The organism is Streptococcus sp. HMSC36C04 (assembly GCF_001839535.1).
Classification (GTDB): Bacteria; Bacillota; Bacilli; order Lactobacillales; family Streptococcaceae; genus Streptococcus; species Streptococcus hominis.
This window is the reverse complement of the sequence record NZ_KV841598.1, coordinates 99,366-157,036: the sequence shown is the minus strand read 5'-3', so window position 1 is coordinate 157,036 and position 57,671 is coordinate 99,366. Positions and strand designations below refer to the sequence as shown.

Sequence of the window (57,671 nt, the reverse complement as noted above, 5' to 3'; positions counted from 1 at the left end):
AGGTATGGAGCTGTGTAAAAAGATACTCAAAGATGAGTATGAATTTGTCTTATCTACCCACATAGATAAGGGGCATATCCACAATCACATCATCTTCAATAATGTAAATATGGTAACAGGCAGGTGCTACCAGTCTAACAAGAAAAGCTACCACCAAATCCGTTATCAGAGCGATAAGTTATGCAAAGAAAATAACCTATCCGTTATTGACGAGTTTTACGAAAGCTATAAGAAAAAATACAAGACTAACGGTAAATCTTGGTATGAAAATGAACAAGCAAAGCATGGCACTTCTTGGAAAAGCAGGCTTCAATTTGACATTGACAGAATTATAAAACAGTCTAAGGATTGGGATGAATTTCTAAAGAAGATGGCAGATCTCGGCTATGAAATCAAATACGGTAAGCACATTGCTTTTAAGTCAAAAGATAAGACGAGATTTACAAGGGCTAAAACAATCGGGGAAGATTACACCGAAGAAAGATTAAAAGAACGCATTGCAGAAAGAGAGTTTATAAAGACTTCTGCCGTCAAAAAACGCATCGGCAATGTTATTGACATGAACACAAATGTTAAAGTAAAAGAAAGCAAAGGCTACGAATATTGGGCAACCAAACATAACCTTAATACAATGGCTGAGTCTGTTATCTTTCTCAGAGAACAAGGTATTAAATCCGTTAAGCAACTTGATGAGTACATCCAAAAAGCAGCCGATGAAAGGCAAAATTTACAGGATAAAATCAAGGTTATTGATAAGGTAATGCAGGAGCTTTCTGCCACTATGGAACAAGTTCATACCGTTAAAAAATACAGGGCATACTACAAGGAATATAAGGCAAATCCGTCTGATAAGTCATTTTTTAAAGAGTACAAAGCTCAGATTACCCTATATGAAAATGCCCTTTCAGAACTTAAAAAATCCTATTCCAAGCTCCCAAATTCAAAGGATATTTTAGCTGAGCTTGATAAATTACAAGAAAAAAAGAATACCCTTATGCAAGAGTATTCTTCCTCAAAATCTACTATGGATGAACTTTACAAGATACGAAAAAATTATGGAATTTACATGGGTAAGGAGATGGAGCGATAATCTTTATCTCCTTTTTTCGCAAATAAAAAAAAGAGTCGGTGCAGTCCCAAGACCACACCGACCATAAGTTTATCTCTCAGCTTCTTTTGATGTTTCTTTCTTTTCTTTAGGCTTTTCCTTATCTTCAGCCTGATATTTTTTGATAGCTCCAAGCACAGACTCTTTCTTTTCATCTCGACCTTTCATCTGTTCTTTTGCCTTTAAGAGCTTTGAAGAAAGTATCCTGATGTTAGTATGTTCCTTGCCGTTATCGTCAACGGAAGTTCTGATCTGTCCAAAGAGTTTTACAAAATCTCCCTGCTTAAAGTCTTTTGGAATATCACCCTTTTCTCCGTATGCGGAGCAATTATGATATACCTTATTGCCCTCATCATCTTTAGATGCCACAGAGAAGTTTACTACTTGAAATGCTTCGCCGTTCTTATTTTCCCTTTCTACTATATCTACCTCTCCGACAATATTTCCTACAACATTGATAAGATTATCCTTTTCTTCCTTAACATAAGGCAGGTCTTTTATCTGCCCCTGTTCCCTTAAATCCTCAATCATATAGTCAAATTCTTCATGTAGCAAATTAACGGTGTCATTGTCCATATAAGCGTCATATAGCTTGTCCAAAGCACTTTCATCATTGATGCCTTTTTCCATGCTTATAATCGCCTTTACAAAGTCCTTGTGGTTATCATTTACCATATCTTCTATTTGATTTCTCATTGCTTTGTAATCCATGTTTTTATCTCCTTTCATGGCAAAAGGGAGATTGCCCTCCCCTTATCTTAAAATTTCCTGTTCTTTTGTTTTTTGCTTTTCTTCTGTTTTACTTTCATTTTGATAGGCTCTTATCCGACCTAAAATAGATGGCTTATCCTCTGATTTTTGTGTGTTTTCTTCTTTGATATGAAGATTGTCCTCCACATCATAGGTTGACTCAAAATAATCACTGTCCTTAAAGTCATTGTCATATCTATCCGGAATACCGTCATTATCGAGGTCTTTTGCAAGTGGATCATAGAAGTTTCCTTCATCATCAATATCGAGTCCCGTTGCTGCTCTTAAATCTTCGGAATCAACATAAACTAAATCACTAAAAGAGGACATTTCTATTTCATTTTTCATATTCTTTAGAGCTTCATTTTCTCCCTTATTTTCGTAATCAAAGCTCTCTGTTTTGATTGGCGTGTCATCAATATACTGAGTCCATGCCTTATCCTCTAAATTCAGTTCATACTGAATACCATGCCTTTCATCGGGTGTATTGGTATAAGCGATGCCTATATGCTTCAAATCAGGGTACAAGGTATTAAATTCATCATAGCTATGATTTTCTTCGTACTCTCTATTACAGAAGTCAATGATTGCTCTTTTTACATCTTCTATAAGCGGATTATCATTTCTCTTTTCTTCCACTTCTCCCATATCAAGGAGCTTATTCAGTTCTGCAAGTCTTAATACCTTATTCTTTAGTTCATCAGCTTTTTCAAAAGGCTTTTGTAATTCCTCTTGGGCATTTTCAAGCTGTTCTTTTGTGCTGAAGAGCTTTTCTTCAAGCCTCTTTAATTTCTCAGGCATTTTCTCAAGAGCATTATCAAGCCTTGTAATATTACCGTCCGCACTCGTTCCAAGCTCTCCTGAATGCTTTGCAGCACCGTTTAAGCTGAAGTTATGCTCATTGGTGAAGAAGTTGTAACTCACCTCTAAATCCAGGTTTCTATACTTACCGATAACTTTGCTTTCATTGATCTTTACTTTAGAAATAGCTTCAAGCAGCTTTTCTCCGGCTAACTTTTTATCTAATATCTTCTCACCACCGATAGTAATAGAAGCAAACTTTTCCTCTCCTTCAGCTTTTGCTTCTACATCTTTAATATCTTTCTTTACAGCCTCAATGAGCTTTTCTGTTCTTGAAATTTCTTCCGGATAGTTTTTAGCAACCTTATCCTCTAATCTGTAACGGTTGGACTTATAGTTTGCTTCAAGCATTTTAAGTTTTGTAACCTCATTATCCAAATCCATCTTTTCCTTGATTTTCGGATCACCTGTAGCAAGGGCTTTAATCTCTGCATAGTTTAAGCTGCTTTCGTCCACATCTTCCGCCACTCTTACAGGTGTTTTACTTGTCATAATCTGAGAAATGAACTTCTGCTTATTTTCTATGGTCTGCCAAAGATAAGCATCAAAGGTATTCTCCGTTACATAACGATAGATATTAACCTCTTTATTTTCATTTCCCTGTCTTACAATTCTTCCTGCTCTCTGTTCAAGATCCGCAGGACGCCATGGGACATCTAAATCATGAAGTGCAATCAGCTTATTTTGAACATTCGTGCCGGCTCCCATTTTCTGAGTCGATCCCATCAAAATACGAATTTCGCCTTTTCTTACCTTTGCAAAGAGTTCATCCTTTTGCTTATCAGAATTTGCTTCATGGATAAAGGCAATTTCTTCTTTCGGTATTCCCATTGCCACAAGTTTTTCTCTAATATCATCATAGATGTTAAACTCTCCTTCACCTTTTGGAGTTGACATATCGGAAAACAGAAGCTGTGTTGACTTATTCTCTTTCGTCTTATCCCAAATACTAAAGACATTTTTCACGCAGACATTAACCTTACTGTCAAGATTATCGGGAAGTAAAGGGTTGATTAAACGCTGATCCAATGCAAGTTTCTTGCCGTCATTCGTGATTTTAAGCATATTATCTTCATCAGGCTCTACCACCCTATTTCTTACATCATCAGCTCTTTCAGATAAGCTCTTTAGGATTTCCTTTTGTTCCTCACTTGGCAAAGTTTTAATAACTTCATAGTGCGCTTCAGGTGTTGGAAGGTTAAGCATATCCGCTGTTTGAATATCTGCAACTTCCTTAAACATAGACATAAGCTCCGGAAGATTATAGAACTTTGAAAATCTTGTCTTAACTCTGTATCCTGTTCCCTCCGGAGATAATTCAAAGGCAGACTGTGTTTCACCAAAGGTAGATGCCCAGCTATCAAAATGCTTTAAATTATTCTTTTTAAGGCTTTCATACTGAAGATAACGCTGCATTGTATAAAGTTCCGTCATGGAATTTGATACAGGAGTTCCTGTGGCAAATACAATACCTTTTCCACCCGTCATTTCATCCATATACCTACACTTCATAAACATATCGGAGGACTTAAAGGCTTCAGACTGCCCGATACCTGCTACATTTCTCATTTTTGTATAGAGATAGAGATTTTTGTAATTGTGTGCTTCGTCGATAAAGAGCTTATCAACGCCTAATTCCTCAAAGGTAATAACATCATCTTTCTTAAAATCATCGTTTAACTTTTCAAGCCTTGTTTCCAGTTTTTTCTTTGTCTTTTCAAGCTGTTTTACCGTAAAGTTCTGATTTCTGTCGTGCTTATATTCCTCAACATAATTTATGATTTCATCAATCTGATCCTGAATATGCTTTTCTTGATATTCCTTACTCATCGGAATTTTTTCAAATTGCGTATGCCCAATTACAACCGCATCATATTCACCGGTTGCAATTCTTCCTATGAACCTTTTTCTATTTTTCGGCTCAAAGTCTTTTTTATCTGCCACCATAATGTTAGCTGACGGATATAACTGCATAAACTCACGACCGATTTGACCTGTTAAGTGATTCGGTACAACAAATAAAGACTTGGAACACATCCCAAGCCTTTTAGATTCCATTGCAGAAGCTACCATTTCAAAAGTCTTACCACTTCCCACTACATGGGCAAGCAGCGTATTTCCTCCGTACAGACTTCTTGCAATAGCATTTTTCTGATGAGGTCTAAGCTCTATTTTCGTATTCATTCCCTCAAAGGATAAATTGCTTCCATCATATTCTCTATTACGGATTGAATTAAAACGCTCATTATACAATTTTACAAGCCTGTTTCTTCTTTCCTGATCGTTAAATATCCAGTTCTTAAATTCTTCTTTTAGAAGCTCTTGTTTCTGCCCTGCAAGAAGCGTTTCTTTTTTATTTAACACAGAAGTTTTCGAGCCGTCAGGATTTACAATCTGGTCAAAGACCTTTGTTTCTTTAAGGTTTAAGGCATCCTCAATCAGCTTATAGGCACTTACCCTTGATGTACCATAAGTCATTTCAGCAAGGTCATTTCCTCTGTCTTTGCTTTTTCCCTCAATATTCCATTCGCTTGTAAGATTTGAAAATTTAACCTTAATATCCCATCTTGCCCAGCCCGGCGTTTTCAGTGTTTCAAAGATAAACTTTTCAATATCTTTTATTGGTATCCAAGTAGCACCAAGCCTTACATTGATTTCACTTGCTTCAAGCTCCTTTGGTAAAACTTTTGTAAGCTCTGCCTTTTGGTATTCCAATCGGCTCATCTCATAGCTTATCAGCTCTTTTTCTTTGCCATCTTCTGCATAGCCAAGATGAGGTAGTTCTCTTTCCGTTTGTCTTAGCTTAGAAAGATAACTGTCAACAATCGCAATCTTATCTCTGATATTTCCTGATAGGTACTCATCTTTTGTTACATATCCATATTTATATGAATTGCTGCCATTTGCACAGGCAAAAGGTAAATCCCCATCTTCAGGGTTAAAGGATAACGGTCTGTAAAAGTTCTGTTCTTCTCTGATATTTAAGTAGATTTCTCCCCTTAATTCTTCTATCAAAGTCGGTCTGTCTTTTCCTGTAAGACTTTCCATATAGTCAAAATCGACATAACCCTTTTCGGATACAGATAGTACCAACGCTTCAAGGGAAGCGTCCACATGGTCGATTACCTTTGCTTTTGTGATGGTTCTTTTACTGAAAATATCACCTTTTTCCTTAAAATTTTCTTCTTCATCAAGAATTTCTATTGAGGAAACAAGTGGGAAGTTACTATCTTCTTTTAAGGCTCTGGTATTAGAAAGGTTATTGACATACCCATGCTTTTTAGAAAAACTGTCATAGACTTCATTTAGCTTTTCCTGAACTTTCCTTACTTCATCATCTGAAAAATCTTCCTTTTGCTTATAAATAACATCCTTTAAGGCGTTGTTCAGTTCAAGGTAATCCTTAATCTTTTCCTTATTTTTATCCGTCACTTCTTTCTTTACGAAAAGTGAGTTTTCTCTGTAATACACTTCACCATCAATAACGGTATAGGAAAAGTTTTTGACATCATCCGTTGCAGGAATTGAAGTGATTTCATCATCTAAAAGCTCTATTTCTTCATAAGTTGATCCTTTGGATATTTCTTCACTTGCTTTTGTCAGAAGCTCTTTTAAGTCGGCATTTTCTTTCGGCAGGCACGCAAGTGTGTTTCCAAATCTTCCTGAAACTTCACGCATTGTGCCGAGTACCTGTTCAGGATGATCTACAAAATATTTGTTATAGGTAAGACCATTTTCATCTTCAGCGAGGTGTATCCAGTCCTCATCCCTTTCTCTGATACTATCTCTTTTCTTTAGGAAAATAATGTCCGATGTTACTTCCGTTCCGGCAACTCCCTTAAAGGTATCATTTGGAAGTCTGATTGCCCCTAAAAACTCTGCTCTTGCTGCAAGATAGCGTCTTACACTTTCGTCCTTTTTATCCATTGTGCCTGAAGATGTGATAAAGGCGATAATACCGCCGTTTCTGACTTTATCAATGGACTTGGCAAAGAAATAATCATGGATAAGGAAGTTATTTTTGTTATACTCCCTGTCATTTACCTTATATTCTCCAAAGGGTATATTGCCGATAACCGCATCAAAGAAGTTATTGGAAAAGGAAGTTTCTTCCAGTCCTTTAATCTGCACTTCACTTTCAGGGTATAAGAGTTTTCCAATTCGACCGCTTACCGAGTCAAGTTCTATGCCATAAAACTTGGACTTATTCATTTTATCAGGGATATTGCCTATAAAGTTTCCGATGCCCATTGATGGTTCTAAAATGTTTCCCTGTTTAAATCCCATATCCGAAAGCGTCTTATATATTCCGTCAATTACGGTTTTCGGTGTGTAAAAGCTCGTTAAAGTAGATTCTCTTGCAGCTTCGTATTCTGCATGTGATAAGTTCTCCTTTAGAAAAGCCCTTGCTTCTTTCCACTGACCTCCCTTGCTTTCATCAAAGACTTCGGAAAGTCCGCCCCAGCCTACATACCTTGCTAAAACTTCCTGCGCTGTACTGTCAAGCTCTCTTTGTCCGCTCTCCACTCTGTTAAGCATGGAAATTGCTTCAATGTTTTGATTTAATCTTTCGCTTGGAGATAACTTTTCAGGTAGCGTTTCTTCTGTAATTTTGAAGTTATGTGCTTCCGTTTTCTTTATTTCTACTTCCTCAATAGTTTTTTCAAGTTTCGTATAGTTTAGATTTTCAAATAGCCTATCAAGGTCGCTTTCAAAACGATAAGGAATTACATCGGAGCCTGTTATCATACCGCCAAGATATTCGGTATTGTCCTTGACTGTTATTGTCTTTAGGTTATTTCCCATATCATCAAAGCGTGTGATGGTATAGTTTTTATCCTTATATTTAACTTCATCTCCAACAATAAAGTTAGGTCTTTCAAGACTTACCTGCTTTAATAAGTCCTCATTATCTTCAAAGGCTACAATGGGGATTTGATGATTTCCACTTCTTGCCGGATCAATCCATAAATCATATCTTCCTGTGATTTGGTTTTTAGAAATCTCCCTTACAGTGTATTCTTCATGGTTGAAATATACGGTATCGCCTGTTTTAACTGCAAATTCATCTGCAAGGCTTTCCTCTTTTTCATTAAGCTCTACTTCTTCTCTTTCTTTGAGATAATCAAATAGTGTTCCCTGAACAGGTGTTGCAGCTATTCTTTCTTCTACTTCTTCAGGTACTTCAAGCTCTGTTTCTTCTTCAAAACTAAGTTCTCCGTTAAAGACTGACTGAAGCTCCTGCTCATCCATCTGCTTAACAAGTTCCGTATCTTTAAGTTCTCTAAAGGTCTTTGGAAAATCTTCTAAAATAAGCCTTTGGGCATTTAATTCTTTCAATTCTTCAAGATTGAAATATCCCCATTCAGGTTCAATACCAAGTACAAGTCCAAAGGCATCTCCACTTTCCCTATCGTATTCTGTCATATACCAAGTCCAATTACTTCTAAACGGAATGATATATGCAGCATGAACTTGCTTATCTGCTAAAGATACATCTTCCTGTGCATAAAGCTCAGGCACTCTTTCAAGCATTTCATCGGTAATTAAGTTTTCAGGATCATCTTTAGAATAATATTGTGGTGCTTTTGCTTCTTCTATCTCTGCCTTACTTTCTATTTTCTTTTCTTCATACAGATTTTTAGAAAGCAGCTCATCAATATGCTTTGCCACGCTTGACCAAGTAAGAAATACATCACTGCAATCTTTCTTTTGCAATTTAAGTCCCTTTGCATCGTGCCATTCATCGCTTCCCATTGCACCTGAAACAGCATGAGAGCTTCCACCTATGCCATACTCATCTTTTAAGAAATTTGCTTTTTCTTGAAGTGTATGGTTTTCTTTGAAAAATTTTGTAATTCGCTCTTTTCCCTTATCTATTCCGCTTCCTCTTGACAGGGTAGCAAGAACTTCGTCATCTGTAATAAATGGCTTTACTTTAGGAAGTTCTGTCAGATTGGTACTATATTCCTTTCGTGTCAGCTCAAGTTCCTGTAATCTCTGATAAAGGCTATCTACCTTGTGATAATGAAATCTTAGTACACCTCTGTTTTCTTTGTAGCCTGCTAAGAACCTACTGTATTCTTTAATTGTGTCCTTTAGGTATTCAGGATTTTTTAATGCCTCAGATAGTCTTTTCGTTTCTTCCGGAAAGCCACCACCTCTTTCTATAAAATCAAAATAACCCTGTGCTTTTCCTTCTTCGCTTAAATCATGGTATAGATACCATAATGACTCTGAAATTCTGTCCCTTTCATAATCATATGCTTCAGAAAGTTCTACATTTGTGGCAAACTCACCTCTGTCAAGAAGTTCATTTATCCTACTTGCTGCATCACTCCAGCTTAAAATTTGTGTATTATCTTCTCTTGCAGAAGTCCCGTAAGTCAAATGAATGCCTTTATCCGAATACCAGGAAGATACCTCTCTTTCACCAATGTAAAATCCGTTTCCTCCTCTAAAGGTATCTTGGAGGTATTCTCCCAATTCTTCATTTCTCTTTCCTTTAGAAAACTCAGCAATGATAGGAAGTCTGCCGCCATCATGGTTTCCTCCGTTAATAAGAACGGTATCTATATCCTTCTGAGTTAATGGAATGGTAAGCCTCATTTGTCCGTAAGTATTTTCGGGTAAAGAAAAAGAAGCCTTATCAGCTTCTTTTAACTCTACATTAGTATTATCTTTTAAATTTCCACTACTTCCTTGATTGTCATTTCCTTCAGAGCTGAAATCATCACCCCATACTGCGGATTGTTCTCGCCCTCTATCTTCCAAGCTGCCATCAGTTTCGGTTTTTCTGTTCTCATAAACTCTATCGCCTGTTTCTGAATATCCATCAGGTGTCCTGTCAGTTTCTTCTCCTTGTATAGGTCTACCAACATCTCGAAGTGCCTCTGCTCCTCGCTCTCTGAAAGGTAAGTGAGCCTCATCACTGCGTAAGTCGGATTCGGGAATTCTTTCATGAAGTCCACCTGTTCCTCCAAGTTGTTTAGCGTATTCTCCCTGATTTTCTCTATTATCTCGTCCGTACTCTCCATTTCGGAGAACTCGCTCGTTTTCATTTCTTTCCTGATCATCTCGTCGAAGTACATTTTCTTCTACCTCCTCAATTTCTTCTTTAATCCTATTATATCCTGCTTCTTTTCCTCTTAAAACTTCTTTGTCCAGCTCTTTGCTTTTTTGAATGGTTGCATCAATAATCTTTCCACTAATATCCGATACGGTTTCACCAAGACTCATAATAGATATGCTATCAAGTCTTTGAAAATTCTCTCTTAAAAGTTCGTTATCTATCGGATAATCTGCCTTAAATCTTGAAGCAACTGCATAGCTTATAGAGTCCCTCACAAACTTTGCAAAAGATATTCTATTCTCATCTGCTATTCTAAGCTCATTCATAAGGCTGTCTATCTTTTCATCTCCGTAAATCCTGCTTAAAGAAAAGATGTTTTCAAGTGTGCTTTCACTTTCCTCATAGCCCTCGTTTTTTATCATTTCCTTTAAGACATCTTGATGAGCTTCTTTGTCAAACTTCCAAAGATTTACTTCATTGACATCCCTGTTTCTTGAAACCGTCTGACCTATATCAAAGATATAGTCAACTTTCTTGTATGTGCCATAGTCCTCTAAGATAGGGATACCTTTCTGCCCTCTCATAACGGTCCTATTAAATCGTTCCCTCCAATAATCGAACTTGGCACAGGCTGTCGCTTCAGGATTTCTATCATAAATACTTAATTGACTTCTAAAGTCATATCTCTGATTGTTTCCGACAACCTTTAGGAGCTTCAGATATTCTGCTTCACTTTGCAAAATATCTTGTTTTACAAGCTCCAAAATGTTATGAAAATCATTTATTCGCATTTTTACCTCCTTCTTTTTTCCAAACAAAAAAGGTGGTTAGATTTTACTCTAATCACCTTTTGATTCTGTGTGCTGCAACTTACTGCAACTTAATTTTTCTGCTGCAAAACCTTATTGTATGACACTTTTAGAAATCAATTACCTACTAAAAATCATAGTTCTGCAACTTACTTTTATTCATTAAGTTCCCAGTGTCCGCTATTACCACTTCCTACATACTTCAGATTATCTATTTCCTTTATAGCTCTTTCAATAGTCTTTACGCTAACTCCAGCTTCATCTGCAATAGCCTTTCTTGTAATCCTATCATTGCTTCTCACTTTTTCTTTAATAAACTCTGCGAGGGCTATCTTATCGTGAGCGACATCGTGAACGACACCCTGAGCGACATCATGAGCGACATTGTCGCCCCCAACCTTTTGCGTCGCTATCTTCTTTAGAGGAATAATCGTTCTAAATATATCTCCCTCCTCAAATAACGGGTTTTCTCCTGAATAAAGCTGTGTGTACTTGTAGGTATTTCGCATTCCTGAACCAAGTTCATCTGCAAGACCTATTTCTCTAAACACCTTTGATATAGCAGGATTCTTAGGAAATGGCTCAAACTTCTGTAAATCTAAAGTTCCCATTCCATGAGCCAAGTTGCTGTTTTCAACAGTAATTTTCTCATCATCAATAATCATCTTTGCAGGATACCCACTTGAATAATCCCTATGAGCCAATGTATTGGAAACTATCTCTCTAAGTATCCTATCTCTTGCATTAACATTTACAATTCCGTCTAAGACAAATAAATCGTTCAAATGCTTCTGCCCAAACTCTATAAGCCTGTCATAGCTATCAATCAGATTTGTTATGACAACATCTCTATCATCATATCTATCCTTGTTTTCAACTCTGAATATTGCATCTGTTTTGTGTTGTGGAAGAACGGACATAATCGAGTTGTCTTTTCCAAATAACAGAATAGCAGCTAATGTAATTCCCTCACGCTTTGTTTCCGGATCTGTCAGAATGAGATTAGCACTTCTAAGAAGTTCTTCATTACTCATATTCTCCCAAACATGATTTTTATTTCGGGAAACAGCCATTTTCTTAGCTTTATCAATAACAGAAGCATCAAGAAAATCAATATCCAGATTCGGATATACTTTATTTACAAAATAGCTTCCTTGCTTTCTTGCATATAGCTTATATACAAGTTCGGAATGGTCTGTGATATTGATGTCTCCCTCATAAGACCTATCCCAAATTCTTCCGTTATGCCTGCACACCTGATAACCTTCCGGCACTCTGATGTAAATTACTTTTTTCTCATCTATATTAAAGACTTCAGGAAGCAAATAAAGTGGTGGATACATCTTTTGCGAGTTATTGATTGCCGTAGTAAATTCCTTAATCACTTTATCAACTTTGTCTTTACTAACACCGACAATCTCTCTTTTATCATTTACACCGAGTAAAATATGTCCGCCATTTCTATTATTGAAGGAGCATACTGTATCAAAGACATCTTTGGTTAAAGCATCTTTAGATTCTTTAAACTCAACATCTATCTTCTCTCCATTTTGAATTAACTTCTTTATTTCATCTATCGTCATCTGCTTTTTCACCATCTTTATTCCCCAATGTTTTCTTCAATAAAAACTTTGGAATTTTGAATTTCAACTTTATCTTTATTAACTACAAAAGTAACATAATCTCCATTTTCTAAATTCAAAAGTTCCCTTATCCTTTTCGGAATAGTAACCTGTCCTTTTGCCATAACTTTTGCAGTATCCATAAATATATCTTTCATACTTACTTCCTTTCGCCCTACTTTTCCTACAAAAGATTATAGCACTTTTAAGACATTTTTTCCACTCTAAAATTAGTAGCCACTTACTTTCTATATGTCAGAACAACCTCTTTTATCTCATTTTCAATCTCCTCTAAAAATTCTTCCTTTGAAGATTTCCCCTGTGCAATATCGGATAGCTCCATTTCCCACTTTGCGGTAGTTTCTGCTGACTTAAAGCTATCAGATACTATTGTTACAAGGCTAATTCCTTTATGCGTGGCTACAAGATTTTTCTTATCTCTTTCTACAAATCCCTTAAAGATTAGATTTTCAATAATCCCTGCCCTTGTTGCAGGCGTTCCAAGTCCTTTCCTTTCCACTTCTACACCTTTTTCTAAAGCATCATTTCCTGCAATCTCCATAGACTTTAAGAGCGTATCTTCAGTAAAGTGTTTCGGAGGTTGGGTAAATTTCTCTTTAATCTCTTTATCTTCAATGCTAATAACACCGCCAACGATTACATCCGGAAGTTCTGTATCCTCATTATTTTGGGACTTATATTCCTTCAAATACTTTGTAAATCCCTCGTTTTTTATAACCTTTCCTGAACTTGTAAATTCAAATCCGTCAAATTCAGCTACTATCTTCGTTATATTTTCAATGAGTGGATAACCTACACTTGCGTGAAATTTATCGGATATAAGGAAATAAACTTTTGCTTCGCTTGGAGGAAGCTCCGAAACATCTTCCTTTAATGAACTGATTGTCGGAATAATCGCATGATGATCCGTAACCTTTTTAGAGTTAAATACCGTCTTAATACGCCCTGTGTCAAAGTCATTCTTACCTAAAATGTTGTTGACTGTACTTACAATCATATCTTCCGTTAAACATCTGCTGTCTGTTCTTGGATAGGTGATGAGCTTTTTCTCATAAAGGCTTTGGGCATAATCAAGTGTCTGTTTAGCACTATATCCGAAATACTTATTGCACTCTCTTTGAAGTGTTGTAAGGTCAAAGGGTAAATCAGGTTTAGTAATCTTTTCTTTCTGAATGACATCGGTTATTTCAATCTTATCGCCTACTAAATTTAAGAGCTGTTCAGCAGCAACTTCATCATCAATTCTATCCGTTGATAGTGTAAACCCATTTGTTGACAGCTCCACTGTGTAATATTTTTCTTTCTGATAATTTGCTATCTCATCATCTCTTTTTACAATCATAGCAAGAGTAGGTGTCTGCACTCTTCCAACACTGTAGTTTTGCCGATAAAGACAAGAATAAAGTCTACTGATATTCATACCGACAAGCCAGTCTGCTACTGCTCTTGCCTGTGCCGATTCAAAGAGATTATCATAGTCCTTTCCGTCTTTTAGATTATCAAAACCCTCCTTAATGGCATTATCTTCCATTGAAGAAATCCAAAGGCGTTTCATCTTCTTTTTACAATTCACTTGATTATATACAAGTCTAAAAATACTTTCTCCCTCACGCCCTGCATCGCAGGCATTGATAACCATATCAATCTCTTTATTATTCATCAGTTTTTTAAGGATGTTAAACTGCTTCTTGGTTGCCTTTGCTACTTCATACTTGTAGTCGCTCGGAATAATCGGTAAATCAGCCATATTCCATTTAGCATATTTTTCATCATAAGAATCGGGATTTGCCATTTGAATTAAATGTCCAACACACCATGATACTTTATAGCCATTTCCCTCATAATATCCGTCTTTCTTTATATTTGCTCCGATAACCTTAGCAATGGAGATTGCAACACTTGGTTTCTCCGCAATGACTAACTTCATCTTTGTTTTCCTCCTGTTATAAATCAAAATAGGGCGAAAGATGTCACTCTCCCGCCCTAACTTTGCACCTAAAATAATATGTTTTTAGGTGCGTTTATTCTTCATCTTCTACTTCATCTGCATCATTTATTTCTTCCTCGCTTTCAGCTTCAGAAAAGAAATCATCATCTTCCTCCTCTAAGGCTTCAAGTTCTTTATCTTCTTTCTTTTTCACAACCTTAAAATAGTAGCCTGCCCCCAATGCCCCGCCTACTACAAGAAGCAAAATAATATAGGTTCCTAAATTACTCTTTTCGTCCTTCTTCTCAGGCTTTACTTCTTCCTTAACAGGTTCTTCTTTTACTACTTCCTGCTTTGGTGCTTCTTTTTTCTCCACCATGTTAAGCAAATCATCTTCAGATACTTCCGTAAGAAGCATTACATTCTCACTATCTTCATCATGATTGATGATTAAATAAAAGGTCTTACCATTTTTAGTCTGAAAGGTAATAAACTGTCTTGCATCAGCCGAATATTTATCAGTTTCTTTATTATCCTTATCATCGCTATGATGAATCGGATATTCCGTATTGGCATTATCCTTATTTTCCGTAACACTTCCTCTTGCCTTAGACGGTGCAGAAGCTACTCCCTTATTGGTATTTACACTCTTACTTGTGCCATCCATAGCTGAATCTTGGCTGTTATTGTTAGCAGGCGTTTTAGCTGTCAGCTTATTAGGATAACGAATTTCCTTTTCTTTATCTTTTGATTGTTTAGTATTTTCATCTTTTGTAGTATTTCCAAAACTTATCTTTGATTCACTTCCCTTACCTGTATTTACAGGTGGCTGAGAATTTCCTGCACTTGTTTTTATACTGCTATTTGGTGGAATTGGTGTAACAACATTAGATGATGCCGGAGCTTTATTCACTTCATTAGCCTTTTTTTCAAGATCTTTAATCTTTTCATTTAGCTTGTCCATTTCCTTTTTAATATCAGAAGATAAATCTTTGTTATCCTTTTCTTTTTTCAGTTTTTCTTTCAGACTTTCAATTTCATCTTCAAGAGCTTTGATTTTTTCCTTCTGCTTATCGCTTAACTTATCTTTATCCTTAATCTCACCATTTAGCTTATCAAGCTCCCCTTTAAGTTCTTTTGCCTGCTTTTCCATCTTGGAAATATCCTCTTTGGAAAGCTCTGTCTGCGTTGACTTATCTTTCGTCTTTTTATCTTCCGTCTGAGTGCTTTTGTCCTGCTGTGGCTTTTTTTCTTCCGTCTTAGTTTCTTTATCCTTAAGTTCAGCTTTTGCTACCTTACGGATAATCTCATCTTTTCCATCTCCCTTTACCTCATAAAACAGAAACTCATCAATGAATTTCATATCATCTGGGAGCATTGGAAGATCTCCGCTATCAATAAGTTGTCCTTTCTCAGCCTTTATCTTTTCTTCCTTAAAGACCTTTTCATCTTCAAAGATATACCTTACATTTACTTCAACTTCCGTTTGAACAGCTTCGTTTTTTGTTGGAGCTTCAGATTTTTGCTCCTGTGCATAAACAACCGTCCAAAGACCTAAAATACAACTAATACTTACAATTACCGCAAGTGCTACCGTCCAAAACTTATTATTCTTTTTCAAACTGGTTTTCATTTGTTTTCTCCTTTTTCATTTCTGCTTTTTGTCTGTTTACCTTTGCCATCAAATCGCTGATTGTGATGTTATTCTTTCTGCAAATGGCAATGATTTCTTCATTTTCAAGCTCTTCTTCACGAATGAATAAAGGCTCCAATTCTTCATCAATCAGAGCCTTTTTATCATTTAACTTCTTTATTCTGTTTTTTACTGCTATCAGTTCCTTTTTCAAATTGTTACCTCCTATTTCTTTACATTTGGCGGAAAACCGAATCCTACGGGATGGTGCTTACAAAATGTTGCTATCCAATCATCTAAGGTAGTTACTCTTATTCGACCGATGTTATCAATCACTTTTCCATCTCCAATGTAAATACCTACATGACCATAGGTAAGCCCTGCACTGCTTCCGCTACTGCTGCTTTCAACTGCCACAAGCATTCCCACTTTTAGCTTTGACCTGTCTGATGTAAAGGTATAGTTTCGGTACATATCACAGGCATTCCCGCCTATATATCCAAGTCCTGCATTTTGATAGACCTGTGATACCCACATGGCACACCAGCCTGCACCCGGAGATGGTGTAATGTATGCAGCATTAACAATCTTCTTTTGTACTTCCGTAGATGCCTCATACTCTTTTCCACCGCCGATACCTCCATTTGCACTGATAAGGTCAGAATTACCAAAGGCTTCTCTCATATTGCCTTGTGCAAGGAACAAGGCTTCATAGTGCTTTAGATTATCGGGATAGTTTGCAAAGACCTTTCGGATAATGCTGTCCATCTCTTTTTTATGAAGCGTTACGATGAGTTTTTTATACTCATAAGGTTCTTCGTGGCTTTCGGTATATTCATTACCATCTTCATCGGTATAGGTTTTTGTAACCGTCCTGTATCTGATTTCAATTTCTTCCCTATACTCAAGGTCATACATGGACTCAAATAATTCTTTTAATATGGATTCTACTTCCGATACACTCTTTACCTCTCCGCACCTTGATGTAATGTAGGATAAAAGCTCATGGACATTATGACCGATGTATTCTGTATTATTTAAGATATACTCATCATATCCGGGATAATTTTCTTTCACATGGTCAACTTCACTTTGAAGCTCACCCTCCATATCTGAAAATTTCTGATTGATTTCACTTAGGACATTTGGCTTTGATAAATAGCTTGTTGTAAGCACAGAGCTTGTAGAGTTCATAAAGCCTGTCATTCCCGTTCCTGCAAAGTTAATCACAAAAGTCCCTAAGATAATGATACCTATGAAAATAAGCATTAGTCCTTTTGCTTTTCGGATAATCATATCCTTTGAGCTTTTCAGTGTTCCGATAAGTCCCTCTTTAATTCGATCTCTAAGCCTTGACTTATTCTCACGAGAAATTGCTGCCTTTACCTGATTTTTCTTTTGAAATCTTTTATAGGCACTTGCTCTTTTATACTCATCTGTCTTTTTCAGCTCCTCTTTGGCATCCCGAAACTCTAACTTTGACTTACGCTTTCTGATTTTATAGTCCTTATTTGCAAGGTCATATCCTTTCTTCGCCTTTTTCTTATCAGAATATTTCTTTATGCCATGAATGAGTTTTGAGCTTGCATCTGCCGTCTTTTCTCCTGCTTCTACCCCTTTATTTTCATCGCTTCCATGAGAAAGGTAGTCTCTTACCGTTTCACTTCCTTTGGCAAGTCCTGAAAGGGCAGATACCTTTACCATGTCTTTTTTTAGCTTTTTCTTTTGGTCTTTTGATAGACTGCTATACTCTTTTTCGCCTGCAACATCTTTCCCTGTCTTTTTACCTTCAGATTTATTTTCCTTTGGCACATCTTCCTTTTTTCTTGTATAAAGGCTATCGGTGTAGTTTTTCCTCTTATATCTGCTCTTTTGAGCCTTATGATTTTTAGAGGAACTTCCAATAAACTCATCTTTTTTATGGAGATTGTCATCTACATCATAGGTTGATTCAAAGTAATCGCTATCCCTAAAGTCATTATCATACCTGTCTATGATTCCATCATTATCAAGGTCTTGTCCCAAAGGATCATAGATTTTCCCGTTCTTTACCTCAGTATCATAATCGGTTTTCCCAGTTTCATTTGAAGAATTTACGCTTCCTTTATCGGAAACCCTATACTTTGCATTTCTTTTAAATGCACCTCCATTTGGCTCAATTTCTGCATTTCTCTTACTGACCTTTTCATGCACCTTATCTTGAAATCTGTCTTTGTCATGGACAATTTTTCCTCTGTAATCATCGCTATGCTTTAGCTTACTTTCTTCAGGTATGGAGCTTGTTTCAGCTTTAAGCATCTCTCTTTCAAGACTTGCCTTATGCCTTTCCCTAAAATCTTTTTTCAGCTTCCTATCCATAAGCTACCTCACTTCTTCCGGCTTGGTAGTCATCTTCTGATATAAAATTGTATCTTTCGGAAACTTATCAAGGAAAGGCACAATGGTATTTCCAAAGAAAAGTAGTCCCTCACCCTCATTAGAGTTAGTAACATATCTGAGCTGTGGAAGTGAGATTTTAAGTTTTCTTGCAAGTATCTCCCTATCTCCTGATGCTTGATTAAGCATTAAGACAAAGTCTGTATTGTCAAAGATATTTTCTATCTCCTTACTCATAAGTAGGTCTTTGACATTCTGCGTAATACCTGTCGGGATACCTCCCCATTTACGAAATCTTTTCCAAATCTCTACGGAATACGATGCTGTCTGCTCATCTTTTAAAAGTAAATGAAACTCGTCGATATAGTATCTTGTTGCTTTGTTTCCTCTGTTTTGGGATACCTTGTTCCACACCTGATCCTGAATGACAAGCATTCCTATTTTCTTTAACTGGCTTCCAAGCTCCTTAATATCAAAGCACAGGAGCTTCTTATTCAAATCCACATTTGACCTGTGATTAAAGACATTAAGAGAACCTGATACATAGATTTCCATCTCTGTTGCCAGCTTCTTACCAACCTTTTCTTCCTGCCCTTTTAACATATCGTATAGGTCTTGAAGTATTGGCATATTATCAGGAGTCGGATTTTCAAAATACTTTTCATAGATTTTAGGAAGGCACCTATCTATAACGGACTTTTCTTCTGCTGTAAGACCACTACCGCCTACTACAAGCTCAAGCATACTCATAATAAAGTTTGCCTTGTCTTTCAGCGGTGCATCCCCATCACCGTAGTTCATGTTTATATCAAGGGGATTCAGGTAATCCTTTGACTTACTGCTGACCTTAATGACTTCTCCCTTAAACTGCCTTACGAGGTTTCCATACTCTCCTTCCGGATCGCAGATAATCACATCATCATCTGTTACTAAAATCGCATTTGCCATTTCTCTTTTGGCACTAAAGGATTTACCGCTGCCCGGAGTTCCGAGGATTAGACCGTTTGGGTTCTTTAATTTCTTTCTATCTGCCATAATCAGGTTATGGCTTAGGGCATTTAGTCCGTAGTAAAGACTATTACTTGAATTGATAAAAAGCTCCTCTGTGGTAAATGGCATAAATACTGCCGTTGATGAGCTTGTCAATCCTCTATCTATCTCAATCTTATTTACACCAAGAGGCAGCACGCTCACTAAACCTTGTTCCTGAGAATGGTCAAGTCTTTTCAGCTTACAGTTATGCTTGTTTGCAATAGAGCTTATCTGAGCAATGGTATTATCGAGCTTTTGCACTGTCCTTGCAAAGTTCATAAAGACAATACTTACCACAAACATTCTCTCATCTCTTGTCTGTAAGTCTTTTAATAGGCTCTTTACATCTTCTCCGTAAGTAATTAAATCACTTGGAAGAATGTCCATGTCATATCCTGACCTTACAGCCTTTTTGTTTTCTTCAATCCTCATCTTATCAATATCAGTGTTTTTTCGTTTTACCATCTTAATGGCTTCCGATTGGTCGATTGCCCTAATATGAAAGGAAATATTGATGTTATCGTCAATATCCAAAAACTCGGATAACATCCTATCTGAAAGCTCACTGGCAAGGATTTGAAAATGACTAGTTGCTCCGATGAATTTGCCGAACTTAAAGTATCTACTCGGTGTAAAGTTAAACTCATCAGGCACAATATATGTCTTTGTGCTTTCTCTTTTCTTTAGGTCTTTGTAGGAAAATTCAAATGTTTTATTTGGATTTAAAACATCATGAAGTATCTTTAGCCTTTCTTCTCCGTTTAGGCTTTCTGCTCTCACACCCATGCTCTTTAGATTAGATAATATATCTATCTCCAGTCTTTCAAGTTTTGAGGTTGCCTGCTCTAAATTATCTGCTTCCACTGTAAAGGTTACATACTTTGATTTTTTCAATCCGTTATTTCCCTTTACAATCTGGCTTTTAAGCATCTCTCTAAATTCAAAGCGTATATCGTCGAAACCGTCCTTTTTATCCGGTATCTGAATTGCCGACTTCATTTCTTCGTTTCGTCCGAGCTGATTGATATATGAAAACTCAATGCTGATGCTCGGATCAAAGGAATTTAGAAAGTTTGCAAACTGATTAAAAATCAAGTCCCTATCTTCATCTAAGGCAAGCTGATAGTTAATGTCCTGAAAGGCTATACTTTTACTGAAGTGCCTTTCATCAAGCTGGCATATTCCGCTTTTTAAAAGCCTTAGATAGGGAATGGTATCTTCTACCGTATATCTTTTCGGTTCTTTCTTAAAGATAAGGTCAAGGATTCCTCCCTTATCTTTTTTTGACTTGCAATTACTTTTCTTTAAGTCCCGCTTTTGACTTCTCAATGCCTTTTCGTTTTGCATGAGTTTTATTTGCTGAATTTTTCTTTTCTTGTTCAAGGTAAACCTCCTTTCTCACTCTCTTTTTTGGCTGATAAAACTTATGAAGGTAGATGTGCTTAAAATATTTCTCAAAGGTCAGTCCGTCCTTTTCAAATAATGTGATGAAAAAGATAGGAAGCGTGGACACGATAAGAAATATGACAGCTATGTCATTTGGCACAAACTTCCTCATAAATAAATAGACTGGTATTCCAACCAGTCCTGCAAGTGTGAAGCCTATGAGCTGCCTTTTAGTTAGGTTAAAAGCAACCTTTGTCTTTACCCTATTTAAGTCTTTAGGGATTGGTACATATGCCATATCTTACCTCCCATCTTCTTTACCCTTTGACAGCTCCTCAAAGTGTTCATATACAGAGCCGATTTCTTCCTGAATACTCTCTATCTGTTCATTCGTACTTTTGTTATATCTTTCCTGCATTAAGCAAAAATCATTATGGCAGTGACCGATGTCACCTGTTCTTTCTTCCAAATCCTCAAGCCTGTTATGAAGCCTGATTCTATCAATTATCGCCATAATACCTGCTCCAATTACTACTGCTGTAAATATTGTTTTTCTTTTATCCATACTATCTTTCCTTTCTTTTAGTGTGCATTTAATACGCTTTTGGCCAGTGTTCCGCTCTTTAGCATCATTAACCCCAGCAAAACCGCATAGCCAAGTATCGTCATTGTACTTGTGTGTATATCTGTTATCTTAATCGTCTTAACTAAAACTGCGTAAATTCCAAGACAAACCATTAAAAAGAGTCCTTGTAGTCCAAGTGCAAATAGTCCTTTGATGTAGTTTGTTCCAATCTGTCCCCACTCCTTGTTTCCCATTGTGGCAAAAGGAATAGCTGAAACCGATGAGTAAACATAAATCTCAAACATTCTTCCGTAAACTACAAGCATAATCACAACGGATATTACCTGTATAGCAACCTTGATGAGTGAGGTTTCAAAGAGAATCATGACAAGTTCTCCAAGCCCCTTTTCTTTTAGGGTATCCATCATTGCCACTATCTGATCTCCGGAAACGGTAGCAGAGGTGTTTATAACCCCTGCCGCCTTATTTACCATGTGCTGTGCCACATCAAAAACTGCCATTGAAAACTCAAAGGCATGGGATACTAACCATACAGCAATCCACATCTTGATGATGTACTTGAAAAATTCAAAGGTATCTGTATCGTGCATATTGTTCTTTTGCATTACCATATTGATAAGCTCGATACAAAGAACTGCTGTGATGATTAGTCCCGCTATTGGAATGATAACGGAATCGTTAATGCTTTTGATAAAGGCAAATACATCTCCGTTCCACCCCATAGGCGTTTTACCTACATCTGTTGCAACCGCACCAACTTTGTCGTTGATGTCAAGAAACATGGACTCTAAGTTTGCTTGGATACCGCCCAGTAGAAGTTCCTTAAAGAATTCTTTTATCTTGTCGAATATTCCAAACATCTAAGCTCTCCTTTTCTTCTTAATTGAGTACACCCGCAAGTAGTGGAATGAGCTTAAGTCCGATAAGAACGATACCTCCTCCAGCCATAAGCTGCTTAATACCTTGGCTCTTTACTGATGTGCGATAAAGAAGTAATAGAAGTGTAAAAAATTTTGCCGTTCCTATCCGGCACTTGCGCATTGTGTCGGATAGGTCGGGCGGTTATTCGGGCAAGTCCACCTTGCCAACAAAAGAATAATAAATCTCAATGTCCTGTCTGCGGGTCTTGTTCTCGTCATAGCTGCACTCATGCACAACGATTTTCTCTACAAACTCCCGCAGCAGAGTAGGGGTAAGTTCTTCAAAGCTGGTATGCCGCCGGACAACATTCATAAACTTTTCTGCGTTCACGGTGGCTTCCTGTGCTTTGGAAAGCTCCGCTTGAATAGCAGCGGCTCTTTCTTTCAGCTCCCGTTGCTCTGCTTCATAGTCTGCCGACAGCTCTGTGAAACGCTCGTCTGATATGCGCCCGGTCACGCTGTCCTCATACAGCCGCTTGAAGATAGCGGATAACTCGGCTATGCGTTTCTCGGAGGCTTCCAGTTCCTTTTTCTTGGCGGCGTTCCTGCGTTTGCCCCCGTCCTCGTTCTGCTCAATCAAGAGTTTCATAAACCGGGCTTCATGCTTTGCCGCATAGCTGGTCACTTTCCGCAGATTGGAGAGTACACCAGCGGTCAAGAGGTCGGTGCGGATAAAGTGCGCCGTACAGTCATGGGTGCGTTTCTTGTAGTTGCCGCAGATATAACAGTCCTGCTTGCGCTTGTCCGTCTGGTATCGCTGCTGATACATCACGCTGCCGCAGTCCGCACAGAACAGTATGCCGGAGAACAAACCCACTTCATCATAGCGGTTTGGGCGTTTGCGCTGTTTGCGAAGCTCCTGCACCCGTTCCCATGTTTGGGTGTCTATGATAGGCTCGTGGTGGTTCTCGAAAATCACTTGCTTTTCCGGGGGATTTTCTACACTGTGCTTGACTTTGTAAGAAAGTTTTTCTGTCTTGAAATTTACCAGACAGCCTGTGTATTCCCGGTTTTCAAGGATATGCACTACGGTATTGGTCGCCCACTTGCACTCATAGCCGGGGTGGTAGCGGCGGGTGCTGCCCGTCCTGCGGTATTCAAGCGTTCCCGGCGTGGGGATTTGCTGCTCTGTGAGCATACGGGCTATCTTGGTCGGACCATTCCCGGCAAGACAGAGGTTGTATATCTGCTTGACTACGGGTGCAGCTTCCTCGTCAATAATGAAATTTTCATCCTCGTCCATGAGGTAGCCATACACAGGCTTGCTTGTGATGGGCTTGCCATTCATGCCTTTTGAGCGTTTTACTGCTTTGATTTTCTTGCTCGTATCTCTCACCAGCCATTCGTTAAAGATATTCCGCAGCGGGGCAAAGTCATTGTCGCCCTGTGCGCTGTCCACTCCGTCATTGATAGCGATGAAGCGGACACCTTTCTGTGGGAAAATCATTTCCGTGTACATTCCCACTTGCAGGTAGTTTCGCCCTAACCTCGACATATCCTTTACGATAACTGTCCCGACTTTTCCGGCTTCAATGTCCGCAAGCATGGCTTGAAAACCGGGTCTTTGAAAGTTCGCACCAGAATAACCGTCGTCCGTGTACCAGCGCAGATTGGAAAAGCCGTTCTGCTTTGCATAGGTTTCAAGGATACGCTTCTGATTGGAAATGGAATTGCTTTCGCCTTGCAGCTCGTCCTCATGGGATAGTCTTGGGTAAAGGGCGGTAATTGGTTGTTGGTTGGTCTGTCTTAACATAAAATCCTCCGTTTCCGACAGCCAGCCCCACTATTCCGTACCTTGATTGTACCACATGGGGCGGCTGTCTGTATAGCGGCAAAAGCGTCAAATCTGCTTCTTTATGGTCGGTCAAATCGCCGTTTTTTGTGTAGCAGCTTCCGCTTCCAGCACTTTCATCATCTTGTCGGCTGCGGTGTCGGTTGCGCCCTGCTTGAAGAAGCCGGAAACGGTAAGGACGGAGTTGCCCATGCGGATTTCCGTCACACAGTCCGGGCGGCGGTCTGTTTTGGTGGTGCTTGTCTGTTTCGTTTCTGTCATAGGCTCTCCTTTCGCTGCTTCATCAGTTGCTTTAAGCGTTCCAGCTTTTCCTGTGCGGTTTCCTTTCGGAAGTTGCTGCCCGTGAAGCGGACGGGGGCGCACATGGAAGTCAGCCTGTCATAGATACGGGCGTGGGGCGTGTCCTGCGGGTGCTGCAATTCCTCCAGCGTGAGGTTGGTCGTGGCGATCAGCGGCTTGCCGCTTCGGTAACGGCTGTCAATCACGCTGTAAACCTGTTCCAGCCCGTATTCTGTTCCTCGCTCCATACCGAAATCATCAAGTATCAGCAGAGGGTAGCTGCAAAGGCGGGAAATATATTCGTTCCTGCCCTCAAAGCTGGCGGCAAGGTCACCCAGTATCGTTGCAAAGTTTGTCATGCAGACGGCAACCTCTTTTTCCATAAGGGCGTTGGCGATACAGGCGGCAAGGTAGCTTTTTCCCGTCCCCACGCCGCCCCAAAACAGGTAGCCGATATTTTCAGCCTGCATGGTTTCCCAGCTCTCCACATAAAAGCGGGCGGTTTCGGTCTGCGGGTTTCTGCCGTTGTCATGCTCAAATGTCCAGTTCCGCATAGCAGGGTCGGTAAAGCCCCGGCGTTTCAAGTCCTCCACTTTTTCAAGGTGCTTCTGTCGGCTTTCGGCGGCTTGCTGCTTTTCACGGGCTGCCCGCTGGCAGTCGCACTCTGCCGGGTGGCGGTCACGCCCGAAACAAGTCTTTCCCTCTGCAAAATAGGCTTCTTTGGGCGTATGGCACTTACCGCAGTATAAAAGCCCGTCCTCGCCTGTGTAGTCCTCCGCTTCGGCGGTAGTGGCTGTAATGTCCGTAATCATAGCTTCAATTCCGTTTTTCATAAGCTCTCGCCCTCCTTGCATGAATAATCGGGTATGCCCTGTTTCGGGGCAGCCTTGCCTTTGGCAGCGTCCTCCTGCGCCCACTTGTAAATGGTGGCTGCATGGCTGTGGTACTGTTTCCCGGTGGAAGCGATATGGCAGGAAAGCCGGTCAATATAATACTCCCACTTGTCGGGCAACTCTGTTTTTAGCCCGGAAAGCTCTGTATCGGTCAGTATCACATTGTTGTATCTGCCATAAGCGGCGGGGGCGGGGTGTCCCGTTTCTCCCTCTCTCTCTTTTTCTATCTCTATCTCTTTCTCTAACTCTATCTCTATCTCTGGTGGACGAATGTCGGACAAATGTCCGCCTTTTGTCCGGGGCGGTAAAAGTGCCTTGTTTTCCAGTCTTGCAGCCCGTTTCCGCTCGGCTTCGGTAGAGGACTGTCCTATCATCAGCTCAATGTCGGTCATATAGAAAGCCCCGCTGTCAAGCTGCTCCACAAGCCCCAACTGCCGGAAAATCTCTAAAGTCCTCTCAACCGTCCCTATCTGGTGGCGGGTCAGTGTCGCTATCATCTGCGCTGTGTAGGGGATATGCTCGTCAAGCTGCAATTTCCCGCCGTTTTTCAGCGATTTTAAGTACAGCTTCAAGAGGATATTGGAGTATAAAATCCCGTCTTTCATATCTTCCAGCAGCACAATGGAGTCGCTGTCAAAAAAGTTCTCTTTCAGCTTGAGGTAGTAATACTTGCGGTTATCTGCCATTGTCCCTGTCCTCCTTTTTCCGGCGTTTGGAGTAGTAGTGGGGGCAGAGTATGATAACCGCCCGGAAGCTCTGCTTGCAGCTATGGGTACAGCCCCGGCAGAGGTCATTGTATGTGATACGATCGCAGGTGGAATTCCCGACTTTCACTTGCCGCAGGAAAAAAGACCATTCCAGCCGCCGTTTCTTGCTCATTCTTGGCATGGGTGCGCTCCTTTCTGCCGTTTCCGCTGGTGTGGCGGTATCGGCGGTAATTCTGTATCATCTCGGTATCATTTTCGGGTTTTTTCTGCCCTATAAGCCCGTTAAAAAATCCTTTGGTATTTGCGGATAGGGTACGGGGCAGCCCCCTTGTTCTGTATAGGTTCGGGTACATTTTGGGGCGGTTTTTATCGTTCCTGTTCCTGCCTTTTCACAGGCTTGCGCTCCCGGTGTAAAATCTGGTCGATATTGCCCTTGACAGTCTGTAAGCGGCGGTATTCCTCCCGTTTTGCCCGGTAATCGTTGTAGCCGCTGTTTTTCTCTTGGATAAGGGTTTCAATCTCTGCTTGCAGGGCTTTATAGCTCGGCAGCTTGGAAATGCCGTTTTCCCTGAAATAGCGGGCGGCTGCGTCTGCTATGATAAAGTCGCTTTCGTACTTCTGACGGTAGGCTGCTTTTGCTTTGGCGTTTTTCTGCTGTTTCAGCCCGTCCCGGACAGGGCGGGTCTTGGAATAGGCAAGCACCTGCCGTTGCAGCTCCTTTTTCCCGTTCAGCGTCTTTTCCATCTGCTTCAGCTCTGTAAGGCTTTCCCGCATGGCGGTATAGGCGGCAGAACAGGCTTCGTCCAGTTCCTCCGGGGAAGAAAAGCCGTACTGCTGATAGGCGGTAACGGTAGCTGCCATTTGCTTTAGGTTGTGCTTTGCCGCCCAGCGGTCATAGCCCACGCCCTTGCCCTCGGCTCGCTTGGCTTCCCGGTCAACCATGCGCTGCAAGGTGTTGTCTGCCGGGGTGGTTTTTGTGGTTTTTTCCCCTTGTGACAGCTTTTTAACCGCGGCAGGGTATTCGAGTATGGCTTTGCTCTGTTCGGCGGCTCTGTGGGCGTTCTGCGTAAGCAGGACAAGGACAGCAGCCTTGTCAAAATCGTCCCCCAGCTTCCGGGCTGTGATAGGCTTTGTCCTGTCCGGCGTGAGGTAGGAAAGCCGCCCCCGGCTCTCCTTGACGGTCACACCCTCCCGCAGCAAAAGGGAAGAAAATTCGTCAAAGCTGCCAGCTTGGGAAAGTGCCTGCCGTATCGTCCGGCGCAGCTTCGCCTTGTCCGTTTCAAACTTGGTGGGCTTGGTCGGCTGTCCTGCGGCTTCTCTGACAGCGTTCTCTTTATCAAGGGCAAGCTGTCCTTTCTTTGCCGCCCAGTATTCCCGTTCGGTTATCCGTTCCTTGCTGCCGCTTAGGAGGTCGATTTGGTAAAGCCCCTCCCGGTGGCACATCTCCATGACTTCACTCTTGAAATATTCCATAGCGGCGTTGGTGCAGCGGTGCTTGCAGCCCTCCCGTGTGTCGGCTGGTCTGTCCATGTAGGGCAGAAGCGGGACTTCATAAATCCGCAGGGAGTTGATGACGATATGCACATGGATATTGCCGCTGTGGTTATGCCCGTCCGGGTGGGTGCAGACTAAGGCTTGGTGTCCGGGGAAATGCTCTTTACAGAACTGCTCGCCCAGCTCCTGCGCCCGGTCTACGGTCAAGCCGTTGTCTGTCCCGTCCCGTGGGTCAAAGCTGATGATATAGTGGTGGCTTTTCACATCTTCCCGTTTTTGGTTTTTCTCATAGCGGAGATTAGCCCGCATACAGGCAACAGCGAAATCCTCGCCCCCACAGTTGAGGGAAGAAATGCGGTAATCCTCCCTCGGTATCAGCCGCCCGTTTTCATCAAGGGTGGGCTTCATGGTAAACTCGTCATGCTCAAATGTGAGATAGGCTTCCGCTGCGCCATAGTCCGCATTTTTAGAGCTGATATGTTTGAATGTTGCCAACAGCGTCACCCACTTTCTGCAAGACTTCAAACTTTAGGGCAGCAAGGTCGGAAACCGCCGCCCGTACCTCCCCGGCAAGCTGCGGGTAGGGGCTGTGCCACTCGTTCAGCGTCCGGGCTATCTGGTTTAAGTTGCCGCCGATCCTGCCGTATTCGGCGGTCAGCTTCCCGACAGCGGCAAGCAACTCGTCATTGACGGGGGAAACGGTTATGATGGGGCGTATGGCTGCCCCGGTTATGGCTTGCCGGATAAACTCGGCTTGGCTCATGTTGTAAGCAGAAAGCCTTTCCGCAAACTCGGCGTATTCTTCCTCGGTCATGCGTGTCTTGACTACCCGGCTGCGGTGCGGCGTGTTATATCGTTTTCGCATGGTAAAACCTCCTTCGGCTGTGCGTGGTGTCCTCTCACTAATAGGAGAAAAACAGGGTGTAAAGCGGAACTGTTTTTGAAAAATCCGAAAAATTATTTTGAGGGATTTTCCAGCGGCGTAAGCCGCATAAGCAGGGTTTGGGGAAGGCACTCCCCAACAAGATTCCCGCAGGGGCAAAATGAGCGATAAGCGAATTTTGGTACTGCGGTAGAATCTTGCTCTGAAAAACTCCGGCGTTCCCCGGCTTCCGTACTTTCCGCTAACAAGACGTTTCAAAAGGGCTTTGCTACCCGCTATTCCGGCATATCTTGAAAATTTTCCTTTCACTACCTACAACACCACGCAAAGCAAAATGGACGGAGATTTTTAGAATTTCCCCTTATTCCCTACAACACCACGCAAGCCGAAAAAGGCGGACAATGGCAGTATTTTTTTCTTTGATACCCTCCACGGATAAGTAAGGGATTTTGCCAACTGCGGCGGCAATTTTCCCTTTTGTTTTTTCATACTGGGGATTTTCAAAAATGCCAAACAGGAACGAAAAAAAGCAGCAAATCTGTTGAATAGATTTACTGCTTTCTGGTTGCCGGCGAAGCGGCGGTTATTCAGTTGTAGGCGGTAGGGCTATCTCCCAAAGCGGAACTTGAAAATAGCTGTGAGAAGCGTCTGGGTGATGTAGTCCTCTGTATCTTGGTCTACCCGTCCATTCACACGGGCGGCACATTGTATGCGGCGGCGGTAATACTGCAATACAGTTCCCACCGCTTCCGGCTCCCCGCTGGTGGCTTGGACGATTGTTTCATAGGGGAGAAGCCTATTATTTCTCATATGCCATTCCCTCCATTTCCGCTTGGAGCTGCCGTAGGACTTTTCGGATATGGTAGCCCGCTGTGCTGCGGCTGCGCCCGTACTGTCTGCCAATTTCGTGCTGTGGAATACGCTTGAAAAAGGACAGGTAAATCATTTCCCGCTCCCGTTCGTCCAGCCGTGACAGGGCTTCCGCAAGTAAGCCGCTGCTGAAAATGACCGTATCGCCGCAAAGGGTAAGTATGTATTCCTCGTCCGGCTCCGGGGCTTGGAAATATTCATCTGTCGTGCCTAAAGGGTAGTGCTTTTCGTCTGTGAGGTATTCAAGGGATATTTCTCTTTTGTGCTTCCTGCTCCGTGTCCTCGCTGCGTTGATCGTTGCATTTCGGATAACGACTTTGCAAAAGGCATGGAAAGTGTACTCGATATGTTCCCGATATTCTTCTGTACAGGTCATGGAAAATCCCCCTTTCCTCCCAAAAGGGCTGTGGCTGGTTAGTAGTTGCTTTTTATGATAGTAAGGGGCGGCAGCACTTTAGGCTGTCGCTCCTTGACTGCCTAACTGCAAAACCGGGCGGGGCTGTCAACGGCGGGCGAAGCCCGTTCATCTTGACCGTTGACTGGCTCGGCCAGGTTTGCTATTTATCCGGCAAACTTGAATTTATTTTAAGCTATCACGTTTTACCTTTTTAAGCCTTACTATCATTACCATAGGAATTTCTTTGTTGTTTTTGAAACATTCTTCATAAAATCCATCAATGACAAATCCAGCTCTAAAACAAAGGTTAAAAATATCTTGTATGGAACGATGATAATAAATCTGCTCCTCCGGTTGCCCTTCAATCGCTATACCATAGTAACTGTGCGGTGTCATATATTTTTCAGTCAACGTGATAAAACAAGGGTGTTGCGTTGCAAAGACAAAAATTCCGCTTTCCTCCAACAGTTCATAAACAGCCATAAGAAGTGGTTCAATATCCGTAATATCCATAATTGCCATATTAGAAACTGCTTTCGTAAAGGCTCGATTTCTTTTTAATTCTAATATACTTTCTCTATTGGTCGCATCCGCTACACAAAATTCAATTTGTTTTGCATATTGTGATTGCCGTCTTTTAGCCAATTCTATCATTTTTTTGCTGTAATCAAAAGCGACAATCGAAGCGCCTCTTTGTGCAAGATACGAAGAATAATTTCCATTGCCACACGCAATATCCAAAATGTAATCCGCAGGATTAGGAGATAGAAGTTCCGTTACTTTGGGACGCACTACCTCTCTGTGAAATTCATTAGATTTGTCACCCATTGCATTATCCCAAAATTGTGCGTTTTTCTCCCAGATTTTTTTACTTTCCTCTGTTCCCATGTTCTCTCCCACTCCCAAAATTTGCCTTTTTGCTTCCATTAAATCTTCCTTACTATATTCCATTGTTACCCTCCATAACTTCTGATTGTTGCCGTCTTGACTATTATGTATCTTTTCTTTCCAAAATGGTATAGGCTTTTATTTTTATAATGCTGCAAAACTTTTCTTCTGTAAGGTATTCAAAGGATATTTCCCTTTGCCGCCGCTATTGGAAAGCCAAAAGCAGCGGCTTTTTTACGCGATATGACCGAAAAGTCTAGAAAGCAGGATATGTCATCATTTGTCATTTCTTCTCAATGTAATAACTGCATGGCATATCAAGCCAAATACAAGAGAAAAACAGCCACCGCCAAATAGTGATGCTCCCCACCCTGCACCCGACATTGTCATAAAACCGCCAACAAAGAAAATACCAATGCCAAGAAATATCCCGACACCATAAAAAAGTCCAATTGCCATATCATACTTATTAAATTGTCGTTTCTCTTTTTTTTCACATGTTTCCATTTTTGTTATTACCTCCTTCGCAAAATCGTCCATGTGGACTCCAAAAAGAAAACAAATTTTTTTCAACGTATTTAAATCGGGTTCATTAACATCTCTCTCCCAATTCGATAGCGCCTGCCGGGTAACATTCAATTCCCCAGCCAGTTCTTCCTGTGTCATTCCCGATTGTGTTCGCAGATGACGTATTTGCTTTCCTGTTGTAATATCCGTCTGTTTCTGGTTCAAAATGGTTCCTCCTCTCTGATGCTGATTTTATCAATGATATTTCGGAATAGCCAGCAATGAACGCTTGCATTGCGCAAGACGTTACATTATCTTCTGAAACATATGCCGGATCTTGTCTAAACGGCTGTTCGGGCGGCGTGGCTGAAATACAGGCTCGCCGGAAGTTTCCTGATACCCTTTTAATTCTGTAATGCAGACACTTCTTCCATTTGTATAAAAATTCAGATCATTCCTATATTCACCGATACAACGGGCAGGGATTTCACCCTTAAAAATAACTTCATCTTTTTCAAGTCTGGTTGATTCAATGATTGCGCAATACTTTGGTGCATCATTATAAGCCCGTGAAAGATATTCCTGCGGTGCAAAAAGGGTAAAGGAAAGGTATGGTTCCAACAGTTGTGTCCCTGCTTTTTTCAATGCCTGCTCCAACACGACAGGCGCAAGAAAACGAAAATCAGCGGGGGTGCTGACCGGGCTGTAATAAACTCCATAATCAAAACAAATTTGGCAGTCTGTCACTCCCCAGCCATATAAGCCCTGCTCCATTCCATAACGCACACCCTCCATGACGGCATTTTGAAAACTTTGGTTTAAATAGCCGAGAGATACCTCGCTTTTATATTGTGTTCCGCTTCCAACAGGAAGCGGTGTTACAGTCAAACCAATAGATGCCCAAAACGGATTCGGCGGCACTTCAATATGAATCGTGCAGCTCGCTTTTTTTTGCGGTCTTTCCAGATAAATAACCGAAGGCTCTTTCATAGCCACGCCCACATGATATTTTTCTTCTAATAGCGAACAAATAACTTCTAACTGTACTTTTCCCAAAAAAGATAACATAATCTCATGGGTAACAGTATCAATGTCAAAATGCAAAAGAGGGTCTGTATCAGCAATCTCTGCGAGGGCATTTAACAGGGCTTCCCTTTGCTCCGGCTTTTGCGGCTCTACCGTTGTCCGAAGTAATGGCATGGGATTATCAATCCGTGTTTTGTGAGGCAGGAGTTTTTCATTTCCCAGGATATCGTTCAGTTTCAAAGTATCATCAGCTAAAATAACAATTTCTCCCGGACAGGCATGGTCAGCCGGGACGATTTCACCATTTGACGGAATACACATTTCTGTAATCTTTATTTTTTCCTTTTTTGACAGCAGCAGGGTATCCCGTAAATGGAGCGTCCCATGATACAGGCGTAAATAAGAAAGCCGTTTTTTCCGCTCTGTATACTCAACCTTAAAAACATATCCACATAATTCAGACTGAATATCGTCCGTTTCTGTAATGAAAGTTTCTATAATCGCTTCAATCAGTTTTTCTGTTCCTAAATTGTCTTTTGCACTCCCATGATAAACAGGAAACAAAGAGCAGCATCTGGTTCTTTTGCACTTTTCATATTGTAATTCCTGTATATCCAAAGAATCCTCTGCAACATATCGTTCTAATAGTTCATCGCTTCCGGAAATAATCATATCCCATTTGTCTAAATCAGAAATATCGGTCATGGTTATCTTTGGCGACAGGGAAACCTCCTGCATGACAATCATATCACTGGTAAGTTTATCTTTAATGCTTTGGTAAACACACTGCAGGTCGATCCCATTTTGGTCTATCTTATTTATAAAGATAATTGTCGGAATGTCCATTTTCTGAAGCGCATGGAATAATATACGGGTTTGTGCCTGTACGCCGTCTTTTGCTGAAATGACTAAAACAGCTCCGTCAAGGACAGATAAAGAGCGGTATGCTTCGGTTAAAAAATCCATATGACCGGGAGTGTCCACGATATTGATTTTATAATCATTCCAATAAAAAGAAGTAACCGCTGTCTGAATGGTAATTCCCCGTTGCCGTTCCAAAATCATAGTGTCTGTTCTTGTGGTCCCTTTATCCACGTTTCCCTGTTCCGCAATCGCTCCACTGGTGTATAGCAGACTTTCTGTCAATGTAGTTTTTCCTGCGTCTACATGGGCCAGAATGCCGATATTGATTATTTTCATGTGATTGTCCTCCCTTTACAGCCCCAAAGGGCATAAAAATCCCCAGCAGTAAAATACTTTTACCACTGGGGATTCTAATTTGCGGACATACACATATACAGCATACACCTATTTGTGATTGCTGTTTTTTGAATATGTCAAAATTGATAAGGCAAAAGTATTCTTAAATTGGGTACAAAAAACCAAGCCCCCACAAAAGGAGCTATCATAATTCTTTGTTCCCACTATTTGATTATAGTTTTATTTAAGAATACCTTGCCGCATATTTTTTACTCCTTTTCTGGAATGAAGCTATTATATCACATCAGTTTTAGGAAAGAAAGTACTTAAAAGAAATTTTTCTTCCCCTTATATGTAACAATCATACCGGCTTCCTGGTGTTCAGAATGGTTTCTGCTGTCTGCTGTGGTGTTTGATTGGAATTGTCCAGCCAAAAGCCGATCCGTGGTGTTGTCTGCATAAATGTATCGTATAAGGTTTCAACCGTAAAGCCGGAATAGCCTGTTTTCTCCCTGTATCGTTCCCTTTCTTTTATTGTTTCCACATCTGGACAAAGAACGACAACCTCAACAGGGTATTTATGCAGATAATTTATCATTCGGTTTAATTCATCACCGTAGTAGTTATCTTGGATCACTACAGAAAAGCCGTTGTCAAAGTATGACCTTGCCGCATCAGCAGTCAATTTGTATCGAAGGTACAGCTGGCGGACTGCTTCCGCTGATGGGGTAGCTGACATATTTTCTCTGCCTGAAATAATCATTTTTCGGAACACATCACCACGAAGATGGACGCATTTTTCTATTGATTTTGCCAGTAAATCGGAAACTGTAGATTTTCCAGAAGCCATTAAGCCTGTAATGAGATAAATTTTTTGTTTCATTTCACTTCCTCCGGCACAAAAAATATGTACATGTAACTAATTCAACACATTTATAATTTGAATAGGGACATTATAGCATTTACTAAATACAAATTCAATGTATACGGAAAGAAAGATATAAGGAGTGGGAGGGATTCCGCCGTAGTCGGCATTGTAGGAAAATCCAAAAGTTTAGATTTTCCCACAATGCTTATCTTTTGGTCTTTGGTTCGGAATAGTGTAGTGCTGGCGGTCTATCTCTTGTTTTCGGTTGCTTGCTTCCTTACCGTACATGAGCATTAGCACCGGGATTGTCATTACCATATCCTTCCATCAGGTTGATAACGCCCCATGCTCCAAGTCCTGCACCTACTGCCATAACCAAAATCTTTAATACATTAACTGCCTGTGTAAAAAATGCCATAAGTTATTCCTCCTCGTTTTCTTCTTTCTTTTCAATCTTGTTATATGACTTCACTACAAAGTTTTTGTAAGTCTTTCCCTCTTTTTCACGCTTCTTAAAGTAGCCGAAGATATGAATCAAATCGCCTTTCTCAAAGGCTTTTGCTATTTCTGTCTTTTCTCCATAGGCTGCACAGTTAATATACTCCTTGCCTTTACCGTACTTTTTTACAAGCGTGAAGTTTGCAACTTCTACCATTTCTCCGTCTTTTTCAAAGTTTGAAAAAGTTGGTTCCGCCACTAAGTTGGCGTTGATGTTAATCATTTCTTGTTTCATCTTTTTAAATTTCTCCTTTTCATTTCAATAAAAAAAGCGACCAGAAGTATTACTTTTCCAATCGCTGATACTCTTACTATTTAGTTTTCTTTTAAGTGGGACTTCTGATCCTTATCATCTTGCCTCCTGATTTTGAATAAAAAAACAGCAAATCTTTTTAAGACTTACTGCATTCTTGTAATAACCGTTTCTCTATTTAATTTTGCTTTTCCTTTTCGCTTCATATAGCTTTCTATGTCAAACAAATTCTTCTTATCATAGTCCTCAAGTAATCTATAGTTCTTATGCTTTGTAATATCGTATTTATCTGAAAGAAAAGGTCTGACACCTCTAAGCTGAAAGATACATTTACCACCGTCCATTACGGTAATCTCATCTTGACTCATCAGTTCTTTGCCTGTCTTTTGATAGTTTAAACCAAAGCTCTTTTGATTTGACCTTGTTTCCGATGTGTTATATAAATCTATCGTTTCTTTTCCCAGTGTTTCAGACAATTCTTTTAGTGTCGTTTTCTCCTTGCCACCAAGAAACAAGGTACTATCACAGTTACCTACGATTGTATCGGCATTATCCTTATAGATTGCCTTTAACTGAGATTGTGCTTGAAGTATGATACTTGCTGATATTTCTCTGGAACGGATTGTTGCTATAAGTTTCTCAAACTTTGGAATTAAGCCGATGTTTGCAAATTCATCAAGCAAGCATCTCACATGGACAGGTAATCGTCCGCCATATACATCATCTGCCTTATCACATAAGAGATTAAAAAGTTGTGAGTACATAATGGAAACTACAAAGTTAAAAGTATCGTCTGTATCAGAGATGATAACAAATAGTGCTGTCTTTCTATCTCCGAGGGTATCAAGCTCAAGTTCATCTTCTTTCATCAAGTCCCTAAGCTCTTGAATATCAAACGGAGCAAGCCTTGCACCACATGAAATAAGAATAGACTTTGCTGTTTTTCCGGCAGCCAATTTGTACTTTTTATATTGCTTCACTGCAAAGTGTGTAGGTTCTTTCTTCTCCAGTGCTTCAAAGAGTCTGTCTATCGGATTCATATATGTTTCATCATCTTCTCTTACTTCTGAAGCATCTATCATATCAAGTAGAGTTGCAAAGTTCTTTTCTTCTCTTGGAGCTTCATAGAAGATATACCCGATAAGTGCTGTATAGTAGAGCTTCTCCGCTTTAACCCAAAAATCTTCACCCGCTTTTTCTCCCTCACCTTTGGTATTTGCAATGATTGTCTGAACCAGTTTCAAAATATCTTTTTCAGAACGAATATAGGCAAAGGGATTGTATTTCATGCTCTTTTTGAAGTTGATGGTATTTAGGATTTTTATCTCATAGCCATTATCTTCAAGCATCTTACCGCACTCAAGGACTATCGTTCCTTTCGGATCGGTTACGCAATAACTACTGTGCATCTGCATAAGGTTAGGTTTGACATAAAATCTTGTTTTCCCGCTTCCTGATCCACCTATAACAAGCACATTTTTGTTACGAGCATACTTTGGATTAGCCGGTCTGCCATTCATAGTTAATCGTTCTGTTTGCGTAAACAGGATATTGTTTTGAAACTTTTCATCCATATATGGCTCTATATCTTTTTTCATTCCCCATCTTGCTGAACCATACTCTTTCCCCTGTCTAAACTTTTTAGCATTTTTCCCTTTGGTATATACGATAAATTTGATTAAAACAGCTACTACCACGCCCATTATAATATCCGTAGGATGAATGCTTGGAAGAAAGCTCATCGTATTAAGCTCTAATATCCCTTGAAAAATTTTGTCAATAATATCGCCACCTATATAGGCTCTTACATGATGTGAAAAGATATTACCTATATAGAAAAATGCAAGATAGGGAATGTTCTGCTTTAGAAACTTTACCTTATCTTGCACCTTAAATAAGTATTTGATGTCCTTTAATATTTTATCTATCATAGGCTCTGCTCCTTTTGTTTATTCTTGATTTTATCTTTGGAAACAGAGTTTTTAGCCATCTCCTTGAACTTCTCAATATTCTTATGAATGGACTCCTTTCTTTCCGTTTTCTTTTCCGATTCTGCAAGAGCGTGTTTAAAGGCTCTATTCATCACTTTCATATCTTTGGCTTGAAAGAATACAGAGTATTTGCCTGTTTCCTTATCTTTCATCACTGAAAACTTTACGCCATACCGATTAAGTTCTTTTTTCAGTTCCTTAAGCTCTGCTTCTTCAACCGGAATTTCTTCAAGCTGTCCCTTTTTAACCATATCTTTTAGCTTTACTTCATTTCCGTTGCTATTTACAAGTTTTTCAAGTCCTCCAAGCTTTTCTGCTTCTTTCATCAGTTTCTTTAATAAGTTCAGAATTAGCTTTCCTGTTACTTTAGCAGCTCTAACTTCCATATTCAGCGTTTTTCTTGCTATTTCTTCATTGATCAACTTATCTCACCTCCATTCAGCAGTCTGTCCTTATTCCGATTCAGTTTGTCCTTTTGAATAACCTTTCTAAAATCTTCTCCTACAACCATAACAGGAATACACATCTCTATGATTCTTGAGTAGATTCTTTGATACTCTACGCTATCCTTACAATTTTGGATTGTGTCATAGGAAAGATTAGTGGTAAAGATAGTCGGTTTCTGTTTTAAGTACCTGTTATTCACGATGTTATATACTTGCTCTTTGGCATAGCTTGTATCTCTTTCTATTCCTAAGTCATCCAAGATAAGAACGGAAATATTTACAAGAGATTCAATATATGCGTTCTTGTCAAAATCAAATCCTCCCTTTTGCAGCTCATTGATAATCTGTGCAAAATTTCTTATCTTAACCCCTACCTGATATTGTTCAATTAGAGCATTGGCGATAGAACAAGCAAGGTATGTCTTTCCACTACCTACCGAACCATAAAACAAAAGTCCTATATTTTCCTTTTTCATTTCCTCATAATCTTTTACAAAATTCTTGGCAATAATAAGGCTTTGATTTTCTTCTCCCTGATAATTTTCAAATGTGTATGACCACTGAATAATCGAGTTAAAGCAGCTACTCTTTAATCGCTCTATATCCAGCTGCTTTTGTCTTTCTTTTTCTTTTGCTTCTCTATTTCTATCGCATTTACAAGCAGTCTTAAATATCATCTTGTTATCAAAGAACTCCATCACTTTTCCGTCTTTTCTTTCATGACAAACTTTACAAAATGCGTGTCCATTCTTGATATATTCTTTTTCAGGATCGTAAGAATACTCTACATCTTCTATCATTACTTTTTCTAATTCTTTCATCATAGGTGTTCTCCTTTATCATATTCTTCCCATGTCGGGATATTTGATGTTTTCACTTCTTTACTTCTTCCCTGATCTTTATAAAACCAAGAAAGGATTGTCGCTTTATGGTCTTTATAGGTCTTTCCGGTGCTTTTGATATATGCAGATAATCTCTCAATGTAATTATCAAGCTGTGAGTTCATTATGATTTGTAAATCGGATATATCTTCTGCCGTTAAAAAAACATTTTGAAATGTTCCAAGCCCGTTTTCACCAAAACTATATTCTCTCTTACTATACTTACTCTTATTATTCTCTATATAGTTAGAGTCAAGATTTTGAACTTCCTGAAGTTCATTTTCTTTACTTCTGAGGTTAAAATCTTTTACTTCTGAAGTTAAGTTTTTTGACTTCTGAAAGTCATTTTCTTTTACCGCTAATATGCTCATAAAGTCTTTAACATATATGACATTCGGCTTACCAAGCCCAAGCCTTACTCTTTCAATCAGTCCGATTCCTTTTTTCATATCGAGTTCATCTAATGTTTTTATAGCTGTCGGCTTTGAGATATTTCTTCTTCTCATAATTTCTTCAACAGTAAAATAGATAAATACCCTGCCTTCCTTGTCTATCCAGTTATTCTTAAAAGACATCCCTGTTCGTTTAAGAAGCATTGAATAGAGAATAATTGCTTCTGATGATAATCCCCGAAATTCTTCTCCATCAACCAATATCTCCGGTACTTTTAAGAAATTAAATCTTTCCGCTCCTCTGTTATAGAAATAGTCAAAGTCCATCGCTTCACCTCCCTCCTTAAAAATTGGCAAAGAAAAAGACGATAGTTTTTCTTCTATCGCCTTTGGTAACCATTTGTATGAATTTTTTTTAGATTGATTTTATTGCTTCATTGATTCCCTGAAGGAATGCTATAACAGCTGCTCCGACCATCGGTATTCCATAAGGACTTAACAAAAATCCTAATACCAATGCCTCAATGCCAAGTGATATATCTTTTTGCATAAATGATCCTATTGCAGCAACTATACACATCAGCATTAAGAAATACAGAATAGTTGTTCCTATGCCAAGTATAAATGTCAGAAAGGCAGTAAGGATACTCAGCAGCAAGCTGATTGGAAATAAGATTATTTTTATTATCCATCTCATCATTTCTTATTCCTCACTTCCCAATTCATACTTTGTATCTCCACACACCATATCAATGCAAACATTCACATCTATATAATTTTTTAGGACTTTTTTTCGTCCACCTTCGCCATCTTCTACAAATACATAATGCTTGTAAAACTGCTTAAAATGCAGGATTTTCACGATTTCACTCTTTGTATCAACGCTATGCACTCCACATGATGTGTCATTGGAAATAAATCCACGGGCTGAACTTTTGTGAGTTTATAGCCTAGTTCTTGATAGAGCTTGATGTCACGTGCCATAGTGGCTACATTACAAGATATATAGATGATTTTCTTTGGATTCATGCTGACACTTGATTTGATAAAACTTTCAGTCAAACCTTTACGTGGCGGATCAACCATGATGACACTAGGTTTTATACCTTGATTTAGCCATTTTTTGATAGCATTTTCTGCTGAATCACAAACATAATGGGCATTGCTAATACTGTTTAGCTCAGCATTCTTTTTGCTATTTTCAACTGCTTGAGGGATAACCTCTACGCCATAGACTTCTTTGACGTGTTTCGCAACTGACAATCCAATAGTGCCAATTCCCGAATAGGCATCCACTACAATATCCTCTGTACTCAACTCAGCGAAATCAATCGCCGTTTGATACAGTTTCTCTGCCATCTCTGTATTGACTTGGTAAAATGCTGGGGCAGCAATTTGAAAGTCATTATCCAGCATGCGGTCAGTAATATAATCTTGTCCATACAGTACATGAAATTCCTTCCCAAAAATCGCATTACCTGACTGGTCGTTAATATTCTGCATGATAGATTTAATATTCGGAAATCGCACAACTAACTGTTCAATTAACTGATTTACACGGAAAATCTTCGGACGAGTTGTCACTAAAATAACCATGATTTCACCAGAGTAATGTCCACGACGAACCACAATATTGCGCATCAAACCAGATTGCTCTTTCTCATCGTAAGGTTTTAGGTCAAAACGACGCAGCAAATCCCGCACTGCCAAAACGACTTGGTCAATAACTGTATCCTGAATATAAAAATCCTCAATTGGCATTAAATCGTGCGAATTTTTTCGGAAAAATCCCGTTTCTAGCTGTCCATTGACACGGCGAACAGGAACCTGCGCTTTGTTTCGATAATGTAGTGGGTGCTCCATACCAAGGGTTGGTGCCACTTCGATATCTGCAATTCCAGCAATCTTGTAAAGACTATCTCTAACTTTCTTGGTTTTAAATTTCAATTGCTCACTATATTTTAGATGCCCAAGGTCAGCAATACCTGTCCTCAGATAAGCCACATCAACATCTTCGTTTCGATAAGGGGATTTCGTCAGATAGGCTTCTACCTTGCCAAAACCAATTTTTTTATTGACTTTCAGTATGCGCATACGGATACGTTCCGTAGGCAGAGCATTCTCTACAAAGAAAACCAGCCCCTCTGCCTTAGCTACTCCTGCACCGTCATGGCTCAAATCCACAATTTCAACTTCTATCACATCATTCTTTTTTAACATATATTTCTCTTTCTATCAGCTCTGCCATTTCCCAAAAAAAGAAAGCGACAGAATTATCACTTTCTATTCTATCATTTATCTGAGTCCAAGTTGTGCCAATTTTTCTTTATAGGCTTCAAAATCAACTAACAGTCCTTGACCGCCATACATATCATAGGCATCTATCCAATCTCCATTTTCAGGAATGGTCACCTTTTCAACACCATTACGAGCATTGGTAAGAGAAGACAAGCCGTGCGTTAGTAAAAAACTATACGGAACGTTGGTCGAGGTTAAAGCAAATACTTTGCCAAGCGCTTCAGAGCCTGTAAAAAGCTTCGTTGGGTCTTTGATTTGCTGAATAATCGCGCTCATCACCTCTTGTTGGCGACGTGTGCGTCCAAAATCTCCTTCGTCATCTTTACGAAAACGCGCGTAATTCAAAAGCGTGCGACCGTCCATTCGCTGTTTGCCAACCTTAATCGTCTGCTCTGGAACCACGCCGTCTTTCATATTGAGGTCGTCCGGCACCTGTACTTCACTCACTTTTTCACCATTGATAGTTGAAAAATTCGCATTCATTTCAACACCATTTGGGAAAAGGGTATCGATAGCTGTCGCAAAGGTCGAAAAGTCAACCAACGCATAATACTTAATGTCAATATCAAAATTGTCTTTCAGCACTTGACGTACTAATTCAGCGCCTTGATTGTTATTTTGCTCTCCAATGGCATATGCTACATTTAACTTTTGATCATAACCAGAACCTTGACTGACTCCATCAATGTGAACGAGCGTGTCTCTCATGAAACTGACGAGTTTCATTTTTTTATTTTTTCCACCGACATTTAAGACCATAATCGAATCTGTCCGCGTTTCAGAAGAAGATTGACCAATTCGTCCATCTGTACCCAAAATAAGTATATTCACACCGTCTTTGGTATCTTTCCCATTAAAGACTTCTGTTTGGGCAGCTTTGGCATTTGGATTGCTTTTTGAAGTGTTCAAGCCTTTTATAAACATGAACAACATGCCCCCTACAATGAGAACCAAAATTAAAGCAAGCCAAGCTAGAATCCGCTTCACACGTATTTTTCTATGCCGTTTTTCCTTTTTAGGCTTGGGTATATTTTCTACAACACTTTCAGCCACATTAGTTGGTATGTGCTCTGATTTAGCTCGTTTATTACGGCGACTTCTCTCTGGATATTGAGGGAGTCCCTGCTCGGTGTAACCAAAATTCTCAGGTACTTGTTGGTCAGAAAAGGTACCTCTCGATTCACGAGCTGATTCTACTCTTTGGTCTCCTTCTTGCTTTCTCAGAAGATATTGATATTCTTTTTTCTCGCGTTCATTTAAATAATGGATATTTTTGTAAAGATAGTCCAGTCTCAACTGCTCATGGTGGCTGAGATTATCTGATTTTTTACCCATGATTGCTCCAATCTACTGTTCTGAAATAGTATAAACGGTATAATTTCCTAAAATTTTATAAGTAATGCCAATCGCTTCTAACTCTTTCATCGCAAATGACACTAAATCCTCTTTTTCATTATTGATGTCCACAATGAAAAAATATTCTCCCAAAGCGGTCTTCAACGGGCGGCTTTCAATCTTTGTCAAGTCAATTCCCCGCCAAGCAAAAGTTGCAAGAGCTTTGTATAAAGCACCGGGCAAATTGTCTGGCAAAGTCAAAGCAAGCGTTATTTTCTTTTCCTTAGGATATAATGACAAAGTCGGAATCGACTGTCCCAGCAACCAAAAACGGGTGAAATTCTCAGCCATTTCTTGAATATTCTCTGCAATAATCTGCAGACCGTATTCACTAGCTGCACTCCTTGGCGCAATGGCTGCATAATTTTCTTCTGGATGCTGAGCCACAAAACGAGCCGCATAAGCTGTGCTAGCTGTTATTTCGATTTTAGCTTGTGGATAATGCTGGCGAACATATTTTTTCCCCTGCGCAATTGCCTGCGGATGAGAAAAGATTTTTTCTACTGGCTTATCAGCTGCCGTTGCCAATAATTGTTGTTTGATTGGCTGGACGATTTCTGCCACAGCATGAATGGCTGCTTGATGAAAAAGGTAGTCCAATGTTTCATGAACGCTTCCTTCAATTGAATTTTCAACTGGCACTACAGAATAATCCACTTCGCCTGTCTCGTAGGCTTTGACAACTTCCGTGATATTTTCAAAAGCCACCAATGTATCTGTTGGAAATGCTTCTTGCGCCACATGATGAGAAAAAGACCCTTTCGGACCTAAAAATCCAACTCTCATTGCAACACCTCCACGATTTGTTTAGGCGTCAAAGTAGTCACATCAATAACTTTTGTAGCCACTTCTTCATACCAAGTCTGACGTTGCTCGAAAAGATTTTTCAAATCAGCTTTGCTATTGTTCAAATAAAGTGGGCGCTGGTGAGCTTGATCTTCTTCAAGACGCTGGTAAAGCGTTTCAAAATCTGTTTTTAAATAAATATTTTCAGCGTTCTGCTTTAACAACTCGCGGTTTTGAGCATTGCTGATGATGCCACCACCGGTTGAGATGACTTGTTCTGACTGTAGCAATTCTTTTAATAATTCACTTTCTTTTTGCCGAAAAGCTGCTTCGCCATACTGCTCAAAATATTCTTTAATCGGCATTTCCAGTTTCTCTGACAAAAGCTCATCCATATCGATAAAATTTTCATCTAGCAAGCTAGCAATCGTTGACTTTCCAGCCCCCATGAAACCAATCAAAATCTTAGCCATGAAGTAAGTCCTCCAAATCAGCAAAGAAATTTGGATAGCTCGTATTGATAGCTTCGGCGCGCTCCAACTCGACTTGACCGTCGTTTACCAAAAGAGCTGCAATAGCCGTCATCATGCCAATTCGGTGGTCGCCAAATGTATGAACTTTAGCACCGTGAAGAGACGTTTTCCCTTTGATAATCATGCCGTCTTCTGTCGGAGTAATATCAGCCCCCATGCTATTTAGTGCATCTGCCACAACTTGGATACGGTCTGTTTCTTTTACTTTTAGTTCCTCTGCATCACGAATCACCGTTTGCCCCTTAGCTTGCGTGGCAAGAAGTGCAATGATTGGCAATTCATCAATTAAACGTGGGATAATTTCTCCGCCAATTTCTGTGCCAACTAATTCAGACGTCTCTATCGTTATGGTAGCGGACTTAGCAACTCTGTCTATATTAGACAAGTTTATATTTCCACCCATAGCTTTAACAACATCCAAAATGCCAGTCCGTGTTTCATTGATACCAACATTTTCCAAAATAATCTTAGAATTGGGAATGATAAGTCCTGCTACTATCCAGAAAGCCGCACTAGAAATATCTCCTGGCACCAGCACATTCTGTCCAGTAAACTCTTGTCCGCCTTGAACGCGGATTTCCTTTCCATTGACAGAAATCTGACCGCCAAATTGTTTAATCATATCTTCTGTATGATTGCGGGTCATTTCTTTTTCCACAATGACAGACTCGCCCTGAGCTTGTAAAGCCGCAAATATCAAAGCAGATTTAACCTGAGCAGATGCCACAGGCAAGGTATAATGAATGGGCTGTAAGTTCTTATTCCCATGAATGGTGAGCGGTGGCAAATCACGATTGGTTCGTCCAGCGATTTGCACCCCCATTTGACGAAGAGGAATCGTTATGCGATCCATAGGACGTTTAGATAAACTATCATCGCCAAACATTTCCACCGCAAAATCTTGCCCAGCTAATACACCTGAAATCAAGCGAATGGAGGTTCCAGAATTTCCCATATTCAGTTTGTTTGTCGGCGCTTGAAGACCAGCAAAACCCACTCCATGAATCGTTACTACATTGCCGTCATCTTCAATTTGAACACCTAAATCACGAAAAACTTGCATGGTGGATAAGACGTCTTTACCACGCAAAATATCGTGAACCGTTGTCACTCCCTTGGCCAAACTACCAAACATAATCGATCGATGACTAATAGACTTATCACCTGGCACACGAATGCAACCAGCTAACCCCTTTGCATTTGTACGTAACTGCATAGAAAACCTCATACCTGATTCTTTTTACATATTGTACCATAAAAAAAGGAGGGAAACAAAAGAGAGCGGGGAAAAAGCTTCATTTCGTTGAATTCAGCTTTTCCTCACCCTCTTAGAATTATAAACTTTCTGCAAATTTTTGCTTGATGAATTGTGCAGAATACGCTAATTTTTCTTCCTCTTTTTCCGTTAAACTAAGTTTGACTTGCTCAAGAATTCCCTCACGTCCTACAATCGCTGGATAACTCAGGTAGGTGTCTAATGGCTGATAATAATTTGATACTGGCAATTCTTCATGCGAATCCGATACAAGGGCTACTGCTAAACGGATAGCTGCGCTCGCAATACCATAAGATGTGTATTTTTTGCCATAAAAGACGGTATGCCCTCCTTTAAGGGCTTCTAGAGCAATTTCATCCAACTCCTCGACCGAAGCAAATGTAGAAATCGGTTGCCCTTTTATCCGTACTTGGCTCCAAGCTGTAAATTGAGAATTTCCATGTTCTCCAAGATTGTAGCCATAAACGCTTCGAGGATCGACACCAAAGCGAACACCAACTGCACGTTTCATACGAGCTGTGTCCAGTAGCGTTCCCGTTCCAATAACACGCTCTTTAGGCAGACCAGTATAGTGTTGATAAAGACTAGTAATGACATCTACTGGATTACTAATAACAATGATAATCCCTGTAAATCCAACTTTTTTCAATTGTTCAGCGACAAAAGGAACTTCCTTGGATGTAAAGGGTAATTCAGCAAATCGATCGGCGTTGGGGTTATCTTGTAATTTGATATTGCCCAGTGCTGACACCACCACATCCGCATCTGCCAACGCCTGATAATCATTAACAATAATATTTGCGTGATGATTCAAATTGGCTGCGGCGTCCTGAAAGTCAAGTGCATCTGCTTTGACTTTCGCTTCATTTTTATCAATCAACACATAATCATCAAAGGTTCCTTGCGCAATCAGACCATGCGCGACTGCGGCACCAACATTTCCCATACCAATAATCGCAATTTTACGTGACATAAAGCACCTCCATAAAATACACCGTTCAGCTTCACCATTAAACTGAAAATCTGTCTAGTTGATACATTTCATTATACTCAGAAATTAGTAAAAAACAAGTATTTAGTGGAAATATTCAGAAAATTCTCGCTAATTTGTTGAATCCTTTCTTCTCCTATGGATTTCATGCACATAAAAAGCTGGGCTAATTTTGCACCAGCTTGAATCATAACCTTATTTCAACAGTTCTTGAACTGGATCAAAAATGATGCGTTCAATATCAGCCAAGTAAATAGATAATTGTTGTTGTTTATTGAAAAATTCAGTCAGGGCAGGATTGCCTTGAATCTTATCCCCAAACGACTTCATCTTGTCTTGCACTTCTTGCGTTGGCATTTGACCTGATTGCGCCATAGCTTGCAGTTCTTGTTGGAAAGCTAGATAGTCCTTTAAAAGGTTCTTTGCTTCACTATCAGCATCTACTGCTTTTTTGCTTTCGACAACGGCTTTGTACTCAGGAAGGTCACGTAGAGTACGGCTTAATTCATTCGCTAAATCATAAATATTTGACATAGTTTTCCTCCTTAATCTAAAAAGACTTGATAATGTGTCTTTTCTCTTATTATTTTAGCAGATTTTTCCAAATCTTCGCGATTTTTAAAGGTAATTTGCAAAATTCCGTTAATATCTTCGCGATTTTCTTCGTTAATGTGAATATTGACAATGGATGTTCCCCTTAGAAGTTCCAACACTCCTAAAACAGCATCTTCTTCATCGGGAACATTGATGAAAATGTCATAAAAGCTATCCACACCTGCTCGTTTATGAATTTCCATAGCTTTTCGCACTTGGCGACCATGCTGAAAGAAATTCCAAATCACATCTTCATTTTTATTCTGAATAGCAAGTGAAATAGTATCCAATCGCTTCTTAAAATCCTCTATCCTCTCTAAAATAGCATCTGGATTTGTCAATAAAATCGAAGTCCACATGCTCGGTTCACTTTCTGCAATCCGTGTCATATCACGAAATCCCCCAGCAGCGAAATGCTGCGTCATTTCGTGCTGTTGAATATAGGCAGCGGCTTGATCCATAAGACTAGAAGCGAGGATATGCGGAAAATGACTAATCTGGCTGGTGACCCGGTCATGCTCTTTGGCATCAATCTCGATAAAGCGAGCATGCAGACCAGATAAGAGATTCTTCATTTCTGCTATCGTGCCTTCTTTCGTCAAATGAGACGGAGTAAAAATATAATAGGCGTTTTCAAAGAGATTTATATCTGCTGCACTAGCACCTGACTTATGACTACCAGCCATCGGATGAGCACCTACAAATCGAATAGTTTTTTCCTTTAGAGCTTCTTCAGCAGCAGCTACAATTTCAGCTTTGGTAGAGCCTGCATCTGAGATAATCACATCTTTTTTCAAATCTAGAGTTGCTAATTGCCTGATAAACTCAATGGTTTGCTTGATAGGGACAGCAAGAATAATCACATCTGCCAGAGGAGCAAATTCAGCAAACTGATTGGTCACTTGATCTACCATGCCTTTTTCAAGGGCAATTTTTCGGGATTCTTCTCCACGATTGTAACCTAATATAGTATAGTCTAGATGATCACGTCGAATTCCAAGTGCGATTGAAGAACCAATCAAACCAAGACCCGCAATATAAATAACTTTCTTTACCATGCTTACTCCTTACTTTGGCTCAACGATAAATCCCAGAACAATCGATACTAAAATAATAACCATAACAATCGCTGTGAAAATCGTATACATTTTATCTTTTGTTTTGACAAAAATGATAAAAGTTGAAATCACTCGAAAAATCGGTGTCAAAATAAGCATAAAAGCCCCTAGTAACATAAACGTCACTGCATCAAAAATGGAATGGCTCTTCACATAGGCAACTGGATTAAACTGTTCCAAATTTTTTAAAGAAATGACCTGCTGACCACTAAAAAGGTAAAGAACCAAGCCAATAAACATAAAAAGAATGGAGAGAAAAATTCCTATGCGAAGAATTTTCCCCATGACCAAATCCAGCTCTTCTTTTTGCATTTTATCTGTCATTGCATACCTCGTATAAACATCTGCACACCCAGAGCTAATAAAGCGACTAGAAAAATCCAGCGCAATACTTTTACAGGTACATAAGGCATGATGCGGCTTCCGATGAAAGAACCTGCTAAAACACCCAAGGCGATTGGTGTAACCAATACCGGGTTGATTTGTCCTATAAAAAGGTAAAAGATAGCTGAAGCCGTTCCTGTCACTCCCATCATAAAGTTAGAAGTTGCTGAACTAGCTTTTAAAGGCATTTTCATAACAGTATCCATGGCCAATACTTTGAAAGCACCCGCACCAATTCCTAAAAGCGCCGACATAACACCTGCAAAGAACATGACAACAGAGCCACCGGGGACATTGGTCACTTGATACTTGATTGTTTGATTGAGACCTTTGTCAAAATATTCACCACCGAGATTTAATTTCTCTGCGATAGCATCATTGTGACTCACATTCTGATTGTCCTTTTTATCATGAATCTTCTGGTACATATTAAATGCTTGAAAGAGCATGAGAGCGCCATAAAGTAAGAAAAGGACTTGTGAATCTGTTATCACTGATAACATAGCGCCTACAAAAGCTCCTAAAGTCGTAAAAATTTCCAAAAACATGGCAATTCGCAGATTGAGCATATCATCTTTGAGATAGGCAATCGCAGACCCTGAACTAGTCGCTAAAACTGCAATAATAGAGGCTCCTACCGCATACTTAATGTCCACCCCAAATAAGAGAGTGAGTACAGGCGTGATAACAATTCCGCCTCCAAGTCCTAATAAAGCGCCCAAAATTCCTGCAAAAATTCCGACCAAAGTCATTGTAAAAATATAGGTGAGCATTAAAATCCTTTCACATAATCGCGGTGTTGTTGAACGGCTTCTTTTAATTCTTTCAGATTGTCTGAAGAGAATTTCTCCAAAACCTCAGTTGCAAGCACTGTTGCAACAACAGCTTCCATAACAACACCAGCAGCTGGAAGAGCTGTCGGATCGCTTCGCTCCACCGTTGCCTTATAAGGCTCATGTGTCTCAATATCAACGCTCATAAGTGGCTTGTAGAGAGTTGGAATCGGCTTCATCACTCCGCGCACTACAATAGGTTCTCCGTTGGTCATACCGCCCTCGAAACCGCCCAAATTGTTGGTGCGACGAGTAAATCCATCCTCTTTAGACCAGATTATTTCATCCATCACTTGACTGCCCTTAAGCCGCCCTGCTTCAAAACCAACTCCAAATTCCACACCTTTAAATGCATTGATAGAAACCACTCCTTGAGCAATTTTAGCATCTAGTTTTCTATCCCATTGAACATAGGAACCAAGCCCGACTGGCACACCACCGACAATGGTTTCAACAATTCCACCAATCGTGTCACCATCTTTCTTTATCTGATCAATATAGGCTTTAATTTCCTCTTCACATTCTGGATTGACAATCGAAACTTCTGACTGACGAGCACGTTTCTTGATTTCAGAAACGGTCAGATTTTCCGGAACCTCAATGTCAATGCCACCGAAAGTTACGATATGACTAGCTACCTCAACTCCGATTTCTTCTAAAAGACGCTTAGCAACAGCTCCCACCGCAACCCGCATGGTCGTTTCACGCGCAGAAGAGCGCTCCAATGAATTACGCAGATCATCAAAACGATATTTCATACCTCCGACCAAATCTGCATGACCCGGACGAGGTTTAGTAATCTTGCGCAGCTCTTTTTTCTTGTCCTCCACATCTGCTACATTCATGATGTCCAACCATTTTTGATGATCTAGATTGGCCACATTGAGTGTAATCGGTCCCCCTATGGTTCGCCCATGCCGAACACCAGAAGTAATTTCCACTTTGTCACTCTCTATTTTCATACGAGCTCCACGACCATATCCGCCCTGACGGCGTTTCAACTCTGCATTGATATAGTCAGCTGTCAAAGGAAGCCCAGCTGGCACTCCTTCAATGATAGCTGTCAAACGCGGTCCATGTGACTCCCCAGCAGTTAAATATCTCATTCCGTTACCTCATCTGTTGTTACTATTTAGCACTTACTTTTCTAAATAATCTTTCATCTCTTCTAAAGGAATCTGATGAATGGCAGTCCTGCCTAATTCTGGAACAATGACTAATTTGATTGTCTTTCTACGAGCTTTCTTATCATGAAGTAAGGCATGATAGAGCTCTTCTTGTCGCCAAGGTTGATAATCGGTCGGAAGACCAAACTTACAGCACATTTTTTCAATATCTGTGGTAATTCCTTTAGGCATCAGCCCCTTTTTTTCTGCTACGTATGCTACTTGAACCATGCCAATAGCCACGGCTTCTCCGTGCATGACTTTGCCATAACCAGCAGTCGCCTCCACTGCATGACCAATCGTATGTCCAAAATTTAGATAAAGGCGCACACCATTGTCAAGTTCGTCTTCCACTACTAGCTTTCGTTTGACATTGCAAGAATGATAGATGATACTTTCTGCATGCTCCAAAATGGATTCTGGACTACCATACATGTCAGACAGTTCCTGCCATAGCTCCACGTCCTCAATCAAACCATACTTGATGACCTCTCCCATGCCTTCAATCAATTCACGTTGTCCTAAAGTTTTTAAAACATCTGGGTCAATCAGAACTCCGTCCGGCTGAGTAAAAGTACCCACCATGTTCTTAGCCCACGGCGTATTGACTCCTGTTTTCCCACCAATCGAAGAATCTACCTGAGCCGTCAAACTCGTCGGTATCTGTACAAAATGAATGCCTCGCATATAAGTTGAAGCTGCAAAGCCAGCCAAATCACCGACCACACCGCCACCCAAGGCAACAATACCATCACTGCGGGTCATCCCTACTTTAGCGAGAAATTCATAAACTTTATTGACCGTTGTTAAATTTTTACTAGCTTCCCCTTCCAGAAAATCAAATACAAACACTTCAAAGCCAGCAACTTCTAAGCTGCGTTTAACTGTTTCAGCATACAGACTTGCCACATGATTATCTGTGATGACAACGACCTTTTGAGCTGACCATAAACTTGCCAACCATTCTCCAGCTTTAGCTAAAGTCCCTTTTTCAATGACAATATCGTAAGGATGATTGGGGATATTCACATTTAATTTCATAGGCAACTCCTTATTTGTATTTTTTTTCCAATGTCTGCCAAATTTCTTTAGTTGGCATTTCTTTTCCTGTCCACAATTTGAATGCTTCTGCTGCTTGATACAGCAACATTCCCAAGCCATTCACTACTTCAACTTCTTGTCCTTTTGCCCATTTTAAAAATGGGGTTTCAAACGGCTGGTAAATCACATCTGCCACAAGAAGTGAATGTGGTAAACGAATACTGCTTGGTATCGGTAAAGCCTTACCGTCCATACCTAAACTGGTCCCATTGACCAATAAAGCAGAAATGTTAATTTTTTCTTGCAATAATTCTTGATTTTCTAAAGGTAATACCCAAATCTTCGCTGCAGTCTTCTGCTGAATTTCCTTCATTTTCTGCGAAACGCGTTCAAAAGAAGAATGGCGCGTAAACACAAAAATCTCATCAACACCATCTAAAGCAGCCTGCACAATAATCGCTGTCGCTGCCCCACCAGCTCCAAGCATGACCATTTTCTTACCCTTGACGACAAAAGAAGGCAAGCTCATAAAAAATCCCTTGCCATCTGTGTTATAACCAATCAATTTTCCATTTTGATTCACGACAGTGTTCACCGCCCCAATCATCTGCGCAGCCGGCGTGAGCTCATCTAAAAAAGGAATCACAGCCTGTTTATAAGGCATAGACAAATTGATTCCAAACATATCGTAACGACGAATATTTTCAACAGTTGCTTTCAAGTCATCCTGTGAGATTTCCCAAGCCACATAAACTCCATTAACGCCCGTTTGCTCAAACGCTGCATTATGGATAAAAGGAGAAATACTGTGTTTGATTGGGTTGGCGACAACTGCCACTAAACGAGTATAGCCGTCAATTTTCATTCAAAATCTCCTGAATTTGCTTCATATTAATAAGAGAAATTTGACCTGGCGCACTGGATTCATCCAAGCTTGCAAATGACCAACTCGAGCCTGTTAAATCTGCTGTTATCCGCGAAATCTTTCCAATTTGACCCATGGAAATCGTTACAAAATCCTGATCTGGATTTAAGGTTTTAAAACCACGCGTATAGTTCATCAAGTCCAACACATCTTGCTCGCTACGTGCCATAACAGAAACTTTCACCACTTTTGGTGTCAAACTGGTCAATTCAGATAAAATTTCCATCATATTTTCAGGCGTTTCTTTAAAATTATGATAGCTCAAAACAAGATTTGGAAAATCCAACATTTCCTCAAATCTATTTTTGTGAGAAAAATATTCAAAATCAATATAGTCTGGCTGATAAATCGTTGAGATTTCCTTAATGGTAGAAATATATTCATCATCCGTCAATTCAATATTTCCACCTTCGCCAATTGTTCTCAAAGTGAAAATCAATTCACGACCAGCAAATTTTTCAAAAATAGCAGGTGCAACGGTCAAAATATCATCTTTTGCTAAAAAATCAGCACGCCATTCAATAATGTCCGCGTCATCATAACGCGAGCTATCAATATTCTGCGCTTCCTCTAAATTTTTCGGCATCACTGATACGACTAATTTCATTTGTTCACCTTAATGGTAAATACCTTGAGGTAATTACTTCTTTCATCTTTTTTATTATAAGTAAAATCTGCTGGTAAACCGTATTCTTTCAAATAACGGTGCTTTATTCCTGCAAAACCTTTTTCAATTTCTTTTTTAAACTTAGTACGTGAAACATTCGCAGCATTTGTACTAGCAATGATAATCCCTTGGGGATTTAAAATTTCTAAAGACTGAGCAATTAACTTATGATAATCCTTCGCCACAGAAAAAGTTTGTTTTTTATTTCTTGCAAAACTCGGCGGATCTAACACAATTACATCATAAGTCAAACCATGTCTCTTAGCATATCTAAAGTAGTCAAATACATCCATCACAAAAAATGTATGGTTGCTTAAGTCAAGATTATTCTCTCTAAAATGGGCTTCAGATAACTCACGACTTCGTTTTGCCAAATCAACGGAGGTTGTCTGACTGGCTCCTCCCATCGCTGCCGCAACCGAAAAAGCTGCCGTGTAGGAAAACATATTTAACAGCGACTTACCAGCTGCTAGACCGTCTACCAAGCTACCACGCACCTCATGCTGATCAAGGAAAATTCCTGTCATCAATCCATCATTTAGAAATACTTTATAACGAACGCCATTTTCCAAAATTGGGAAAAATGCTGGCGCTTCTTGCCCGTATAAATGAGCAGACTCAACATTCAAACCCTTGAAACGAATTTTCTCATACGCTCCTGTAACTTCTGGAAAAACCTGCTGAAATGCTTGAACAATAGTATCTTTAATCTCGTAAACAAAGAGATTATACCAAGAAAAAACAGCATATTCTTGATACAAATCTATTGTCAACCCACCAAATCCATCTCCTTCTTGATTAAAAAGGCGGTAAGCTGTTGTCTCTTTTGATTGTTGATAAACTTGTCGCTTTTCTTTCGCAGATTGGAATAACTGACAGAAAAACGAGACATCTAAAGTTACTTTCTTCTGTGAGACAAACCAGCCGATACCCTTATTTTGCTCTGATAAGTATGCGACGCCTACAAAATTTCCTTTTGCATTTACCAGTTCTACAACTTGATGATCAAAAGAAAGTGAAGGAAAATCTTGTTTTTCTAAAACAAATCGTCCTTTTTTTATGTTTTCTTCAGTATAAGAAGGAATCGTAAGCTGTTTCATAAGCTCTATTATATCAAATGTTATGAATTTTCTCAAAAAAATGTATTACTTATTACAAAATGATTGCAAAAAATGTGTTTATATGTAAAAATTCTATTTATTCTCAATGGATAAAAATCCTTTCTCTGTTTTTTATCTAGCAAAAGAAAATGCAACATTTTAAATTACCAACTTAAATCAAAAATATGTTATACTTAGTAGTGAAAATTTTAGGAAATAAGACAAGGAAGTATATATTTGTGAAAACTATGACTAGGAAGATGCTCAACTTCATGAGTACAAGACTAGGTTTTGTCTTGACCTTACTGACCCTTTATTGGCTAAAAACCATGTGGGCCTATTCTGTTGATTTTAATCTAGATATTCAAGGCGCCTATCAAGTCTTTCTCGCTATCATCAATCCTCTTCCATTAGGATTATTACTGATTGGACTAGCATTTTATATTAAAAAAACCAAGGTTTTCTATATTCTAGCAGTTGCGCTTTATATTTTATTATTTGTCTGGCTCATTTCAAACTCTATCTATTATCGCGAGTTTAGTGATTTTGTTACTGTCAATACCATGCTCGCTTCAAGTAGTGTTTCTGCTGGTCTGGGAGAAGCTGCTCTTGAGTTATTTAGACCTGGAGATTTGATTTACATCATTGATTTTCCAATCTTAGGTTTTCTTTTTTATAAAAAATGGATTCGTTTAGATGATCGGCCATTCAACAAGCGAGCTAGTTTTGCAATTACTGCTCTGTCTAGTATGCTATTTTCAGCCAACCTCTTTTTAGCAGAAGTTGACCGCCCAGAGTTATTGACACGCGGCTTCTCTAATTATTATGTTGTCCGCGCCCTAGGGTTGCCAGCCTTTCTTGGCTATAGTGCTAATCAGACTTATAGTGCCAACAAAGAACGCTCCAAAGCAAGTGCTGAAGATTTGAAACCAGTTGAAGAATACGTCAAGTCACACTATGCCGAGCCAAATAAAGAGTATTACGGAATTGCTAAAGGTAGAAATGTCATCTATCTTCATTTAGAAAGTTTCCAACAATTCCTGATTGATTATAAATTAAAGTCTGATGGCAAAGAATACGAAGTAACACCTTTCCTCAACTCACTATATCATTCCAACTCAACTTTTGCTTTTTCTAATATCTTTAATCAAGTAAAAGCCGGAAAAACATCTGATGCAGAAACCATGCTAGAAACTGGTTTATTTGGTCTCAATCAGGGGTCCTTTATGGTAAACTATGGTGGAACAAACACGCAGCAAGCTGCTCCGTATATTCTCTCAAAAAATGGATATAATTCTAGTGCTGTTTTCCACGGAAATGCTGGTAGTTTCTGGAATCGAAACACCACCTACAAACAATGGGGATATAACTATTTCTTCGATTCTTCTTACTTCTCTAAGCAAGACAAAACAAATTCATTCCAATATGGCTTGAATGATAAGATTATGTTCAAAGATTCTATTAAATATCTTGAACATTTGCAACAACCATTTTATGCAAAATATATCACCGTTTCTAATCACTATCCCTATACAACTAGCTTGATTGGAGACGAGACTGGTTTCCCACTTGCTTCGACTAAGGATGAAACAATCAATGGTTATTTTGCAACGGCCAATTATCTAGATTCTGCCGTTAAATCATTCTTTGACTACTTAAAAGCGTCTGGTCTTTATGAGAATTCAATCATCGTTCTTTATGGTGATCACTACGGTATCTCTAATTCACGGAATCCTTCGCTGGCACCACTACTAGGCAAAAACTCTGAAACTTGGTCTAGCTACGACAATGCCATGCTCCAAAGAGTTCCTTATATGGTTGTTATTCCTGGTATGACAAAAGGAAAAGTCATTAATACCTATGGCGGGCAAGTTGACCTTTTACCTACTCTGGAACATTTGCTCGGTATTGACTCTAAACAATACTTACAAGTTGGTCAAGATTTGCTCTCTCCAAAACATCAACAAACCGTTGCCTTCCGTTCATCAAACTATTTCGTAACTCCTAAGTATACTAGCTATAGTGGACGTACTTACTACACAGAAACAGGAGAAGAAATTACCAATCCAGATGAAACAACTAAGGCAGAATTGGAAAAAATCCGCAACACAACTAATGAGCAGTTGAAAATGAGTGACCTGATTCAAACCGGAGACTTGCTTCGCTTCTATACTGGAAATGATTTAGGGAAAGTGAATCCTAAGGACTATTCTTATACCAACTCACTTAAATCATTATTATCTATTGAAAAGAAAAAAGGTGATGAATCTACAAGTCTTTATAGCAAACGAGGTGGTAATTCAACTGTTGATCTGTTTAATTCCCCAAGCTATCGTGCTCTTCACCCTGAACAATTTGAATCAACAAGTAGCGGTTCTTCCTCATCAACAGAAGAATCCAGCTCTTCTTCTAAATAACCAAAAATCCCATACAAGTAAAATGAACTGTATGGGATTTTATAATGAAAGAAAGCACTCAATCTATCAATGTTTTGATGACTCGATTGACTTGATCAAAGAAAAATTGCTCCTCGTCATAAGTAATGCCTGTTGCTTTTGCCAACAAAATCAATATTTCCATAAAAAATTGAGAAGAAAAACCTGTAGTGGAATGCAATTCTTCTTCGTCAAAATGTTTAATTAAATGCGCTAATGGGTTCCGAACGGATTTCTCCAACTTTCGTAGTTCTTTGACCATGATTTTAACTTGCTCTGGTAAATCCAACAGTAAAATCAAGCTAGCCAGACTAGAAGAATGAACTGGACTTTCAGCATGGAAAGTACTCAAAATAGGATGAGCTGTATTTTTCATCTTTTCAAAATTCCAACGATCGTAACTCGCTTCTCTGGAATTATGAATGTAGGATTCAATATCAGGAATTTCCAGCTTGATTAAACGCATAAAAATCCGATAAATCGCCGGACTAACGGCACGAATAAAGTCAATCACTTGTTCGTTTTTAAGCTTTGCTTCTAAGTCATATAGATAATTCGCTAATTGCTCATCTTCCTCAGACTCATGACAAAAAAGTTGAAAATCATTTCTAATTTTCAACTGATATTCCATAGCAGGGCGAATATTTAACTCTCTCCGCTCTGCCATGATATACAAAAGTTCAACTAGCTTTGATTCTGCATCGTTCAGTCTTTGAGCCAATTTATAGGCATGAGCATAATCATAGCGAGAAATAGCATACACTATTTCTTCTTTTATATCTAAATTTCCAAGCATCACTCTGAAATAATCGTTTCTAAGCCGACTTTCATCATATCTGTGAAAGTCGTTTGACGTTCTTCTGCTGTTGTATCTTCGTCAAGATTAACCAAGCTATCTGAAATAGTCATAATGCCAAGTGCTTCGACATTATATTGAGCCGCTAGATAGTAAAGAGCTGCCGCTTCCATTTCCACAGCCAGAACTCCCATTTTACCAAGTTCAATATTTTTTTCACCATAGTTTGAGTAGAAAACATCTGATGATAAGACACTTCCAACGTGCGTAGTCATACCAAAATCCTTGGCAAGGTGATAAGCCTTATCTAAAAGACGAAAACTTGCAATTTGTGGAAAGTCATATTGAGGCCAATCATTACGAATGATATTTGAATTTGTCGCTGCTGCTTGCGCTAATACCAATTCACGTACATGAACGTCTTTATTCAACGAACCAGCCGTTCCTACACGAATTAAACGTTTCACGCCGTAGTTAACAATCAACTCATGTGCATAGATAGAAATAGACGGAATTCCCATTCCAGTTCCCATAACACTAACACGATGCCCCTTATAAGTTCCTGTATAGCCAAACATGTTGCGAACTTCATTGAAGCATATAGCGTCCTCTAAGAAGTTTTCAGCAATAAATTTGGCACGGAGTGGGTCTCCAGGTAGTAAAATTTTATCGGCAATTTCGCCTTGTTTTGCTGCAATATGGATTGACATAAGTAAGATACCAAGCCCGTCAAAAACCAAACTGAAAAGTACAAGCGCTAAAAAACTTTTCTTAGGAGCTTATTCATCTCAGAAAGGATTGCGTGTGGGTTTTATTCCTTTCGTTTTTAGTTGAGTTCAGAAAGAGATGTGATTGTACGCTCAATCTTCGACTCTTTTTACATTTATGTTTTTTATAGTTCTGCAAGGATTGCTTTTACAAGTCCTTTAAAGTTTTCCTTGATACGTTCTGTCACTTCTACGACT

General features: G+C 39.6%; 51 protein-coding genes and 2 pseudogenes (1 of these 53 only partly in view). 2 read left to right on the top strand and 51 right to left on the bottom strand.

Annotation, left to right across the window (positions count from 1 at the left end; translation table 11 throughout):
• Nucleotides 1–1,090, top strand: partial view of a relaxase/mobilization nuclease domain-containing protein gene (locus HMPREF3249_RS06180; protein WP_070867534.1) — the 3' portion only. Its footprint begins 242 nt before the window's first position; 1,090 of the gene's 1,332 nt are visible here — the last part of the coding sequence; its start codon lies beyond the left edge, outside the window; its stop codon occupies nucleotides 1,088–1,090.
• Between the two features lie 69 nt (nucleotides 1,091–1,159).
• Here the strand turns inward: HMPREF3249_RS06180 and HMPREF3249_RS06175 are convergent, their stop codons facing one another.
• The 49 genes and pseudogenes from HMPREF3249_RS06175 to HMPREF3249_RS05950 all read right to left on the bottom strand — a co-directional run bounded on the left by HMPREF3249_RS06175 (nucleotide 1,160) and on the right by HMPREF3249_RS05950 (nucleotide 53,475).
• Nucleotides 1,160–1,819, bottom strand: coding sequence for a hypothetical protein (locus tag HMPREF3249_RS06175; protein WP_039677233.1), 660 nt, complete (start codon nucleotides 1,817–1,819; stop codon nucleotides 1,160–1,162).
• A 42-nt stretch (nucleotides 1,820–1,861) separates the two neighbouring features.
• Entirely contained in the window at nucleotides 1,862–10,582 is an 8,721-nt protein-coding gene (locus HMPREF3249_RS06170; protein WP_070867533.1) for a helicase-related protein, read from the bottom strand.
• Between the two features lie 173 nt (nucleotides 10,583–10,755).
• Nucleotides 10,756–12,183 carry an AlbA family DNA-binding domain-containing protein gene (locus HMPREF3249_RS06165; protein ID WP_040402931.1) on the bottom strand — a complete coding sequence of 476 codons (1,428 nt, stop codon included), beginning with the start codon at nucleotides 12,181–12,183 and terminating at the stop codon, nucleotides 10,756–10,758.
• Nucleotides 12,184–12,200: 17 nt separating this feature from the next.
• Nucleotides 12,201–12,380: an AbrB/MazE/SpoVT family DNA-binding domain-containing protein gene (locus HMPREF3249_RS06160; protein ID WP_004804490.1), complete on the bottom strand. Its 180-nt coding sequence runs from the start codon at nucleotides 12,378–12,380 to the stop codon at nucleotides 12,201–12,203.
• 83 nt (nucleotides 12,381–12,463) lie between these two features.
• Nucleotides 12,464–14,170, bottom strand: a complete 1,707-nt coding sequence (locus HMPREF3249_RS06155) for a DNA topoisomerase 3 (protein WP_070867532.1) — start codon at nucleotides 14,168–14,170, stop codon at nucleotides 12,464–12,466.
• 94 nt (nucleotides 14,171–14,264) lie between these two features.
• Nucleotides 14,265–15,803 carry a CD1107 family mobile element protein gene (locus HMPREF3249_RS06150; RefSeq protein ID WP_070867531.1) on the bottom strand — a complete coding sequence of 513 codons (1,539 nt, stop codon included), beginning with the start codon at nucleotides 15,801–15,803 and terminating at the stop codon, nucleotides 14,265–14,267.
• Nucleotides 15,778–16,017 carry a hypothetical protein gene (locus tag HMPREF3249_RS06145; RefSeq protein ID WP_000711884.1) on the bottom strand — a complete coding sequence of 80 codons (240 nt, stop codon included), beginning with the start codon at nucleotides 16,015–16,017 and terminating at the stop codon, nucleotides 15,778–15,780. The genes HMPREF3249_RS06150 and HMPREF3249_RS06145 overlap by 26 nt, the downstream gene beginning before the upstream one ends.
• Nucleotides 16,018–16,028: 11 nt before the next feature.
• On the bottom strand, nucleotides 16,029–18,161 hold the full coding sequence (locus HMPREF3249_RS06140; RefSeq protein ID WP_070867530.1) for a CHAP domain-containing protein: 2,133 nt from the start codon (nucleotides 18,159–18,161) through the stop codon (nucleotides 16,029–16,031).
• Between the two features lie 3 nt (nucleotides 18,162–18,164).
• Nucleotides 18,165–20,594: a VirB4-like conjugal transfer ATPase, CD1110 family gene (locus tag HMPREF3249_RS06135; protein WP_142350231.1), complete on the bottom strand. Its 2,430-nt coding sequence runs from the start codon at nucleotides 20,592–20,594 to the stop codon at nucleotides 18,165–18,167.
• A complete protein-coding gene (locus HMPREF3249_RS06130; protein ID WP_005542007.1) occupies nucleotides 20,506–20,895 on the bottom strand; it encodes a PrgI family protein in 390 nt (129 codons plus the stop codon). Before HMPREF3249_RS06130 ends, HMPREF3249_RS06135 begins: the two co-directional genes overlap by 89 nt.
• A gap of 3 nt (nucleotides 20,896–20,898) precedes the next feature.
• Nucleotides 20,899–21,162: a conjugal transfer protein gene (locus HMPREF3249_RS06125; RefSeq protein WP_070867529.1), complete on the bottom strand. Its 264-nt coding sequence runs from the start codon at nucleotides 21,160–21,162 to the stop codon at nucleotides 20,899–20,901.
• 17 nt (nucleotides 21,163–21,179) lie between these two features.
• Nucleotides 21,180–22,043, bottom strand: a complete 864-nt coding sequence (locus HMPREF3249_RS06120) for a VirB6/TrbL-like conjugal transfer protein, CD1112 family (RefSeq protein WP_058669663.1) — start codon at nucleotides 22,041–22,043, stop codon at nucleotides 21,180–21,182.
• 19 nt (nucleotides 22,044–22,062) lie between these two features.
• Nucleotides 22,063–22,155, bottom strand: a pseudogene (locus tag HMPREF3249_RS09670) (Maff2 family mobile element protein); the annotation flags it as partial.
• Nucleotides 22,156–22,245: 90 nt separating this feature from the next.
• On the bottom strand, nucleotides 22,246–23,856 hold the full coding sequence (locus HMPREF3249_RS06115; protein ID WP_002569232.1) for a recombinase family protein: 1,611 nt from the start codon (nucleotides 23,854–23,856) through the stop codon (nucleotides 22,246–22,248).
• A 111-nt stretch (nucleotides 23,857–23,967) separates the two neighbouring features.
• A complete protein-coding gene (locus tag HMPREF3249_RS06110; protein ID WP_002569233.1) occupies nucleotides 23,968–24,156 on the bottom strand; it encodes a transposon-encoded TnpW family protein in 189 nt (62 codons plus the stop codon).
• Nucleotides 24,153–25,007 carry an ATP-binding protein gene (locus tag HMPREF3249_RS06105; protein WP_002569234.1) on the bottom strand — a complete coding sequence of 285 codons (855 nt, stop codon included), beginning with the start codon at nucleotides 25,005–25,007 and terminating at the stop codon, nucleotides 24,153–24,155. Before HMPREF3249_RS06105 ends, HMPREF3249_RS06110 begins: the two co-directional genes overlap by 4 nt.
• Entirely contained in the window at nucleotides 25,004–25,753 is a 750-nt protein-coding gene (locus tag HMPREF3249_RS06100; RefSeq protein WP_070867528.1) for a phage replisome organizer N-terminal domain-containing protein, read from the bottom strand. The genes HMPREF3249_RS06105 and HMPREF3249_RS06100 overlap by 4 nt, the downstream gene beginning before the upstream one ends.
• Nucleotides 25,743–25,955, bottom strand: a complete 213-nt coding sequence (locus HMPREF3249_RS09260; RefSeq protein WP_002569236.1) for a hypothetical protein — start codon at nucleotides 25,953–25,955, stop codon at nucleotides 25,743–25,745. The genes HMPREF3249_RS06100 and HMPREF3249_RS09260 overlap by 11 nt, the downstream gene beginning before the upstream one ends.
• Nucleotides 25,956–26,140: 185 nt before the next feature.
• The gene (locus HMPREF3249_RS06090) at nucleotides 26,141–27,763 is read right to left on the bottom strand and encodes a relaxase/mobilization nuclease domain-containing protein (protein WP_002569237.1); all 1,623 of its coding nucleotides are present in this window, start codon (nucleotides 27,761–27,763) and stop codon (nucleotides 26,141–26,143) included.
• Nucleotides 27,735–28,133 carry a plasmid mobilization protein gene (locus HMPREF3249_RS06085; protein ID WP_002569238.1) on the bottom strand — a complete coding sequence of 133 codons (399 nt, stop codon included), beginning with the start codon at nucleotides 28,131–28,133 and terminating at the stop codon, nucleotides 27,735–27,737. The genes HMPREF3249_RS06090 and HMPREF3249_RS06085 overlap by 29 nt, the downstream gene beginning before the upstream one ends.
• Before the next feature lie 624 nt (nucleotides 28,134–28,757).
• Nucleotides 28,758–28,961 carry a helix-turn-helix domain-containing protein gene (locus HMPREF3249_RS06080; RefSeq protein WP_003505336.1) on the bottom strand — a complete coding sequence of 68 codons (204 nt, stop codon included), beginning with the start codon at nucleotides 28,959–28,961 and terminating at the stop codon, nucleotides 28,758–28,760.
• Nucleotides 28,951–29,397, bottom strand: coding sequence for an RNA polymerase sigma factor (locus HMPREF3249_RS06075; RefSeq protein WP_003505338.1), 447 nt, complete (start codon nucleotides 29,395–29,397; stop codon nucleotides 28,951–28,953). The genes HMPREF3249_RS06080 and HMPREF3249_RS06075 overlap by 11 nt, the downstream gene beginning before the upstream one ends.
• A gap of 204 nt (nucleotides 29,398–29,601) precedes the next feature.
• A complete protein-coding gene (locus HMPREF3249_RS06070) occupies nucleotides 29,602–30,369 on the bottom strand; it encodes a class I SAM-dependent methyltransferase (RefSeq protein ID WP_003505400.1) in 768 nt (255 codons plus the stop codon).
• A 213-nt stretch (nucleotides 30,370–30,582) separates the two neighbouring features.
• Nucleotides 30,583–31,038 carry an XRE family transcriptional regulator gene (locus tag HMPREF3249_RS06065; RefSeq protein WP_003505401.1) on the bottom strand — a complete coding sequence of 152 codons (456 nt, stop codon included), beginning with the start codon at nucleotides 31,036–31,038 and terminating at the stop codon, nucleotides 30,583–30,585.
• A gap of 81 nt (nucleotides 31,039–31,119) precedes the next feature.
• A complete protein-coding gene (gene tet(32) / locus HMPREF3249_RS06060; RefSeq protein WP_003505402.1) occupies nucleotides 31,120–33,039 on the bottom strand; it encodes a tetracycline resistance ribosomal protection protein Tet(32) in 1,920 nt (639 codons plus the stop codon).
• A 361-nt stretch (nucleotides 33,040–33,400) separates the two neighbouring features.
• Entirely contained in the window at nucleotides 33,401–33,922 is a 522-nt protein-coding gene (locus HMPREF3249_RS06055) for a P-loop nucleotide/nucleoside kinase family protein (RefSeq protein ID WP_003505403.1), read from the bottom strand.
• Nucleotides 33,923–34,196: 274 nt separating this feature from the next.
• A pseudogene (locus tag HMPREF3249_RS09250) lies at nucleotides 34,197–34,325 on the bottom strand (Maff2 family mobile element protein); the annotation flags it as partial.
• A 3-nt stretch (nucleotides 34,326–34,328) separates the two neighbouring features.
• The gene (locus HMPREF3249_RS06050) at nucleotides 34,329–34,640 is read right to left on the bottom strand and encodes a single-stranded DNA-binding protein (RefSeq protein ID WP_070867527.1); all 312 of its coding nucleotides are present in this window, start codon (nucleotides 34,638–34,640) and stop codon (nucleotides 34,329–34,331) included.
• Nucleotides 34,641–34,804: 164 nt separating this feature from the next.
• Nucleotides 34,805–36,589: a VirD4-like conjugal transfer protein, CD1115 family gene (locus tag HMPREF3249_RS06045; protein WP_070867526.1), complete on the bottom strand. Its 1,785-nt coding sequence runs from the start codon at nucleotides 36,587–36,589 to the stop codon at nucleotides 34,805–34,807.
• On the bottom strand, nucleotides 36,586–37,071 hold the full coding sequence (locus HMPREF3249_RS06040; RefSeq protein WP_070867525.1) for a PcfB family protein: 486 nt from the start codon (nucleotides 37,069–37,071) through the stop codon (nucleotides 36,586–36,588). Before HMPREF3249_RS06040 ends, HMPREF3249_RS06045 begins: the two co-directional genes overlap by 4 nt.
• Complete coding sequence (locus tag HMPREF3249_RS06035; RefSeq protein WP_070867524.1) at nucleotides 37,068–37,919, bottom strand: ATP-binding protein; 852 nt, start codon at nucleotides 37,917–37,919, stop codon at nucleotides 37,068–37,070. The genes HMPREF3249_RS06040 and HMPREF3249_RS06035 overlap by 4 nt, the downstream gene beginning before the upstream one ends.
• On the bottom strand, nucleotides 37,916–38,695 hold the full coding sequence (locus HMPREF3249_RS06030; protein ID WP_070867523.1) for a replication initiator protein A: 780 nt from the start codon (nucleotides 38,693–38,695) through the stop codon (nucleotides 37,916–37,918). The genes HMPREF3249_RS06035 and HMPREF3249_RS06030 overlap by 4 nt, the downstream gene beginning before the upstream one ends.
• 88 nt (nucleotides 38,696–38,783) lie before the next feature.
• Nucleotides 38,784–39,065: a CD1845 family protein gene (locus HMPREF3249_RS06025; protein WP_005541379.1), complete on the bottom strand. Its 282-nt coding sequence runs from the start codon at nucleotides 39,063–39,065 to the stop codon at nucleotides 38,784–38,786.
• Nucleotides 39,066–39,071: 6 nt separating this feature from the next.
• On the bottom strand, nucleotides 39,072–39,230 hold the full coding sequence (locus HMPREF3249_RS09440) for a hypothetical protein (protein ID WP_003042651.1): 159 nt from the start codon (nucleotides 39,228–39,230) through the stop codon (nucleotides 39,072–39,074).
• On the bottom strand, nucleotides 39,227–40,588 hold the full coding sequence (rlmD, locus tag HMPREF3249_RS06020) for a 23S rRNA (uracil(1939)-C(5))-methyltransferase RlmD (protein ID WP_003042224.1): 1,362 nt from the start codon (nucleotides 40,586–40,588) through the stop codon (nucleotides 39,227–39,229). Before rlmD ends, HMPREF3249_RS09440 begins: the two co-directional genes overlap by 4 nt.
• Before the next feature lie 75 nt (nucleotides 40,589–40,663).
• Nucleotides 40,664–42,001: an LCP family protein gene (locus HMPREF3249_RS06015; RefSeq protein ID WP_021001854.1), complete on the bottom strand. Its 1,338-nt coding sequence runs from the start codon at nucleotides 41,999–42,001 to the stop codon at nucleotides 40,664–40,666.
• Nucleotides 42,002–42,013: 12 nt separating this feature from the next.
• Nucleotides 42,014–42,847 (bottom strand): prephenate dehydratase, encoded by an 834-nt coding sequence (gene pheA / locus HMPREF3249_RS06010; protein WP_049534362.1) that lies wholly within the window; start codon nucleotides 42,845–42,847, stop codon nucleotides 42,014–42,016.
• Nucleotides 42,844–43,320 (bottom strand): shikimate kinase, encoded by a 477-nt coding sequence (locus HMPREF3249_RS06005; protein ID WP_049534361.1) that lies wholly within the window; start codon nucleotides 43,318–43,320, stop codon nucleotides 42,844–42,846. The genes pheA and HMPREF3249_RS06005 overlap by 4 nt, the downstream gene beginning before the upstream one ends.
• Nucleotides 43,313–44,596, bottom strand: a complete 1,284-nt coding sequence (gene aroA / locus HMPREF3249_RS06000; protein ID WP_059220870.1) for a 3-phosphoshikimate 1-carboxyvinyltransferase — start codon at nucleotides 44,594–44,596, stop codon at nucleotides 43,313–43,315. Before aroA ends, HMPREF3249_RS06005 begins: the two co-directional genes overlap by 8 nt.
• A 118-nt stretch (nucleotides 44,597–44,714) precedes the next feature.
• The gene (locus HMPREF3249_RS05995) at nucleotides 44,715–45,629 is read right to left on the bottom strand and encodes an L-lactate dehydrogenase (protein WP_049534356.1); all 915 of its coding nucleotides are present in this window, start codon (nucleotides 45,627–45,629) and stop codon (nucleotides 44,715–44,717) included.
• Between the two features lie 213 nt (nucleotides 45,630–45,842).
• On the bottom strand, nucleotides 45,843–46,181 hold the full coding sequence (locus tag HMPREF3249_RS05990) for a YlbF/YmcA family competence regulator (RefSeq protein WP_003029032.1): 339 nt from the start codon (nucleotides 46,179–46,181) through the stop codon (nucleotides 45,843–45,845).
• A gap of 11 nt (nucleotides 46,182–46,192) precedes the next feature.
• Nucleotides 46,193–47,299, bottom strand: a complete 1,107-nt coding sequence (locus HMPREF3249_RS05985) for a prephenate dehydrogenase (RefSeq protein ID WP_021001857.1) — start codon at nucleotides 47,297–47,299, stop codon at nucleotides 46,193–46,195.
• A 9-nt stretch (nucleotides 47,300–47,308) separates the two neighbouring features.
• A complete protein-coding gene (locus tag HMPREF3249_RS05980; RefSeq protein ID WP_021001858.1) occupies nucleotides 47,309–47,683 on the bottom strand; it encodes a DUF1634 domain-containing protein in 375 nt (124 codons plus the stop codon).
• Nucleotides 47,680–48,516: a sulfite exporter TauE/SafE family protein gene (locus HMPREF3249_RS05975; protein WP_021001859.1), complete on the bottom strand. Its 837-nt coding sequence runs from the start codon at nucleotides 48,514–48,516 to the stop codon at nucleotides 47,680–47,682. Before HMPREF3249_RS05975 ends, HMPREF3249_RS05980 begins: the two co-directional genes overlap by 4 nt.
• Nucleotides 48,516–49,682, bottom strand: a complete 1,167-nt coding sequence (gene aroC, locus HMPREF3249_RS05970) for a chorismate synthase (protein WP_049534350.1) — start codon at nucleotides 49,680–49,682, stop codon at nucleotides 48,516–48,518. Before aroC ends, HMPREF3249_RS05975 begins: the two co-directional genes overlap by 1 nt.
• A gap of 33 nt (nucleotides 49,683–49,715) precedes the next feature.
• Entirely contained in the window at nucleotides 49,716–50,783 is a 1,068-nt protein-coding gene (gene aroB, locus HMPREF3249_RS05965) for a 3-dehydroquinate synthase (protein ID WP_049534348.1), read from the bottom strand.
• Between the two features lie 10 nt (nucleotides 50,784–50,793).
• Nucleotides 50,794–51,648, bottom strand: coding sequence for a shikimate dehydrogenase (locus HMPREF3249_RS05960; protein ID WP_049534346.1), 855 nt, complete (start codon nucleotides 51,646–51,648; stop codon nucleotides 50,794–50,796).
• Nucleotides 51,638–52,315 (bottom strand): type I 3-dehydroquinate dehydratase, encoded by a 678-nt coding sequence (aroD, locus tag HMPREF3249_RS05955; protein WP_049534343.1) that lies wholly within the window; start codon nucleotides 52,313–52,315, stop codon nucleotides 51,638–51,640. The genes HMPREF3249_RS05960 and aroD overlap by 11 nt, the downstream gene beginning before the upstream one ends.
• Nucleotides 52,312–53,475, bottom strand: a complete 1,164-nt coding sequence (locus tag HMPREF3249_RS05950; protein ID WP_059220873.1) for a class I SAM-dependent rRNA methyltransferase — start codon at nucleotides 53,473–53,475, stop codon at nucleotides 52,312–52,314. Before HMPREF3249_RS05950 ends, aroD begins: the two co-directional genes overlap by 4 nt.
• A gap of 248 nt (nucleotides 53,476–53,723) precedes the next feature.
• Between HMPREF3249_RS05950 and HMPREF3249_RS05945 the strand changes: the two genes are divergently transcribed.
• Entirely contained in the window at nucleotides 53,724–55,892 is a 2,169-nt protein-coding gene (locus HMPREF3249_RS05945; RefSeq protein WP_282185982.1) for an LTA synthase family protein, read from the top strand.
• A 58-nt stretch (nucleotides 55,893–55,950) separates the two neighbouring features.
• Here the strand turns inward: HMPREF3249_RS05945 and HMPREF3249_RS05940 are convergent, their stop codons facing one another.
• Nucleotides 55,951–56,706: a hypothetical protein gene (locus HMPREF3249_RS05940; protein WP_049534335.1), complete on the bottom strand. Its 756-nt coding sequence runs from the start codon at nucleotides 56,704–56,706 to the stop codon at nucleotides 55,951–55,953.
• Nucleotides 56,706–57,416, bottom strand: a complete 711-nt coding sequence (deoD, locus tag HMPREF3249_RS05935) for a purine-nucleoside phosphorylase (RefSeq protein ID WP_049534371.1) — start codon at nucleotides 57,414–57,416, stop codon at nucleotides 56,706–56,708. The genes HMPREF3249_RS05940 and deoD overlap by 1 nt, the downstream gene beginning before the upstream one ends.
• Between the last annotated feature and the right edge of the window lie 255 nt (nucleotides 57,417–57,671).

Bases quoted from the DNA above. Each gene is read 5' to 3' on its own strand.
- HMPREF3249_RS06170 (WP_070867533.1), bottom strand. From the start codon at position 10,582: ATGCGAATAAATGATTTTCATAACATTTTGGAGCTTGTAAAACAAGAT.
- HMPREF3249_RS06025 (WP_005541379.1), bottom strand. From the start codon at position 39,065: ATGAGATGGATAATAAAAATAATCTTATTTCCAATCAGCTTGCTGCTG.
- HMPREF3249_RS06120 (WP_058669663.1), bottom strand. From the start codon at position 22,043: ATGTTTGGAATATTCGACAAGATAAAAGAATTCTTTAAGGAACTTCTA.
- HMPREF3249_RS06015 (WP_021001854.1), bottom strand. From the start codon at position 42,001: ATGGGTAAAAAATCAGATAATCTCAGCCACCATGAGCAGTTGAGACTG.
- aroB (WP_049534348.1), bottom strand. From the start codon at position 50,783: ATGAAATTAAATGTGAATATCCCCAATCATCCTTACGATATTGTCATT.
- HMPREF3249_RS05975 (WP_021001859.1), bottom strand. From the start codon at position 48,516: ATGCTCACCTATATTTTTACAATGACTTTGGTCGGAATTTTTGCAGGA.
- HMPREF3249_RS06100 (WP_070867528.1), bottom strand. From the start codon at position 25,753: ATGGCAGATAACCGCAAGTATTACTACCTCAAGCTGAAAGAGAACTTT.
- HMPREF3249_RS06070 (WP_003505400.1), bottom strand. From the start codon at position 30,369: ATGGAATATAGTAAGGAAGATTTAATGGAAGCAAAAAGGCAAATTTTG.
- HMPREF3249_RS05995 (WP_049534356.1), bottom strand. From the start codon at position 45,629: ATGTCACGTAAAATTGCGATTATTGGTATGGGAAATGTTGGTGCCGCA.
- HMPREF3249_RS06110 (WP_002569233.1), bottom strand. From the start codon at position 24,156: ATGACAGAAACGAAACAGACAAGCACCACCAAAACAGACCGCCGCCCG.
- HMPREF3249_RS06050 (WP_070867527.1), bottom strand. From the start codon at position 34,640: ATGAAACAAGAAATGATTAACATCAACGCCAACTTAGTGGCGGAACCA.
- HMPREF3249_RS09260 (WP_002569236.1), bottom strand. From the start codon at position 25,955: ATGCCAAGAATGAGCAAGAAACGGCGGCTGGAATGGTCTTTTTTCCTG.
- HMPREF3249_RS06075 (WP_003505338.1), bottom strand. From the start codon at position 29,397: ATGACCTGTACAGAAGAATATCGGGAACATATCGAGTACACTTTCCAT.
- HMPREF3249_RS05940 (WP_049534335.1), bottom strand. From the start codon at position 56,706: ATGCTTGGAAATTTAGATATAAAAGAAGAAATAGTGTATGCTATTTCT.
- deoD (WP_049534371.1), bottom strand. From the start codon at position 57,416: ATGTCAATCCATATTGCAGCAAAACAAGGCGAAATTGCCGATAAAATT.
- HMPREF3249_RS06080 (WP_003505336.1), bottom strand. From the start codon at position 28,961: ATGAGAAATAATAGGCTTCTCCCCTATGAAACAATCGTCCAAGCCACC.
- HMPREF3249_RS05985 (WP_021001857.1), bottom strand. From the start codon at position 47,299: ATGGTAAAGAAAGTTATTTATATTGCGGGTCTTGGTTTGATTGGTTCT.
- HMPREF3249_RS06175 (WP_039677233.1), bottom strand. From the start codon at position 1,819: ATGGATTACAAAGCAATGAGAAATCAAATAGAAGATATGGTAAATGAT.
- HMPREF3249_RS06045 (WP_070867526.1), bottom strand. From the start codon at position 36,589: ATGATAGATAAAATATTAAAGGACATCAAATACTTATTTAAGGTGCAA.
- HMPREF3249_RS06165 (WP_040402931.1), bottom strand. From the start codon at position 12,183: ATGACGATAGATGAAATAAAGAAGTTAATTCAAAATGGAGAGAAGATA.
- rlmD (WP_003042224.1), bottom strand. From the start codon at position 40,588: ATGTTAAAAAAGAATGATGTGATAGAAGTTGAAATTGTGGATTTGAGC.
- pheA (WP_049534362.1), bottom strand. From the start codon at position 42,847: ATGAGAGTTGGATTTTTAGGTCCGAAAGGGTCTTTTTCTCATCATGTG.
- aroC (WP_049534350.1), bottom strand. From the start codon at position 49,682: ATGAGATATTTAACTGCTGGGGAGTCACATGGACCGCGTTTGACAGCT.
- HMPREF3249_RS05950 (WP_059220873.1), bottom strand. From the start codon at position 53,475: ATGAAACAGCTTACGATTCCTTCTTATACTGAAGAAAACATAAAAAAA.
- aroA (WP_059220870.1), bottom strand. From the start codon at position 44,596: ATGCAGTTACGTACAAATGCAAAGGGGTTAGCTGGTTGCATTCGTGTG.
- HMPREF3249_RS05980 (WP_021001858.1), bottom strand. From the start codon at position 47,683: ATGACAGATAAAATGCAAAAAGAAGAGCTGGATTTGGTCATGGGGAAA.
- HMPREF3249_RS06035 (WP_070867524.1), bottom strand. From the start codon at position 37,919: ATGATGAAAGAATTAGAAAAAGTAATGATAGAAGATGTAGAGTATTCT.
- HMPREF3249_RS05960 (WP_049534346.1), bottom strand. From the start codon at position 51,648: ATGAAAATTGACGGCTATACTCGTTTAGTGGCAGTTGTCGCCAACCCA.
- HMPREF3249_RS06005 (WP_049534361.1), bottom strand. From the start codon at position 43,320: ATGGCTAAGATTTTGATTGGTTTCATGGGGGCTGGAAAGTCAACGATT.
- HMPREF3249_RS06055 (WP_003505403.1), bottom strand. From the start codon at position 33,922: ATGAAACAAAAAATTTATCTCATTACAGGCTTAATGGCTTCTGGAAAA.
- HMPREF3249_RS06160 (WP_004804490.1), bottom strand. From the start codon at position 12,380: ATGAAAGATATATTTATGGATACTGCAAAAGTTATGGCAAAAGGACAG.
- HMPREF3249_RS06030 (WP_070867523.1), bottom strand. From the start codon at position 38,695: ATGGACTTTGACTATTTCTATAACAGAGGAGCGGAAAGATTTAATTTC.
- HMPREF3249_RS05945 (WP_282185982.1), top strand. From the start codon at position 53,724: ATGACTAGGAAGATGCTCAACTTCATGAGTACAAGACTAGGTTTTGTC.
- HMPREF3249_RS06085 (WP_002569238.1), bottom strand. From the start codon at position 28,133: ATGCGAAAACGATATAACACGCCGCACCGCAGCCGGGTAGTCAAGACA.
- HMPREF3249_RS06140 (WP_070867530.1), bottom strand. From the start codon at position 18,161: ATGGATAGGAAGCTGAAAAAAGATTTTAGGGAAAGGCATAAGGCAAGT.
- HMPREF3249_RS06115 (WP_002569232.1), bottom strand. From the start codon at position 23,856: ATGTTAAGACAGACCAACCAACAACCAATTACCGCCCTTTACCCAAGA.
- HMPREF3249_RS06130 (WP_005542007.1), bottom strand. From the start codon at position 20,895: ATGGCATATGTACCAATCCCTAAAGACTTAAATAGGGTAAAGACAAAG.
- HMPREF3249_RS06150 (WP_070867531.1), bottom strand. From the start codon at position 15,803: ATGAAAACCAGTTTGAAAAAGAATAATAAGTTTTGGACGGTAGCACTT.
- aroD (WP_049534343.1), bottom strand. From the start codon at position 52,315: ATGAAATTAGTCGTATCAGTGATGCCGAAAAATTTAGAGGAAGCGCAG.
- HMPREF3249_RS06155 (WP_070867532.1), bottom strand. From the start codon at position 14,170: ATGAAGTTAGTCATTGCGGAGAAACCAAGTGTTGCAATCTCCATTGCT.
- HMPREF3249_RS06105 (WP_002569234.1), bottom strand. From the start codon at position 25,007: ATGAAAAACGGAATTGAAGCTATGATTACGGACATTACAGCCACTACC.
- HMPREF3249_RS05990 (WP_003029032.1), bottom strand. From the start codon at position 46,181: ATGTCAAATATTTATGATTTAGCGAATGAATTAAGCCGTACTCTACGT.
- HMPREF3249_RS06125 (WP_070867529.1), bottom strand. From the start codon at position 21,162: ATGGATAAAAGAAAAACAATATTTACAGCAGTAGTAATTGGAGCAGGT.